The following is a 57,671-nucleotide window of genomic DNA, read 5'->3' as shown; positions in this document are numbered from 1 at the left end:
GCTCTGCCTTTGCCCGGGGCGTCATGGCGATAGACGAAGGCGAAGCTGACGGGTCGGCATCGGTGTCAAACTGCACCGCCACTTTTTGTGTAAGCGTAACGCCGCTTCGGGGTGTCTGCACAACGTTGATTTCAGGCGGATAGCTTCCCTTGCTGAATGCGTCGGCCACACCCGCGGCCCTTTCAAAATTCCCCTGAACCATCTGATAGGCTTGCTCAGCCACTACCAAATCGGAAATGGCGTCGTTGATATCCAATATCCTGGCTGCTTCCGCATTAATCGCGATTGCTTGCGGGCTGCTTTCGTTCAACCCGGCAAAAGGAGGCAGACCGAAAGGAAATGTGCTGGTACCTGATTTTTGTATCTGGGCAACCAGTTTCAGTCCGTCCACCACATGATTCGCCTGCACCGTCGTAATGCTCTCGGCTGGGTCGCTCAATGTGTCTTTCAGGTTATCGGCCACCAGCGGAAATACTTTTCTCAAAGGATATATGTACGAATCGAGTTCGATCTCGCCGGCTCGGTCGTGCAGCCCGCGTTCAAACTGGTAACCGAGCAGCGCTGCCAGGCTTTGCCCGTTTCGTATCCCGTCCAGAAATTGATTGGCGACCCTGACCCGGTTGGAAGTAAGGTTGACCGCAAATGGATTTCCATCGCCCGAATGCTTGTTGGACTCGTAGGCGCTCCTGAGCACCGCGGCGGTCGCGGCCTGGTTTAGTGACGGTGCATGAATGTATCCGAGGTTATCGGCGTCCGTTTGCAGGGGCTTACCCGCTTCCCGGTTGAGTACCCTGTCCAGTTCAGGCGACAACTGAATGTCCGCCAGTACTTTCCTATTTGGCCGTACGTCGGTTAGCCAGCCATAGGCGCCCATAAAAATGCCTTTTGAATTTTTCCTCTCTGGCTGCCCGATCTTTCGTTGTTCACTCAGCTTGTAATTTGTTAGACCCGTCAGCCAGGCGTCAATGCGGTAATTGCAGCAATCCAGATGCTCGACGAGTAATCTTTCGAGGCGTGCGGTGGGTGTATTGACAAGTATTCGGATGGCCTCGATGGTATCTTTCAGCCTTTTCGTTTCGGCGGATTTATCCAGGATCTCGGGTTTATAAATATATTCAACCAATTTCTGGGTATCGTTTCCCGTGATGTTGCGGTCGGCTGCGTATAAGGATTCGAACTTGCTTCTGCCGCCTTCGCGCTGTACGCCAATGAAGTCGGGATCAAAAAAATCACTTAATTTTTTGGTGGGGTCTTTGGTAATGTTCAGCCTCGCCGCCGCATCCGCCTGGGCGAGCATCAGCGCATGCCGCAAAAGCAGATAGAGAATCGCATTGGGTGCTGCACGCCCACCAAAATCCTGCGTCCTGATGGTTTCGGCATTGGAGGTTGCCAGCCATTCCAGGTAGTTTTTATTCCCATCGGCAGTATATGGTCTGACCGGCGCCGACTCCGATATCGGCAGGTCATCCACCAATGGTCCGCCAAGCAAATTTGCTCCACCCAGGAAGTATTTTTTAGAAATAGGCAGGCTGCTGATGTTGAACAGATTATCTCTGTCCACAGCCGATGCAATGTCTTTTCTGATTTCGTCCAGCGCGTGATCAATAGTACCGGCGAATGCTACATCTTTTTGCAGGATAAGTTGGTTATAAAGCTGTTTGGCGCTTTGAGCATATCGCTGGTGAAATTCTACCGAATTAGGGTGCAGGCCTAGCACATTCAGCAATGTTTGCTGCGGGTCCGCATTATTCTTGCTGATCCTCGATACTTCCGGAACCAGGCTTGCCCAGCTTGAATCCATCTGCATCAGGAGGCGATGCAGCTTGTTGAGAAAGATCGTCTGGAGGTTTTTTCTGGGCGCCAGGACAGGGCCGGTTTGTGGTGCGGGGAATTTTAGCCTGGAATACGCCGTAACGGGAAGTATCCCGTAAGGCTGTTTCCCGATCCGAATAGCAGGCGCTGGTCCACGCCCCGACACATAGTCGGCAAAGAATGTTTTAGTCCGGTTAATCAGGTCGTCGGTAAAAAGCGGTGTCATCATTTCTTCCATAAAATAACCCAATGTGGCCGGGAAGAGGGCGGTGTTCATGGCATTGGCTTCCAACTGGTCGCTGCCGTTTGCATGGGGTACTTTTTTCAAAATGCCGGGGTCGATACCCAGCAGGTCCGCTAATTTTTGCCCATCCGATTTCGTCGCGAAATCGTCCGACTCATCGAACTCCGTGGATTTTTTGAATATGCGCGCGAAGCTTTCATCGGGATCTTCAACAGACGAGGCTCCGGAATTCTCGTCATCCGTATTGTTTGTCGGCGTGCCCTGCCTGAGTAGCTCAAAACCCCCTTTGCTCTCAAAATGATCGGATAACAATTTTTCGAGCAATGCCTGGCTTTTATCCTGATCGGTCGAGTAGCGTACTCCTACCACGAAGAGTTTGTCAAAACCAATCGCCGCACCGGCCGTGTTCATGGGAATTTTAACACCCATTCCGGCCGCAACAGCCTTCTCAAAATCAACCATCCACTGCAAGTCCTCATTGACGATCAGGTCACCGTTCGCATCCTTTTTGATTTGCTTGTCGGCCGGCAGCGACGGATCCGGGCCGACGGAGAGATTCTCCGACACATTCTGTTCAAACAGGAAAATTTGTTTGGCCGAACCATTATAGCCGATCGCTACAAACCGGTCGGGCAATGCAATCGCCTTCGGGGCTTTGGTCCAGGATGTAGGCGAGGTGGTTACGGTGGCATCGTCGGGAAATTGAAGGTCGGCAGGTTGCGGGTTGAGTGGTTTGTAATGCGAGACGATCCAGCCGGCCCGTCCGGCGCCGTGGCTGTTGACCAGACTTTTCCACGCGCCTTTTTCGAGCGTTTCATCACCATCAGCCTTCCAAATCTCAGTCCAGAATGATTTTGCATTACGAAGCTCCGACTCGGACAGCTGCTCCTCTTTGTGGTTAATATTGCAATCGTCCGGAAAGACCCTTAACCACAGTTCCCGGGCGGTTCCGGCTGTTTTGAAGCGGGTTTCGAGCCTCAGCGGAAATAAGAGGATCGGGAACGCATCGCTCAGTTCGGCGATTTTAGTAACCGGATTGAATAGGTCGCTCATGGTTCAAAATCATTTAGGTAACATTCGGGATGCGTGCACGCCTACTAAAACCGGTACCTGGTAAAGAATGTACGCCAGTTCGGCGGCGTCGCTATCGGGTGTCCAGCCGGCCTGGATATCGTCAGGATGTTTCACATTTTCCTGGTCTACATTGGGATCGGGAACATTGAAATTGGCCGTGGTAAATGAAGCGGCCGAATTAAGCTCAATGCATCTTCCCGCCTCCGTCTCAGTATGTTCCCAGGAGAAGTTATTCCAGTTGATCAGGCGAACATCACCGTTTTCAGTTTTTGTTTTTTCAATATCAAGGCCAAATCTGGGTTCTCCAGGCCTTTCTTTGATCACAAAAAACCATCCGGAATTGTTACCGGTCGAAGTGGGGTTTAATGTCCCTCTTGCTTCTTCATCGTCGAGATCGAAACCAAAGAAATAAATGTCCGGCTCCACTTTCGCTTCAAAGAGCGGGGTTTTGATGAGAGTTTCGGGCGGATTAAGCTTTTGAGCCTCCGTCAGTTCGATCAGTACCCTTTCCTCGTTCACATCGGGCACGTTATTTTTTTTGCCCCAATCAGCTTTATGGGCATAGATAACCGCCGTCGGATATTTTTTAAGCAGCTCGCCCCTGATTACCAGCACCAGTTGTGTTTTGCCGCTGGTCAATGCGCGCTGATTGTGTGTTCCCAGTTCATTCTTCTGAGGTGAGCCGGGGTCGGTAGGGTTTAATTTGGAAGTGTCAATTTTCGACCATTTGTGGATCGGTGGAATGTCGTAGAGCTGTTCCTTGATATTGTCGGGCACAGGTTGTGGAGGCAAAAAGCTTGTTACGTCCCAAAATTGACGGAAATAGGTTCCCCGCTGATCGGTCGGGTATTCCCGCCAGAGCAGTTCACGCGACATTTCGTGGTCGATGCCCACCATATATGCCTCGATAAACTTTTGGTTATTTTCGAGCAGGGTAATGCTGTTTTGCTCGATGAGGTTAATGTTCGGCAGGAAAAGCTCGGCAGACATATCGGCCAGCGGTTTATACATCGGCAGGTCGATCTCGGGATATACCATCACTGGTGCAAAGGTTTCCACCATCCTGTCCCTGATCCTGGACGGAATTTTGACAGCATCAAAAGTGCGTTTCGGGATCGTTACAGCCGGATCAAGCAGCTTTTTGACCTGCGTTACCATCTCCGCAAATTTCAGAATCGTTTTTTCCGGCGCCTGGTCGCTGATCTGTACAAACTCAAATGCATCTTTCAATGCCGCTTTAAATACAGTCGCTTCCTTGCTGTCGCGCTCGTTTCCCAGGAGCGTAAGGCGGGTTCTGCGAGGCTCGGAAATCACAAACCGGGCACTTTTTGTAAACCGTGCGACGGCTTTGGTATTTTGCGCCGCTTTGGTCAGTATCCCCGATTGTTTGATAAAATTCAGCGTTGCTGCATTAAGCCCCGGTACCCGTCCAGGATTCACTTTGGTCACATCCGACAGATTGATAGCTCCCGATGGATCGCCTTTCGGCGGTACGATTACCAGCTTTCCTGCGTTGACCAACGTTGCCATGTTGCCTATATTCGGCGTATTATCCAATGCAAACTTTTTCATGACCGTACCTCTTGGCCTGACGATCCTTCTGAATGTGCCAGAAAGCAGCGCGTTTGGTACCAGGCTGTCTTTCACCTGTTTATGTATGGTAAGGTTCTGAAAAAGCAGCCTGCGCTGTACCGGCGCCGTGAATGTGAACGCCTTGTCGGCAATGAGCGGCGTAATATGTTTCTGGTACAGCCTGACAGAAACCTGCTGCGCGAGCTGCGCCATCCTAATCCTGTTGTTGGCTTCAATCACCTGCCCTACCTGCTCCCAGGCCGCCTGCATGTATTCTTCCTGTCCTTTCTGAACCACTTTTGTTCCCAGCCCGGCAGCCACGCGAAACCGGGGGTCCAGATTCAGCTCGTGTACCCAGTTTTTGTTATGAGGCAAATCGCCGCCTGCCTGATCTGTCAAAAGCCGTTGCTGCATGGCGTGCCAGCGGCCATAGAGTGGAAGTGTGATCACCGGATCGGGATCGGCCTGGCCTTCGTGCAGAGGAACTTGCGCATTTTCGTTTGCCTGCGAAACGGTTTTTGTTGGGTCGACATAGTCGTCGGCCAGGTTTATGCGCTGCGCCAGGGCTGTTGTAAAAGCGTGGGGATAAGGGTTTTCGTCCCAATCATCGTATTTTTTTACTTCCTGTTGGTCTTCCTCTTTCAGTGAGTCAAAAGGTACCCGGAGCGCGCCACCGAGTTTCAGGATGCCATTCAACTTGCCTTGTAAATCGCTGATAACCTCTGGTTTAAGTAAATTGGAGCCCGGGTGGATGATGTCAATATCCCGGACGCCGACGCTCTTATCGGCCGGTTTCGGTTTCAGCAGGTTTACGAGATATTCGAAATCACCCACATCCCCGGTCCTGAAATACCAGCGATGGTAGTAGGGAAATTCAATGTTTGCCGGGTTTTCCCATGCGCATTTTGTGGCGGTTAGCGTATCGGGAGGAGTGAAATCGAGTCCTGTAAGCCTGCCGCTTTCAAATGTAGGGATCAAAAAAGCATGGTACGACGTATTGGTTTCCAGTTTTCTTGGCGAAATAATCCGGGAACAAGCATTGTCCGGGTTGTTTTCGATCAGGCTTGTAATGCCTGCATTTACATTTACGGGATCTGCGGTATTCGGAGCGGCACCATCGGAAAGGTCTTCGTTTGCATGCACATGGGCCCAGGCCCAGAGCTGCGTCACCGGCGGGAAAATGTCCGTTGGTTTCTTTCCATCCTTCATTTTAAAAAATGGTAGCGGTTTCCCTTTCGCGCCTGCGCCATCTTCAAATTCGTCTTCTTTTAACACGACCAGCGTAAGCCAGGGAATCAGGCGGTTTTTGGCAAGATCTGGTGCAGCAGGTGTATAGCGCCAGGGGAAATCTTCATCGTAAAAATCAATGTAGGGCAGGTAATTGGGTTCGAAATTTGTGATCCAATTGCGCGGCTCGGTTTTCACGATCGCCCTGGAATCAATGCCTACAATATCGCCGGGGCCATAAATCTCAATATTTTTGTCAATAGGATCCACCGTCGCTGCATTTCCATCGGTTTGGGTAGCCGCTATCGAAAGGCGCACCGGAATATTAGCCCTGAGCTTGCCGGCAATGTTTTCGTTGCCCGACTGAATGTGGTTGGCTAAACCCTGCCGCAGCCAGGGCAGGAAGGAATAGGTTGCTATGGGGTCGCTCATGATTCCTGTAATTCAAAAGTTGAGATTACGTGTATGTCGTTCCTGAGACGTGGATTCTTGCTGATCTGCTCGTTCAGATAAGTTTGGGCCAGCATTTCATTGGCAAAAACCGATTGCAGGTCAAAGACTTTATTATTATCCTGGAAGGCCAGCGCAAATCCTTCCTCTACTACATTAAGTTTCTGAGATTTTGGCTGCATTTGAACAAACCGGCCTTTCGACAATGCTGATCTGGACACGCTGTTGCCTTTGAGAAAATGCGTAAAGAGGGTGCCGGAAAAGCGTTTGAACTTCCCTTTCGGTGCTCTTTTAGGCTCTTTATCAATGATGGTAACTTCATATTCGACCACTTTTCTGACCATTTTGCCATTTTTGACATGGCTGCCGTCGAGCGAAATGCGCACCCCCCCCGGCATTTTGACAAAAGAAGGTTTGGACAGCTTATCAGCATCGCTCATGTTCTGGTACTGGGCGCTGGCAAAAAACTCGTCGACATGATCGACCCTCAATGCAGTTCCGTTGCTGGAAGCGCCGGAAATGGAAACGTTGCGGATATCGCTGGTTTTCTGATTGCCGATCTTGTCGATATTGACCGTAAGCGGCAGCAGTTTTTGCCTGATTTCCAACGCACCGGCTGGATGCAGTACCAGCGGCAACGGCCCGTCGATAGCCTCGAATTGACGCAGCGAGACCAGGAGGCTCCGGTTTGCCGCGAGAACCGCCGTCCACTGCTCCGGTTTTTTGATCTCCTCGATAAAACGCGGCAGGATCTGGATGTCGGGTAGGGAAGTGTTTCGCGACTCGCCCCAGGTAATGTCGAAATCGGCTGATACATCGAAGAAAAAGAAAGAAATGCTTCCCGAGCCTTTTGCGCGCCAGGGTGTTGGCCCTTCCAGCGAAAATTTCAACCTGATACTGAACACGCCCATACTGAAAATTTTCAGCGAAACCGAGGCGGATACGTCTATGATGAAATAGAAAGGCGAAAACTGGAACAGCGCATCGAATGCAATGTGCCCACTGACCGCAATGGAACTGAAACCGAAATAAAGCTCAGCCTTCGCACCAAACTGTACGGTATTGGAAGTGACGGCCTGGTAGCATTCCACCCGTATTTTCGCATTGTCCTTGTTCAGAATGTTGAGCGAAAGCCTTCTTAATGTGGGTAAAGCGAGCGGCGGAGGCGTGTAAGACGGGTGAAAGCCACCGACGGTCAGAATAAAATCAGGATTATCGCCATATTTCAGCCGCACAGCCATGTCACCTTCCAGCGGCATACCCAGCAAAAAGGATTGGTACAGGCTCGCGTCGAAAGTGATCATTTTTTTATCAAAGTCGATGGTGCCGACAAATGCGACCTGGATCTGCACCAATGGAACGCGCTCTTCGGGCAGCGCGATTTTCAGCACGCCCAGTATTGCAATGTTCCCTGGAATTTCGATGATCACGCCAAGCGACAGGCTGATCAGGGTGGGAGTGCCCCAGCCGAGCTTGCCCATCGGACCGATCAGAAAACGGCCTTCGTAGGGCGGAAAAATGGTTTTAAGGTCCGAAATAATGCGTGGCGCATTGGCGATCACGTTCTGCGGGAACATGATGCTGTTGACCGCCCCGGTACGGACGCCCTCACGCAAGGGATTCAGCAGTACTGTCCTGTTCAGTCCCAAAAGACCTCCCACTGCCATCAATGTAAACCCATAGCCGAGCTGAAATGGAGGATTGAACTCGGCGGTAATGATGATGAGCATGGAAAAACCTTTGCTTCCGTCGGGCATCCTGGTTGTAACGAGCCCGATCGCTTTGGAAGAAATAAACCCGGCGATGGTTAGTTCCAATGCGCCGGCGTACTCTTGTCTGTCAAAATCAAAATACAAATATCCGCCACCGGTGACCGCCCCTGCACTGATAACAAGTCCCAAACCCTTCGGCGGTTTGAAGCCCGGCCTGAGATCAATCCGGCCGAGATTGCCTGAGTTGTCATCAAGTAATCTGGCAAATACTGTAAATCCGATGTCCTCTACCACCACCTCGAGGGGGCCTAATGCCGCCTTGAAATCTGCCCCGGCAGTGAGTGGAAGCGGGTTTTTACCCAGTCCGGCACTTACCGTCAGCCCGGTAATCTCGATTGGGCCCAGGGAAATGTGCGTCGGCAGTTTTATTTCAAGGGTGCTACTGCCTTCGATAAAAAAACCGGATGCCGACGAATACCCGAAGCGCAAATCGAAACCGGAATCGATTTTCAGTGCGGGGAGTATTTTTGAAATAAAACCGTCTGCCTGTGTGAGATCAATCAGTAAATGGCCCTTTTCAAGTGCGCCTTCCAGCATCATTTTTCCATGGCCAGCAGCGTCAATGTCTGCCGTTACCTTTGTGCCGAAGGATTGGGCTTCGATTTTGCTTAATGCCGAAAAATTCAGAATATCAAACGGCTTGTCAGGAAATCCGGCATTGAATTCTGCGCTCATGGAGCCGCCGGGAAAGGAGGGTGCCGTAATGTCGAGGTTTCCGTTTGGGAATAGTGAAATTCTTGCTCCGCTACCCAGTCCGGGCAAAATGGAGATCCTGAATCTCCATCCCGGCTGACTGATGTCGATATCCGGCGTGAATCGAAGTCCTGCCGCAGGCTCGATAAAGAGCCCGGGTATCGCTTGCGAGTGATCAACCCCTGCCTTCACGAAAAGCAGATTGATCTCAGAAGGTGCCCCTGCCTGATCGTAGATGACAGGTAAGCCGGAGTGCAGCAGCACTTTTGAAAGGACCGGAAATAGTTTTGTCCCTGTAAAAGACGGTTTCCCCCAGTCATAAAGCTCCGACAGTTGCCCGGCAGGATTGGAAACAGTGTCGGTCAACTCACCGAGATGGACGACGCTCCTGGTGAATGCCGGCAAAGCAGGATTGCCGCCGCCGGTAGTTTCAGTCCTTTCTATAACCCCGAAAAGTTCCAGTATATCCGCCATCGAAGGCAGGCGGTTTTCAATGTTGGTGACAAAGAGATAGTCGAACAAACGCTTGGGAAGGTCGGCCAGGAAAGTATCCAGTTCCGCCTGCGTGATACCCAGAGACGTTGCACCCAGATCATTTCGTATGCTGTTTGCCATGATGCCGAAGTCATCGATCAGCGCTTTGATCTTCGCGGCGAGTTCGGCGGATTTTTGAATGATGGTTTGAGTCTGGTCCGCATCTGCCGCTTGCCGAAGCTCGCCGATGAGGGAAAAGACCGACTTGATATGTTGGCTGAAAGCATTTAATACAGACTGAAATGCGGTATTGTTCCTGACGGATGCCGGTAGTTCGAGGCCCAGTTCGGAAAGCAGAAGCTCAGTTTCCCCCTCTTCGATCCGGGTGGAGAGGGGCTGCATGATCCTGGCCAGGCCGACCAATATTTGTTCGATTGTTCCCATATTTTACGCCTAAGATGCGGTTGTTCAGGCTAATTGGTTGCTGCCAATTGTTCTTCACTGAGCTTCTGAAAAAGCTGCATGACGTCGGTACTATGCGTTTCAATGTCCCTGGCTAATGTGGTGCTGCCATGTTTTTCGAGTACGGTCGACATTTTGAGCAGGAGCTGCATTGCCGTGTAACCTTCGATTTCCTGCGGCAGGACATACTCAGGATTTCTGCTTTTTTCGACCAGATGCGCCGTGAAGGCAGGCCCTTTGAAGCGATTCCAGGCCACTTTCACATCCCTGTTCGTGCGGATGAGCGACATAATTTCCTTGTTATGTCGGTGAAAAAGGCCGATCAGCAGAGGACCATTTGCTTCGCTTTCGATCAGTTTTTGCAAACGGGCCAGCGGAGCTTCGGCGATCGGGATTGCGTTTCCTTCGGATCTCAACGGCATAGCGTTTGGGGTGCCGACTTCCGGGATGGTAATGTTTAGTTTGGCGACGACGTCGGTAATGTGATTAGCCAGCGTAACTGTGGCGGCCCGATACGGATCCTCTTTGCTGTCGTCACCGAATAATAAAGCTACAACCCTGTTTTGTGTATCCACAATGACCGAGCCGCTATCTCCTTTGTGCGAAAAAGGTTTGGCGGGATTTGCCGGAGTGATAATCATGTGATTGCGAAAATTTTTGACGCCCGACTCAAATCTTACGGGTGTAAGGGCAGCGATCCTGACTGCGTTCACAATGCCTTCGGTATGGTGAGTTGCTTTGCCTCTTTTAAATACGTGATCACCTGCCACGAGCGTCGGTGTGATCCCATATAGTGGCCCAATCTCCAAAACTTCATTCACGTAGTTGTTTTCCTGGCCATTGGAAAGCTTGGCAATAGCGCAGTCGAGAAATTCATTTGGATTGGCGAAATCCGCACCCCTTACCAGCGTCGCCACTTCGCCGCACCGGCAGCAACAGGCGTCGCAGCAGAAGTCGGGTTGTGCAACGGCGTGTCCGGGTTGCTCACCATTATCCATTAAAACATGGTAATTTGTAAGCAAAACAACCGACGAATCGACATTATCGATGGCAAAGCAACCTACTGTTCCACTACCGTTGGATTTTGCACTTATGATCCGGCTTCCACCAATCATCGGCCTGTATTCATGGTCATCTACACAGCCCGAAAGTTCAGCCGGCATTTGGTTGACATCTATTTTGATCCCATCTATTTCAGCAGGGATGATCTCGTCGGGACGCAGACTTTCAAGCGGCTTTTTGTCCTGAACATAGACCCGGATTACTATTTCATCCGTTATTTTTCCGCCGACCTCCTTTACGCCTACCGCAGTTCCGGCCACATTCGGGTACGTCTGCAGAATCGCCGCAATTTCCTCTTGTCTGGCGAGCAGGCGGTTTTGTTCGTCCAATCGCTCTTGTCTGGTCTTATCCATTTTCGCGCAATTTTAGGAATACTTGATAAAGATTGTCGGAGGTCTGCACCTCATTGATAATGGTAAGGAAATAATTGTCGATCAGCCTTTTAAGCCCGGCGCTGCCGTTTTCCTGTAAGGCCGCCGCCATGCGTCTGATCAATGCTGCCAGGCTCACGTCCCCGATCTGTTTCACCACCACAGCCTTTGGCTCGAAGCCGCTGGCCAGGATATCCGCAAAAAACTGTGGGCCTTTGTTCCGCTGCCATACCACCATCACTTCACGGTTCCGGTTGATCAGGTGCAGTACCTCATCCATGTTCCCAGCGAGTTCAGCCATGATTTTTCGTCCGCCGATCGTATTGTTCAGCTCTCTTTCGAACAGTTCCAGCTTCACCATACCAGTTAGAGATTTTCATCCGTCCACCTCGTCATGCGACTGACCACCTCACTCAATTCTTTCAAGTTGTTCGCGTCCGCTACATTGAAATTTTGTCCCGACAATGCATTAACTGCTTTGATCAAATTTTCTTTATAGACAGTTTGAGCAGTAGCATGTTCACTACCCATAGCCGGGACATTCGCATGCTGCAATGCTTTGATAAGTTCTGGCAGCGCGTGCTTATCACCAGCTTGCTTAATCCGCTTCACTGCCTCGTTCTTAATCTCCGTGAGAGGATGGGTCATCGCCTGGCGCAGGTTCTCGTAGGATCCCGATTCCTGCAATTCGTCCAGGACCTGAGCGGCCTCGGCGAGGGAGCCCAGTTTTTTGAACTTTGAAAGGTCAAATTGTGCGGGCATCAGTTTTTAGTTTAAAAATCGTCGTGATTAAGAGCCAGAATGCTGTTATCGTCACCCCACTGGGTTGCCGATAACTTTTTAAATTTCAGATGAAACCGCCATAGCAGATAGTCGGATATCACATACCAGGAATCTCCGATCTGCAATCTTGCGAATTCCTGAAAATTGACACGATGCTCCACGGTATCCCCTATTGTACCATCGGCATTTCGGAGAAAGAACTGTGGATTATCGCGTGATGTAATCCTCTTGAAATCATCATAAGGATCATTCATTTCATCTTCCAACACACCTTTGTCATCATTGCCGACAACCGGATCACTAGGGAAAGTACCGTAACTGGTATTGAAAATAAGGCCTCCCGGATCGGAAGGGTCCTCGGGTAAAGGAACATTGGAGGGGTTGATAATTTTGTGGATCAACCTTCTGGATACATCCCATTTTTTGTCGGCGCCACCGGCGAGGCTGATTCCCTGCTGATATACATCGATGTCGCCGGTAGGCACATCGGGCGGGTCGATGGTTTTGTTTCCTTTAAAATTGGGTACATCATCCAGGATCGGATTATCGGGAATAATCGAAGCCGGCTGGATTTTGAATTCGAAATTGAAACCTCCCGTGATGGAAAAAAGCGTGCTGTCGCTACTATTCTGACCAATGGGGTTGAGCGTATTAATGATACTTCCGGCGGCCCAGACAATCCAGACGTCAAATCGTTTGGCAAACTCTCCTTCCACAAAAACGGTTATCGTGGTTTTCAAGCCTGCCGGTACATTCCGGCTAATTTTTACGAGGGAGTTGTCGGCAGCTGAAACCGGAGTGACGGGCGCGCCGGGATCCGACGAGGTCCAGGTAATTTTGGCATTGTCGACGGGCTCGGCAAATGTGGCTTTCAACAGGATGTCGCCGGTGCCTTTGGCGGTAACGAAATGTTGGACAGAGAGCTCGGCCGGTAGGATCGTACTCGGAATCTGGTGCGTTTTGGTATCGGCCGGATCGACGGAAATAGTCGTGACCGGTGGGGCGACGAAGATCCGGATGTTTAATGCCGAAAGGACAGGTCCGATGTGATTGGCAACGCCCTGGGCCTTTTGCGTTCGGTTGGCTGCCCATAAAAGGCCGACTACCTTTTTGGCTGCGTTTACAATTACAGATCCGGAATCGCCGAAATCCGCAAATTTGGCGTGCGCAGGCAATGGCCTGATGAGTATCTGATTGGTCAGATCGAACGCTACGTCGACAATCGTTCCCTGGGTTAGCCCGGTAGCAGCCCCCCTTTTTGTCACTATATCCGCCGCGACGGCGGGTGCGGAGCCCGTTAATTTCCCGATTTCCTTGATCTCGCCTCTTTTGTCATTGCGGATAATTTCGCTGGCGATGTCGCCATCCAGGTCGATGATCGCGCAATCCACTTCGAAATTTTTTACAGCGCCCAGCACTTTGCCGATCACATTGTAAGTGCAGCCACAGCATTTTTTGATCTTGTGGGGTTGGCCTATGTCTTTTCCGATAATGTTATCGGCCGGGTTCAGTCGCACGACATGCTCGTTGGTCAGGCCGACAAGCTTGTTGGAGCCGTCGTTCATCACCGCGAGACAGCCCAGCGTACCTACTCCCCGCGTGCTGCCAAACCGGTAATGGTCATTCTTGATCTGGACGCCACCCATAAGCGGCCGCGCTTTTGAAGCATCCAATACCATCTCCTCATATTCTTCCCAATCCAAAATGTCGGTTGTAAACCCATTCATTTCGGCGGGTATCAGCTGGTCGGCGGGAATTTCATGGGGCGGAAGTTTTTTGGAAACATATATCCGGTAGCAGATCTGGTCGGTCAACAATCCATTGATCTCCTTGACGCCGATGCCCAGGTTCACGACACCGGAAAATTTTTCCAGTAATCGCCGAAACAGGTCTTTATTCTGAAGAAGAAATAATTGACGGGTGTAAATATCGCTTTGCATAGTCTAACATGTTAAGCAACCGTATTTTCACTATCAATGGAGGGGAGTGGCTGGTAACCAGCGAATTGTGATACCTAGTTCTCGATAATTTGTGAGATTAAAAAAAATATTGTCCTAAATATTTCCTGTTAATTACAATTTCTTAGTTACCGGTGGCGGGTTGGCCTGCCGTTGGCTTTATTCCAATAAGCAACAAAAAAGCTGCGCAGATCACTACGCAGCTTTTTGTCAATCATGTGGCCCCGTTCAGGGGTTTACTACGAAAATGGAAGTAGTAATGTTATTCAGCATCCCATTAGTGAGATCCACCGGGACGCCGTTTTTCCAATATTTTGCAACGTTTGTCAATCCGTTCAAGCCCGTTCCGGAAACATAAATGTCACTGCCCACAATGGTAATGCCGGAAGCTTCGACGCCCCCGGGGAGGGTTGAGGCAATACCATTTTTCCAAATTTTCGCCGTGTAATAATTGTCTTTGCCAGCTACGTTACCGACTATATAAACGTCACTGCCGACTACTGCAATGTCGTTTGCATTGGAGTGGTAAGATGCAGGACTTAATATCGTTTCTACGCCGTTTTTCCAGTATTTCGCAATTGTCCCATGCGTACCATCGCCATTTTGCGTGCCTACAACGTGCACATCACTACCCGACACAGCAATCCCGTTTGGATACTGCTGTTCAGGCCCGCTGGTTAGCTGAACACTGGCCCCATTCTTCCAGTATTTGGCAACGGCCAATTCACCCGGCCCGCCAGAAGCATTTCCGGTAACATATATATCGCCATTGTCGATGGCCATATCCCTGGCCCAGCCGTCGCGGGAGTCGTTCAGGACCACCGGTGCCCCGTTCTTCCAGTACATGGCATAGTAGCCGCTTTGGTTGGCCCCCGAACCCGCTACATATACATCGCTGCCGGATAGTAACACCTTGCTCAGCACTGTCGCCGTGTACGGGCCGGAAAGGGTTTGGAGAACCCCGTTTTTCCAATACTTGGCCCGCGATGAGGAACTGTTGTCTGCATCCCATCCAACAACATATACATCCCCTCCCGACGCGGCAATGGAAGTGGCGGCCGCACCATTGATATTCGACAGCAAATCTACGGCCTCTCCATTTTTCCAATATCGGGCTATTTTGTCGGCATTTGTGTGCGAATAACCGGTCACATACACATCCGGCGTCGCTGGAATTACGTGATCCTGAAGGCTACAAGAGAATGAGAAAAGGCCAACGGCGAGGACTGTCAGCTTGGCGTATAATCTTAGCATATAAAAAGATAATTGTTAGAGGTTCTCAAAAATGCAAGTATAATTAAATAAATAGCATCAATTTCGGATGTAACCGAAAAACTATTACTCTTGACCTGCGAACCCCGCGCCATCAATTGCCCATTCATATAAAACACGAAACAACCCTATTTCCGGATTACAATCTTTTGAACCACCCCGGGCGAGGTGATGGTGTACAGGCCGGGCGTAAGATTGGTGGTGTCGACAGGCTTGCCAGGCTCGGCAACCCTTTTACCGATGATTTTTCCTTCCGGATTTCGGACAATAATCTCACTTTTCTCTTTTAGGTTTTTAAGATAAAAATGATCTCCGGCCGGATTCGGATAAGCAACAATTTCAGCGTCGGGGCTCTTAACGGTAATCACCCTCGAATACGCAAATCTGCCGTCGAAATCCAGTTGTTTGAGTCGGTAATAGCTGTTGAATAGCGGACTTCTATCAATAAAACTATAATCGCTTCCCCTATTGCTGTCGCCATGGCCGGCTACGAATCCTACTTTTTCGAAGTTGTTACCATTCCAGCTACGTTCTATGTCAAAACCTTGGCTGTTGCTTTCAAAACTGGTTTTCCATGTGAGGTTATTTTGATCGCCTTCGTTGCTGACTGAAAACGATACCAGGGTTACCGGGAGCGTGGTCACGACTTCGTTTTCAGTAGTGAGGGTAAGGCCGGGCACGGTGCTGTTGGTAACTGTGGCATAATAGGTACCGTCTTCCGTTACGTCGTAGTTTTTGTTACCGACTATCGTGGCGATGAGCACGTTGTTTCGGTACCATTTATAGGTATTATTGGCAATAATTCCGCCTGCTTCGGCAGTGAGTAATTTGAGGCCAATGTTATAATTGATGTCAATTTTAGCCTGATTATCATAAAAATCTATCCGACTGATATTAAGATCCAGGCCTTCAAAATTGAAAGAGTTGAATGCGATTTCAACGCTTGCGGAAGCAGGAATTCCCGATAGGTCAGGGATGGGGCCTGAGAGTGTTCCGTAGCACGCGAAGCCACAGTAATTAGAGTAACGCAATCCAAGTGTTTTTAAATTGACCAGGTTATTGAAGGTTGCTGGAATGCCGCCGGTAAATTGATTGGCGCCGGTGAGGTTCAGGTATTCGAGCTGTGTGAGATTTCCCAGTTCAGGAGGAATAGCACCCGACAAAACCTGGTTGCTCAGGTCGAGATGTTTCAGATTGACCAGATTTCCAAGTGTGGCGGGAATAGCGCCATTCATATTACCGCGATATTGCAAATCCACCAGGCTGCAACTCAGGTCAAGGTACGTTAGCTTGGTGAGGTTGCCGAGGCTGGCTGGCAGTGGTCCGGGTAAAGGGAGCCCACCCATGAATGGCTCCTCGCTGTTCCTACCGCTGAGATCCAGGTGTTCCAGGTTAGTAAGGTTGCCGATTTCGGTCGGAATAGGTAGGTAACGCGGAATTTCAGGCGTTTCCCAGTCGATAATCATAGTCCAGTCGACGATGAACGTTTTCAACTGATCCAGGTTTCCGATCTCGGGAGGCAGACTTCCGTCGATCGCACTTCCTGAAAGGTCCAGCCCTGTCACGCGCCCACCTGCGCAGGTCACGCCGTACCAGCCGCAGGGGCTGTCGCCCGGATTACCGTTGGGGTTCCAGCCGGCTTTCTGAAGCCATTCAGGGCCCTTGGTGGAGTTGTAAAGTGCTATCAATGCCAGCCGGTCCGATTCCAGTGATCCTTGTCCGAAACTTATAACAGGTGACAGTAGTAAAATTGCCAGTAGAAGGTGTTTCATAGCTTTCAGTTATTGGTATTGAGGAATAATATTTGAACGGCTCTAATAGGTAATAAAATTGTAAACATCGGACACAAAATACAAGTAAATATTTGATAATGTTGATTTTAAACCGAATGTTATTTCAGTATTAATTGAGAACTTTATCAAAATCAATCTAACCTCAAACCTTTTACCCAGCCAATGGACCAGCTAAAAAAAGAGGATATCAGACAGGAAGTATTCGACCTTTACGACGACTATGCGCACGACCGTATCGATCGTCGCAATTTTATGCAGAATTTGTCGGCCTACGCGGTGGGCGGCGTGACGGTGGCTTCGCTCATGAGTTTCCTGATGCCCGATTACCAGGGCCAGATTCAGGTTCAGGCGGGGGACCCGCGTTTGCAGTCGGATTATGTCAATTATGATTCTCCGAAAGGCGGGAAGACGATCAAGGCGTTGTTATCGAAGCCTGCGGATGCGAAAGGCAAGCTGGGAGGGATTGTGGTAGTTCATGAAAACAGGGGACTTAACCCGCATATTGAAGACGTAGCCCGTCGGGCGGCATTAGCGGGCTTCATTTCCATAGCCCCCGATGCGCTTTCACCGCTGGGAGGGTACCCGGGCAATGACGATGCGGGCCGGGAACTTCAAAGCAAGCGCGACCGCAATGAAATGCAGGAGGATTTCATTGCAGCTTATGAATATTTGAAAAACCACAAGGATTGCAACGGAAAGATCGGTGTGGTAGGTTTCTGTTTTGGCGGTGCCATTGCCAATATGATGGCCGTTCGCATTCCCGACCTCGCGGCGTCGGTGCCGTTTTACGGCGGGCAGCCCGCAGCAGAGGACGTCCCGAAGATCAAGGCGCCGCTATTACTGCATTATGCGGCCCTGGATACACGTGTGAACGAAGGCTGGCCTGCCTATGAGAAAGCATTAAAGGAAAACCACAAGGAATATACGGCATTCATTTACCCGGATGCGAACCACGGCTTTCACAACGACACCACACCCCGGTACGATAAGGCTGCCGCGGAGCTGGCATGGAAACGCACGATCGATTTTTTCAAAGCAAAGTTGACATAATCTGGGATTGGGGGTTTTAAAACAAAAATCGCCCCGTAAAACCGACATGGTCTTACGGGGCGCCTAACAAATAGAATTATCCGCCGGATTGTTATTTGCCGCTGCCCTGGTTGTGGCAGTTTTCGATCATTTTGTCTCTCAATTCCACCGCTTTGGCAAGAGCTTCGTTATAATTAGCTTCTACACGGGCGGTGTTTGAATTTTTAGTCTCTTCTGCACGTGCTTTCGCTATCGCAGCGATTTCTGTACAAGTACCGATTTTGGCGGCTTCGAGCTGATTAACCTTGGCCAAGTAATCGAGCAGCTGAACGTTGATCAGCGCTTTCAGGTATTCGTACTGGCCAGGCTTCAGGAAAGGCTTCGATTTTTCCAATGCGGCAAGTGCGTCATTGGCGATTTTGATGCCAACCTGACGAAGTGCTTCGAAATGCGCCGCGCTGTTTTCTCCTGTGCATTTTTCGAGGTTGCGCTGGATGCGTTCCAGGTCCTTGTTATAAGCATCGTTGATTTTGTCGAGCTCTTTCGCTTTGCTGTCGTCCAGGCGCTCCTTGGTTTTTTCAAATTTCTCGTTGGCGCGGGCGATACAGTCGTCGGTATTGTCTTTTTCGACAGCGGCGCTATTCGAAGATGTTCCGTCTGTAACTCCGCCAGTGCGTCCGCCATCAAGAAGCCCGTCCACCTTGGCAGCTGTGAATAGCGAGAGGTAGCCTTGAAGTTTTACATCTGCCGCGACTTTGCTCAAGATAGCACGTACCTGGTCCGAATTGAGCACGGTTTTGGTGGCCTGTGATGGAGTAACTTCGTTCAATGCCTTGATTTCCGCAGGAGTAAGTGAGGTAGATACCTCCTCTGCCGCCTTCGAAACGCTTGCCGGGATATTTCCGGCAGTAACTGTGCTCAACGAGCTGTTCAGTTCCTGCGTTTTAACCGAAGACTCCACTTTTCCGGGCACGAGTTTGACGTCCGGTGTTTCTTGCAGTGTGGTAGTTGCCAGTTCCAGCTTGTCCAGTTGGCTGGAAAGCTCTGTGTTGGCAGGTGCGAGTGAATCCGCTTCCTTGTCCTTACAATCATACAGGAAGAATGTAAGGAACGTCAAAAGGGTAAGTAATCTGAGTGTACGTGTTTTCATACGAGTTTGATTTAGAGAAAAAGACTATTTGGCGGATTATTAAATTGGTTCAATGGGTGCAATATTCTCCCGGACTTAGCCTTTTGAAGGCAAGCCGCGTTAGCGAACGGAGTTCCTATATGTTTCCTGTCATGCCATTCGACAACCTATTTGGTTGTAAGGCATAATCAGGGATGCATTTGTCTTTCCCGCATTCCCAAAGGAATTTTCGCAATTATCAGTAAGAGGAAGATGGTAGGACGTTCCCGGAACGGGAGTCCTTGAAACAGAATTAAAAGGTAAGGTCGAATTCTCATTTTGACCGGACAGGCGCGGCCCTTGTCCGGGGCGCATACTACCTCGTGGCGAATGCCATTGATAAAAATTTCCTATCATGTCTTTTAACGTTGAGTGAGTTACTGTCCAGACAGAGTTCCGTTAAAAAAGAAATTCTACTAGCAATATGTAGATGTTATTTTACTTCAAGTTTCTCTCATGTAAAATAAAATCTACAACAAGTTTAAGGCATATGATTTCAATTTCAAAATAAAAATATCTCTACAATTATGTAATATATTGATATTGAGATTGTTATATTTTCGAAAAAATAAATATTGAAACTTGTTCTTTTAAAAGTAACATGCTGAAAAGCCGCATATTGGTGTTTTAGAATGCGAAGCGCAATAGTAGCGATATGATCCGCAGATAGCCGCCAATACGACAGAACCCCCGCCGAAAGTGCTTCGACGGGGGTTCTAATTGAAAGCGTGAAGAGTTAGGGCACGAGTACTTTCCTGGTCAGCGCATTGGCGTTGCTGCGTTGCAGGGAGAGAATGTAAAGACCCGATGAAATACCGTTCCTGGGTTTCAGAACAAATTCATTGCCTGTTTGGCTGAGTGAAAAGCGTATCGCCTTCCCTGACAAGTCGAAAAGACTCACATTCGAAGCATTTTCGTTTTTGAGCAAGAATTTGATTTCTCTTCCCGACGCCGGATTACCCATGAGTTCGAATGCAACGCTATTGGCACCATTATCGATGGCGATCATCCTCGAATATTCAAATTTACCATCCGTATCGACCATTCGAAGGCGATAGTAGTTGTTGCCGACAATAGGTTTCGTGTCCGTAAACCGGTATTGCTGGGTGGCTGCCGAATTCCCCTTTGCCTGAACGCGTCCAAGTTGGATAAACTCTTTCGCGTCAGCGCTTCTTTCGATGTCGAAATGGCTGCTGCCTGCTTCTTCGGTCGTCGTCCAGGAAAGGCTCACCGCGTTGTCGAGCAGGGATCCGTTGAAGCGTGCAAGAGTTACGGGTAATGTGATGGTACAACCGTTTTGGAGTTCGGCCACGATCGCATTCGGCAGGCTTGGTCCGGTCAATACCACCCATATCGTACGTTTATCTTCGAGGAAAGCATACGTATAAGGTTCGTCCTTGCTCTGGATTGGCTGCGAAGCCGACAGGTTGATTGGTCCGCTTGAATAAATAGGAAGATCTCCCGCGCCGAAAGTTGTTTCTCCGTTTGTTAAAACGCCGTCGTCCAGATATAAGGTGTATGATACTTCAAATGCGGTCGGGCTGGTAGAGATGATATCGAGATCGTATGTGCGTGGGCCGTCGGGTTCGTTGCAATTGATCTTGCCGGTAATCACAGGGTCGTTGATTCGCAGATCGAAGTCCTCATTATAGCAGTGCACCGGAGGGTTCGCACTCGATGCCTGGCTTGACCAGACGTCACCTTTCAGGATTGGAAGCGTTTCACATGCGCCTGGAACTGAAAATTGAATGTTGTCGATCGTTATGCGGGATAATCCACCTCCCAGATCTTCTTCCAGAATGGTCAGCCCAGTAAATAGAGGAATCACATTTGCGTCGGCACTGTAAGTCGAAAGCAATGTGGCCGGGCCATCTGTGCTGATCGCGAGCGTGGCAAGCACATTGCCCAGGTCGGCCAGCTTCGGCGCTTTTTTGTAATCGATGTCGGGATAGTCGGTAGGCGTCCACAAGTGCACATAGGTATACTTGTTACCATTGTTTTTATCGATCGTAAACGAAAGGTTGACATTCACAATACAATCTGAACCGCTGGGGGAAACACTGTTAAGTTCAATTGCGGGGTCAACCAGCTCACACTGAGCGTAAGATTTGGAATGGATAGAAATTGCCGCAAGGGCAACCCATATCCACAGGTAAAAAGTTTTCATGATAGAGGACGTTTAGTGACTAAAAAATTTAAAATCAATATAATTCCAATATCTTGAAATAATTAAATTATATAGTTAACGGTAAAGTATTTTCTGCTAAACTAAATATAGCTATACGTTGGCGTAAAAATAGTACTCAATGCTATGGATTTTGTTGTTCTAGATGATAGAAATACTATTAGTCATCGTGTACATATATTTTTATCTATCTGATTTATAATAACTTACAGCGACAACAAAACTATTTTTATCAATGAGTTATTCTTAATCAGACTTTTTCTAAACTTTTTGACGCGATTCGGAGCTGGCTCTGTTGGCTCATGGTGGATTATTGTAAAAATGCAATTTGTTTGGATCGCGATCTCTTGGGAAAATCCTACTTTTGCCGATGGTATATCCGATTGTGCCGCTTGGTCACTTTTTTCGCGATCCGGCCTCGCTCGATCTCTTTTTTGTCCGGGTTCGAAAGTACGGCCCCTCTGATTCCTGGCTCTAAAAAAACAGACGATGAAGGTATTTTTAATTTGTACGATGCTGGTCCTGCGAGGATTGTTCATTCTGGCGCAGGCTCCGCAGCAGTTCAGCTTCCAGGGTGTTGCAAGAAAGGCAGATGGCCAAGTAGCGGCGAATGCGACGATAAGCGTTCGCACAACGGTACATTCCGAAACGGCAGGGGGAACAGCAGTCTATCAGGAAACGCACACAAGCCAGACAAACACCATTGGTATTTTCAACATTCAAATTGGCGGTGGAACTGTTGTGAGCGGCAAGTTTGCGGATATATCGTGGAAAACGTTCCCATACTTTCTTCAACTCGAAATGGACCCGCTGGGCGGAACGACGTATACCGACCTGGGAACGACGCAAATGCTAAGTGTGCCGTATGCCATTCAGGCAGCGGAAGCAACGAAATGGAACGACGGGTTTCCGGTGGTGCAAAAAGATGGATTCGGGCCGGATATTGATCCGAATGATCCGAATGTTGTGAATGATCCTGATCTAAAAAAGTACCTCTTGCCACAAATCGGCGACGGGAACCGATTGATCTGGTATCCGGCGAAAGGCGCCTTTCGTGCCGGAAGTTCATTGAGCGGTAAATGGGAGGATCCGGAACTGGGAACATTTTCAGCAGCATTCGGAAGTGATAATTCAGCAAAGGGATTGGCTAGCCTTGCTTCCGGAGTAGCTTCTTCGGCTATGGGGGATTTTTCGACAGGAATTGGTTTCAACTCATTTGCGTCAGGTTATGCTGCTGCGTCATTTGGTATTGGAACCCAATCCAATCACAGGGGGAGTTTCATTGTTGGGGTGTATAATTTACCACATGGCTCAGGTGGAAGTACTGTCGCCGCCCTTGATGATGCGATTTTTCAGGTTGGGAACGGGACGGGGGACAATGACAAGGCGAATGCAATATCAGTTTTGCGGAATGGAAATACAGGAATAAAGCTGGGTAACGAATTTCCCGAATTTCCGCTTGATGTTGGTGGCCGCATGCGCATCAAGCATAATGGAGCAACGTCCGGGATCTATTTTAATAATTCCCAAAATGTTGCCGATGGCTTCATGGGCATGAAAACAGACGCCCAAATCGGATTTTTTATCAACGGCGCGTGGCGATTCTATGTTGACAATGCGGGTAATGGAGCATTGGGAGGTACACTGACACAATTCTCCGACCGCCGTCTAAAACGCGACTTCTCTCCACTTTCAGCCAGCCTCCGAAAGTTAACCGGCCTCAAAGGCTATCATTATTACTGGAAGGATCAAGACAAAGATCAAAGCCTGCAAACCGGGCTGATAGCCCAGGAAGTGGAAGTGCTTTTTCCTGAACTCGTAAAAACGGATGATAAGGGTTTTAAATCGCTTAACTACACAGGCCTGATCCCTCACCTGATCGAGTCGGTGAAGCAACTGGCACACCAGAACGCGAAGCTGGAAGCTGAAAATGCGGCTTTTAAGGCAGATAGTAAGGATATCCATGACCAACTGACAATGATCGAATCAAGGCTTGATAAGATATTGGTGCAGCCATCGGGCATAACGGCAAGATAGATGTAGAAGTGGAAAAGGATAGCGGCGTCCAATTTGGGTGCCGCTATTTTGTATTTACAGGGTTTTGTAAATGATGGAAACCTGACCCTCCGCCAGTTCCATTTTCACCCGTGCCTGATCTTTAAAGTTAAACACATGCCCGTCACGACGGACTTCGTCGATAAGCGGGAAATCGATTTTCCGGATCAGCCAGCCTTCCACCTGCGCCGTTTCGGTGGCGACAATGCCTTCTTCGGGCAAATCCTTGTCGGGCGTGGTGTAGAATGCCGCGAAACCGTAGTTAATGTCTACGGCGGGCGACCAGGCCGCTTCTCCGATCGTTTGGGAAACAATCGTGTAAGCCTGATTTTCGAGTGCGCGGGCACGTGCTCCTACGTGTACGCGGGTAGCGCCGCGGATAGTTTCGGTACAACTTGGAGCGAGGATCAATTTCGCACCGGCTTCGCAGAGTTTTTGCGCACCCAGCGGGAACTCGACGTCGTAGCAGATCTGGATGCCGAATTTGCCCCATGGCGCTTCAAATACCGTTAGCTGTTTGGGTGCACTTTCGATGCCCCAATGCTCGTTTTCAAAGCGTGTCATAAAAAACTTGTCCTGGTACCCGGCCAGGCCATTCTTGCCAAACACAAAAGCCCGGTTCAGCTTTTTCCCTTCTTCGACGACAGGAATGCTGGGGGCGACGATGATGACCTTGTATTTGCGTGCAAGCGCTTCGAATGTGGCACAAAAGTCGGCTTTCAGGTCGTTCAGCGCGTGTATTTGTCGGCGAATGTCGTTTCGGATCTCATGATTGAAAATGCTGACAAGCTCCATCGCCCCGTATTCCGGGAAAAGGAGCAGCTCCGCACCGCGGATAGCGGCATCTGCCACCCATTTTTCGGTGTGGTTTTGCCATGATATGAAGTCCCTATGTTCGGTAATAGGATATTGCGCCGAAGCAACGGTTACCTGCTGCATAATATTCATTTGTTGAGCGGTTTCGTCCAGAAGATCATGGTTTTGGGCGTCGAAACCGACTCCCCGAGATCGGGCCATTCCATGATGCTTTGCAATGCGGGCTCTTGCCGATATCCGCGTTTTAGCCAGAATGCATCGTTTGAGCGATAGCCGGCGGGTTTAAGCGGATGATTTTCGCCCCTGTCCACGGAGCAGAAACAGCAGGTTTTGACGCCGCCCAGGCTTCGTGCATGCGTCTCGCGCTCGTCGAAAAAGCGATGACCGAGCCCTAACCCCCGGTAAGCCGGCAAAAGAATGCTTTCGCCAAAATAGCAGATGGCGCCTGCATCGAACTCCGCGTCTTCAAAAGGCTTGCGGATTTCGGCCGTTTCGTCTTTCAGCGGAATGCACGTCGTAGCGCCAATCATCGTATTGCCGTCGTAAACGGCAAAAAGGAAAGAATGCCCCGATTGCAGGTAAGTCTGCAAATAGCCCTTTTCATATTCCACACTACCTTCATACAAATAGGGATAGTCCCTGAAAACGGCAATGCGGAGGCGGGCCAGGTCGTCAAAAACGTCCGCAATCCTCTCCCCGGTTTTTTGTACAAAGGTCAGTTGGGCAGTCATGGTCGCGACACGAGCTCGATCCAGAGCGGCAGGTTATAATAGGTCGTTACCCGGCTGATTTTGCCGTCGGTCACTTCGAGGAATGCTCCGGCAGGCAGCACGTAGGATTGCCCGTGCGCTTCGGGAAGGCCTTCTTCCGCCTGCTTATAAATGCCGTTCACGACGAATTCTACGGCAACGCGTTTATCCTGCGGTTCAGAGAAAAACACCATGTCGGTGAGCGTTTCTTCGTAGGCTTCATCCATTTTTTGAAGAAATGCGGTAAACTTTTCCAATCCTATGCGCACGTCGCCCTGGTTGGCCTCGTGTCTTACTTCGGGGTGTAACAGCGCGAGCATGCCTTTCCAGTTTCTGGCGTTGAAGGCTGCATAATATTGCTGTACGGTTTCTAGTGCAGTCATTTTTTGGGTATTTGTTTAAAAGCTTTTTGGGGTAAGATCCAGCGAAACCTGGCCATTTGCGTCCTTTCGATAGATTGCGAGACAATTAGGAGAGAATCTCAGATCGAAATGCGGCTCATTGGCAACCAGGCTGCTTGGGACGGGCTTTGCGGCATTGAAAAAGTAGACCGTTGTGGTGCCATATTTGGTATACGGCATCAGATCGCCGTATTTGAGCATATCCTTCGAAAGCGTGTCCTGCACACTCACGGCATATATCCGTACGATCGGCCCTGTATTATTTTCATTCCGATACAGTGCCACTTCCCGGAAGCCGCCTTTCAGATCGGCCACGGTGGGCTGCGATGTGGAATCGTAGACGATATAGCCTATAATAAGCGCCAGGACGAGCAGCAGCAGGTTCTTCTTGTTTTTTAATAGCATCATAAACTGTTGAATAGGATCATTTGGACGGAACATACAGCCACTTACCATCACTTTCCACCGTAAGCCCATAGGTTTTTCCATGGTAACTAAAACCCGGCCCTTCGCTTTTCTCGGCGATGATCACATCCGGCGGAAATGCAGGATCTTCCAATACCTTCGACGCGTTGCCGACGAGCACATGGGCAAATTCCCGTCCGGGTTTTCGCAAAAAAAACTGGTAGGCGTAGTCGAAACTGGCTTCCGTAAAAATGAAACCGATTTTTTGCGGATTGAGTGCGTTCACGCGTTGTAAAAGTGCTTCGGTGGCAGGCCAGTGATCCCCCCAGAATAACCGACCCGGGTTAGCGTGCAGGACGCTTTCCTGTTTGAGGTTCAGGTTGGCGCCATCTATCCGAACGTTCAGATGCAATCCGGAATTGATTGGGGGAAATATTTCTTCAAAAAACCATTTTGTGGAAAGCAGCGGATGGGCCGAGCTAAGCAATGCAAATGGCAGCGCCGCCGCCCAGAGTAAAAAAGGGAGCAATCTGGCTGTCCATGCGGGCACAATGGTGCCGAAGGTAAGGCCCACAATGGGTGCGGCCAGGAGGAAGAACGGAATATGCAGCCGGGAGCCGTAGGTCTGATAACTGATAAAAAAGCAGAATATCAGAATGCTTAGAAAAGTAAGCCAGCTATACCATTTGGCGGCCTTGGGCAAGCGTGCAAAAAGCAGGAGCGGAATGCTCAGAAAGACGAGCCAGATGCCGAAAAAATTATGAGCAAAATCCTCATTGAAATTCAGCTTGTTCATTTTAAACGGCATTCCCAGGCGCGGTATATCGAGGGGAACTCCCATCGCTCCGTGAAGATTTTTGAGCTGGCCGAGGAGAAAATCGTTGTACCGGTTGCCGGGCGACACGAAGCCGAGATGTAGAAAAACGTGCTTGCTGACGGACGAAACATAATCCGCCGGCCCGGTAAAGGTATTTTTATTGCCCGCACTGATCGTCCCGACGGGCGACCCGAAGATTTCGTACGTACGGTACCAGTAGGGCACATTTAGCGCAAGCGTAAGGATCAGCGAAGCGGCTACGAATGCGGCCATGTGTTTTCGGAGGGACGCTCGCCGAAATGCCGGCTTTTGCACCATGGAAATCAGCAGGTATCCGCCGAACGGGAGCGCGTAGAAGAGAAATGTCCCCTTGGTCATCATACCCACCGCGCAGCATAGCGGAATGAGGTAAAGGCTTGTGAGGCGGTTATTTTGGGTATAGTCAAAAACAAAAAATGCTGTGGCAAGGATAAAAAAGGCTACTACAAGGTCATTCTGTGTCGTCATCGATTCCAGAACGACGATCGGCAGCGTGGCGGCAAAGCACAAGCCTATCCGAAGTGCGGCAAGTGATTTTGAAAAAAGCCGGATAATCATCGAAACCAATGCCAGTATCCCGGCCAGACAACTCCATTGCAAAAGCTGAAAATAGCGCTCCGAGCCCGAAAGCAGGAACGTGTGCAGGTGAACGTATTCCGAAAACGGGCTGAACGAGATCGAACGCTCGATGTGCGACGCGTAATGCGCCACATTTTCCTGCTGTATCCAATAACCCAGCCGGCTAAGGTGGTAGCTGAGGGAATCCTGGTTGTTTGGGATAGCCATGACAGCGACTATCCCCGTAATCAAGGAGAGCACCGCCAGCATGAAGACCGTCCACGGACCAAGTTCCCTGAAAAAGTTACGCGTGCTATCGAGCCAGGGCTCTGCTAGCGACCTGAAGGTCATATCGCGAGCGCTTTTTAGTTTCAACCAGGTTGCGCCCAGGGCAGCATTGAATACCATCCAGCCCCCCGTAACGGCGAAGCGGTTGATCAGGTTGAACAATCCCAAAACCTCGGTGCTGATGGCAATGAATAAGAAAACGAGAATGGCGGCGGAAATCAGCGAACGGCGAAAAGACTGGTCCGCCTCTCTGTAAAATACCACATAGCAATTGGCTGTGGCCAGCACCATCGCCGTTGGGATCAAAAGGATCATACGTAAGAAAAGTCCTGTTCGGCAAATACGAACCGCAAACTAACTATTTCGTCGTAAAGAACCGCATTAGCTCGCTGCGGATCGGCCGTGGGAGGGGAAAAGAAGGTGCATTTGCACAATAAGCGCCTGAACCGAAGAAACTTTGAAAGTCTGGTTTTGGAAGATTATTTCGGCCTCAAAACCATTTTTAGCGTCTGCGACCCGGATGAGGCAAGGCGCATCCCGGTACCTGCTGATCCCGAGCCCTTCCCTTTGCAACGCCCGTTTTGCCCAGAAAAGCGGACCTTCCGGGCCTTCGAGGTAAATCTGGGCATTGTCCAGCGGCTGATGAATGATGAACGTGCCGGTAGCGCGGTCGAAAGAAAAGCTATTGCGGGCAAATGTGGCTTCGAATGCGCCGCTTAGCACGAGATCTTCGGGTAATCCTGCCAGAAGGGTGCCATCGGGGTGCATTAGCCAGAGCTCGTCGGCGGTTTGCAATGCAAGGTCCAGCTCGTGCGTACTGAGCAGGATCGCCTTGCGCGTGGCACGTGCGAGCGTGTGCAGGAGGCGCATCATTTCAACGCGGTTCGGGAGGTCAAGATGGGCTGTCGGTTCATCGAGCAGGATCACCGGCGTGTCCTGCGCAAGCGCGCGGGCGAGCATTACCTTTTGCCTTTCGCCGTCGCTCAGTTGATGCATATGGCGGTCAAGCAGCAGGCTGATGCCGGTTTGTTCAATACTTTGGGCTATTTTGAAATGATCTTCCTTCGTGAGCGATCCCAGCCAGCCGGTGTAAGGTGTGCGTCCCAATGCGACGACTTCGCGGGCTGTGAGGTTGCCCGCCTCGATCCGGTCGGTCAACACGAGACTAAGTTTTTGGGCGAGCTCGGCGGGTTTCAAAGTGCCCAGCTGGCGGTCATCGATCATTATTTCGCCTGACAATGCCGGTTGCAGGCCGCTCAGCGTACGCATTAAAGTAGATTTGCCCGCACCGTTCGACCCCAGCAGACATACCATATTGCCAGCCCGGAGCTGTATGTTCAGTCCCGTCGCAACGGTTCGTGCCGCGCCGGACGACCGGTAACCGATCGCTAGTGAGCGGGTTTCTACGATGGCCTTATGATTGTTCATGAAAATGAGGAACGGAGGTTATTGCGCCTGATAATAATCCATATTACCACCGGAGCGCCAAGGAGGGATGTCACGACGTTGATCGGGATCACGGTCTGCGTGCCGGGAAGCTGCGCGATGATGTCGCAGAGGAGGAGCAATACAGTGCCGGTGAGACAAGCCGCCGGAATGAGCACCCGGTGGTTGGATGTTCCCAGCAGGGAGCGGGTGATGTGCGGTATAGCAATGCCTACGAAGCCGATAGGCCCGCAGAAGGCAGTTACGCTGCCGGTAAGCAAGCTTGTGCTGAGCATGATCAGCAGGCGCGTCCGCCCGACGGTGAGCCCCATACTTCTCGCATAATTTTCACCCAATAATAACGCATTGAGCGATTTGGAAGAAGCGAATGCAAGCAGCAGACCAGCCACGACAACACCCGATAGTACATATAAATGGTAGCCCGTAACACCGCCCAGCGACCCGAACGTCCACATAATGTATTCCTGCAACTGCTCGGGCTGACTGAAATATTGCCAGATGCTGATGATCGATAGCGTAATGGTGCCGATCATGACGCCCACGATGAGCAGGATCACATTGTCGCGGATACGCCCGGCAATGAGGAGAATGAGCCCTAAAACCCCGGCCGACCCCAGCGAAGCCATCCCGATGATAAGCCAGCTTCCTGTAATCCCCAATTGGCTTATCGCATACATACTCGCGCTGCCGCCGCCTGCTAGCATTACTGCCGCTACACCCAGGCCCGCACCTGCGGTAATGCCGAGCTCCGAAGGTCCGGCCAGCGGGTTGCGGAAAAGTGTTTGCATTTGTAACCCGCTCACGGAGAGTCCGCAGCCGGCAAGGATAGCGGTAATGGATTTAGGTAAACGTATTTTTTCAATGATAAAAAGCCAGGCGCGGTTTTCTGATTCGCCTGTTGTGACGATCCGGAATACCTCTTTGAATGGAATCGCCACCGAGCCCAGCATAATATCCAGGCAGAACAGGGTGACTGCCAGAATCCCCAGAAAAAGCAATGCCCAGCTTCTGTTTTGAATAGGCTGCATCATTGCGGAAGCTGTTTGTAGTAAACCAATTGATGGTCCGGGAGCAGGTCGGGATGGAAGATCCGGATCATGTCGGCCAGTACTGTGTGCGGATTCACACTACCCGATTCGAAGAAGTCGTTAGAACCCTGGTCGCTTATGAGGCGGTTGTAGCTGTACACCCTGCCTGTTTGAGTTGCCTTGAAGTCGGCGTAGCGGGGATCCTGTGCTATGATGCTTCTTCGCGTGTCGCGGCTGTCGAAACCGACATTGAGCCAGTATTCCGCTTGCAGGGCGAAAGGATATACAGCTTCAAAACTGAGGGGAAGGCTGCCTGTGGCGGGGGAATCGCGCCAATGATAGTCGGCGCCGGCGTCGTCGAAGAACCGGGCCATGTAACTATTCCCGGCAGGCATGAACCATGCGTCCTTGGTATTCATTCCGGAAAGTACCGTGGGCTTTTTTGTCGCTTTCCGGGCCAGGGTCGAGAGGCGTTCATATTCTGTTTCCACTTGTGCAAATTTTTTGTTGACAAGCCCTTCCTTATCGAGCAATGCAGCCATGAGTTTCACCCATTCGGCACGGGCAAGGGGCGTTTGCTCCACCCATTCCGAATTGATCATGACAGGTATACCGGCTTCTCTCAGCGTGCGGTAATGATCCATTTTTCCGCCGGGGTTACCGACTGTCATCACGAGGTCGGGCCGCATTTCGATCACCTTCTCGTCATTCAGGCCCTGGTCGCGACCTACTTCCGCTATTTTTCCAGCCTTGATCAATTCGATAACCTTCGACGAATACACGTATTGCAAGCTGCCAAGGCCGGTGAGTACATTCTCAGCATCCAGAAACCCCAGCAGGCCGATGTGCATCGACGACATCGCCGCCAGACTTTTTACTGGTATCTCGATGCGCTGCGCGTGCGAATAACCAGCGGGCGTAACGGCTCCTTTTCTTTGAAGAATATATTGTAAAGTATCGCCCTGTCCGCCAAAAGGATTGATAATGCTCACCAGCTTAAAATCTTTGAAATACCTTATTCCAAATCCCCGTGCATGATGTATTTCGGTTTTAACAAATTGGGTGACGGTATCGGGAGCGGCCGACTGCTCTTTCTGCTCGTTTCCGGATGGTGTACAGCCGTGGATGAGCAAGGTCAGCAGGATGAGCAGATAGGGGAGTTTGGACATTGCTGGTAATGAGTGATTGAGTCAAATTTGGCTCAAATATAGTTCAGCATTTGCTTGACACCATTCATTCCTTTCTGCATTGTATCCACCGACCGGGTGCCGTGATAGTAACCAGCGAGATGCAATTCATCATAGACACTGGCAAGTATTCTTAGAAGTTTTTTGTCATACTTTCTCAACCGTGTCATATAATCCTCAATACTTTTTGGCTTGGTAAAATGAATGCCTTCCTTTTGCCGGAGATATTCATCCAGAATAAGCAATGCAGCCGAATAAGCCGTACCTGCCGCCATTTTAACATACTTGACATCGGCATAGAGTCCGTCCTTCTTGCCGGCTTTTTCGGTCAGGATCCTACGCGCGTTGTCGAGGTGGCGTTCGGCTTCCTGCGCAGGTGTGGAGGAAAGACTGTGTAGTTCTTCCATAGTGCTGTGTTGGTTTATATTTAACCTTTATACGAACACATTCAAATAAAGTAACATTCAAGTTGCGAATAAATTTCGGAAGGTTTTGTGGCGAGGGTAAAAAGTGAGCGTACAACTGCATTTACAGCCTGGTTCGCGGGGCATTTGGCATACTTTTGATAAATTTCCGGGTATGCCGAAACAGCCACTCTTACAATTTACCGGAAAAAGTATCTACTGCGCCGTCGCCGATGTCCATATCGATCCGTGGATACCGGTTGGGCGGGCTATCATCACACACGCACACAGTGATCACGCACGGTGGGGCAGCCGGCATTACCTCGCCCACAAGGACAGCGAACCCATTTTGCGGCTGCGGCTCGGGCAGGATATTAACCTGCAAACGGTGCGGTACGGCGAGAAATTCATGATCAATGGCGTGAAGTTTTCATTGCACCCGGCAGGCCATATTATTGGTTCGGCGCAGGTGAGGGTCGAGTACCAGGGCGAGGTGTGGGTGGCCAGCGGCGATTACAAGCTGGAAGACGACCATTTCGCAACGCCTTTTGAGCCGGTGAAATGCAATGTGTTCATCACCGAGTCTACATTTGGACTACCCATCTATAAATGGCAGCCGCAGCAGCAGGTGATGTCGGAAATCGACGACTGGTGGGCGCAGAACCGGGCCGATGATAAGGCCAGCGTATTAATGGGCTATTCGCTGGGGAAAATGCAGCGGATTTTGAAAAACATTCAGTTGCAGGACGCTGTAATTTATGCCCACGGGGCCATTTATACCGTGAATGAACGATTGCGTGAGGCGGGTTTTGACCTGCCGGGACTTACGCTGGTGACCAGGGAAACCGACCGTAAACTATTTAAAGGCGCCCTGGTGCTGGCACCGCCGTCTGCGGATGGGACTACGTGGATCAGAAAGTTTGCACCCTATTCGGTCGGATATTGCTCGGGCTGGATGGCTTTGCGAGGTGCCAAGAACCGCCGGGCGGTTGATCAGGGTTTTGTATTGAGCGATCACGTCGACTGGCCTGACCTGAACCGGGCGGTGAAAGAAACCGGTGCTGAAAAAGTATACGTTACGCATGGTTATACCAGCATTTATTCACGCTGGCTCAATGAAAACGGCATTGAAGCCGCGGAGGTAAATACAATGTACGGCAATGAGGATGAGAACGAAGAAGAGGAAACCGTGCAGGATGCAGTAGCTGGCCAGGATGCTTACCAGGAGCATAAGCAGGAACTCGACGGAGAGGTGAATGCGGACAAAGACGGTTTTGAGTTATGAAACAGTTTGCAGACCTCTTTATGAACCTCGATCGCACGAACAAAACGAATGCGAAGGTAGATTTGCTGAAAAACTATTTCCTCACCGCATCCGATGAGGATAAACTGTGGGCATTGACATTGTTCACGGGACGGAGGCCGTCATTTAAAGTCAATCGCACGCAGGTGAAGGAATGGGCGGCAGAAGAAGCCGGCATTCCGATGTGGCTTTTTCAGGAGAGCTATCATAGCGTGGGGGATTTAGGAGAAACCATTTCATTGCTTTTGCCCCGCACAAGCATTGGTGGCTCCGATAAGTCGCTCTCCGAGTGGTTTCACTACCTCGGAATGCTGCCTGGCATGACCGATGAACAGAAGCGCGACCATATCATTCAGGCCTGGATGCAGCTTTCCCAGCACGAGATATTCGTATTCAATAAACTGCTTATGGGCAGTTTCCGGATCGGTGTTTCCCAGACTTTGGTAGTGCGCGCATTGGCCGAGGCCACGGAAACCGATACGAATGTGATCGCCCATCGGGTAATGGGGCAATGGGACCCGCTAGGAACGACTTTCGAGCAACTTATTCTCGATAAGGGAGAAAACGACAATGCGTCGCGTCCGTACCCCTTTTTTCTCGCCTATCCTATCGAGGGCGATGTCGCGGATCTGGGAGAAGCGAGTGATTGGTTCGCCGAATGGAAGTGGGACGGCATTCGTTCGCAGATCATTTACAGGAATAAGGAGCTCTTCATCTGGACAAGAGGGGAGGAATTATCCACCGAAAAATTTCCCGAATTGCATTTCCTGAGCGACGTTTTACCTGATGGTACCGTGCTCGACGGCGAAATCGTGACCTATGCCAATGGCCGGCCGATGCCGTTCAACGTGTTGCAAACCCGTATTGGCCGGAAAAACTTGTCTAAAAAAGTGCTGGAAGAAGCACCCGTAGCATTTTTGGCCTACGATATGCTCGAAGCGAACGGTGTCGATATCCGTGGGCTCACGCAGGAGCAACGTCGAGCGCAGTTGGAAGCCTTGCATGCGAATGTACCCGCGCAAGGCTATTTCAACCTTTCGCCATTGATAGACTTCCAGGATTGGCAAACTCTGCGCCACCTTCATCCGCAATCGCGTGAGAATATTGCCGAAGGATTCATGATTAAGCGGAAAGCCGGTACTTATCAGGTCGGACGCAAAAAAGGCGACTGGTGGAAATGGAAAACCGACCCGCTGAGTGTCGATGCCGTACTCATTTACGCTCAGAAAGGCTCCGGCCGTCGCGCCGAACTTTTCACTGACTACACCTTCGCCGTCTGGGGCGACGACGGCAAGCTCGTTCCTTTCGCCAAGGCCTATTCCGGCCTCACCGATGCGGAAATCGGCCAGGTAGATTATTTTATCAAACGCAATGTTTTGGAGAAATTTGGTCCCGTTCGTACCGTGAAGCCCGAGCTGGTTTTTGAAATCGGATTTGAAGGGATCAATGAATCGACCCGGCACAAGTCGGGGATTGCCGTTCGGTTTCCGCGGATTTTGAGGTGGCGGAAGGACAAGAAGGCGGAGGAAGCGGATAGTTTGGCGAGTTTGCGGGAGATTTTGGGAAATTATAAATGACCGGCTGATCATAAGTTACTTATCCCGCGGTTATTTGATTATATCCACTTTCTGCTCTTCTATTTATTGTTATTTTTGTAATAGGCTAAAACTAAGGATATGAACACTAGTCTCGAACGCATTACGATAGATGAGGCGATTTGCAATGGAAAACCTATCATAAGAGGTTTTCGCATTACGGTAAAAACTATATTGGAGTATCTGGCGGCAGGAGAAAGTGTTGAAAGTATACTTAGTGCATATCCGTTTCTGGAAGAAGCTGATATTAAAGCGTGTATCGAATTTGCTGCGAAAACAGTTGATGGTGAGCATTTTTCCCTCACTGCTGCCTGATGCCGGCCTGCCGCTATTTGATCGACGTTAATCTACCTAAATATTTTAGCTTTTTTCATTCCCCTGATTTTGAGTTTGTAATCGACATTAATGCAAAGTGGCCTGATCGGGACATTTGGCAATATGCATGTGAACACGAACTCGTTATCGTAACGAAAGATTCGGATTTCTACCATCGTTGCCTGCTTGACAAACGACCGGCAAAGGTTATCCACTTGAAATTAGGAAATTTGCTGCTTAAAGACCTTCACGCTTTTTTTCATAACAATTGGGAACAGATCACAATACATCTCCAAGATGCAAGGATGATCATTGCTACCCCAGACGGAATCGAAGTTTTCGCCTACTGAGTTCTTTCGTGGCAGTGAATCGACGCGGTACAAGTCGGGCATTGCCGTGCGGCTTCCACGGATTTTGAGGTGGCGGAAGGATAAGAAGGCAGTGGAAGCGGATAGTTTGGCGAGTTTGCGGAGATTTTAAGTTTATATATTTAAAATAATATTTACTAGTACTTTTTATATATTAAATATGCAAATCTAATATTTAATGTTAGATTTGCATACATGATTAGGCGTAGACTTGAAAATAAAATTAAGGAGGCCCTGTCAAAAAGCGCTTCGATAGCTCTGATGGGACCCCGTCAGATAGGAAAAACTACAATCGCGCTCGACGTTGTTGAGTCCATGCCTGCACTATACCTGGACTTGGAAAGCCGCCTGGATCTTGAAAAAGTAAGGGACATCAGATCATTTTATGAAGCAAATCAAGGGCGCTTGATCGTTCTCGACGAAGTCCAACGGATACCGGAACTTTTTACTGAATTACGGGGAATAATTGACCAGGAGAGACGGAAAGGAAACAGGTCAGGTTTGTTTCTTTTCCTTGGCTCTGCTTCCATTGATTTACTTCAACAGTCGAGTGAGTCACTCGCGGGCCGTATTTCCTATCTGGAACTTTTCCCTGTTGATGTCATAGAATATGCGTCGGAGGATTTTCAGCAGGTCAGCACATTGTGGCTTCGCGGAGGCTTTCCGGAAAGTTTACTAGCCGCTTCCGATCGCGACAGTCTTGAATGGCGGCAGGATTTTATCCGAACATATCTTGAACGTGACATTCCACAACTCGGTCCGCGGATTCCGGCAGCAACCTTGGAGCGATTCTGGACAATGCTCGCTCATAACCAGGGTGGTGTGCTTAATGCAGCGCACCTGGCGAGAAATCTGGATGTTTCCGGCGTGACAATCAGCCGGTACCTGGATTTGATGGTCGATTTGCTCCTTGTCAGGCGATTGCAGCCATGGGCTTCAAATGCCGGCAAAAGATTGGTGCGAAGTCCAAAGATTTACGTGAGAGACAGTGGAATTACACATGCTTTAATGGGTATAGAAACCTATAATAACCTGCTGGCGCATCCCGTGGTTGGGGGAAGCTGGGAAGGTTTTGTGATAGAAAATATCATGAGTGTGGCGCCCGCCCGTATGCAACCTTATTTCTATCGGAGCGTGGGTGGGGCAGAAGTCGATCTGGTCCTCGAATTTGCCGACGGCAAAAAATGGGCGATAGAAATCAAAAGAAACTCGGCGCCACACTTATCCAAAGGGTTTCATATTGCCTGCGAGGATATTCAGCCAGATAAAAAGTTTGTGATCTATTCAGGGAAAGATACATTTCCCATGGGCGACGGCATAGTGGCCACTTCACTCGTTAATATCGTGCAAGAGGTAATGGCTGTATAAGTTGTTATTCTAAAACTGTGGCACAGAAGTTGGATTGCTTTTACAAAGCAGTTTTAGTTAATTCAAATCAAAAACTCTTCCCTTGACCAAATCCCGCGGACATAGCATTGTTGAGCAATGGTTTAAAGATAAAAAGTGGAAGTGGGCGGCCTTTCAAAAGGAGGCTGCTGCGGCTTACCTGGCGGGGAAAAGCGGTTTGGTAAACGCGCCTACGGGAAGCGGAAAGACCTATTCGCTGTGGTTACCGATTCTGATCAGGCATATCAATTCCCTTCCTAAAAAACCGCTGAAAACTAAAAAGGGCCTGCAAGTACTTTGGATCACGCCGCTTCGGGCGCTGTCGAAAGACCTTTTCCGGAATATGGAAATGGCGGCGCTCGAAATGAACCTCACCTGGCGTGTGGGGATACGCACGGGCGATACAGGCACGCGCGAGCGCAACGAGCAGAAACGGCAAATGCCCGACGCGCTCATTATCACGCCGGAGAGCCTGCATATGCTTTTCACACAAAAGAACGCATCGGAATTTTTCAAAAATCTGCATACCGTAGTGATCGACGAGTGGCACGAGTTGATGGGCAGCAAACGTGGTACCCAAACCGAACTTGCACTTGCCCGCCTCCGCACCATCAATCCAAGTCTTCAGACTTGGGGCATCTCCGCAACGATCGGCAATCTCGATGAAGCCCGGCAGGTACTCCTCGGCATGCAGTTCCCACAGGAAAACGCTGTGACAGTTCGGGCCAATACCGAAAAGAAGATCCTCGTGGAAAGTATCATTCCCGAAAGGGTGGAGACGTTGCCCTGGTCGGGGTATATGGGAATAAGGCTGGTGGATAAGGTGGTGGAAGTGGTGAACAAGAGCCGTACCACGCTGCTTTTTACCAATACAAGGTCGGGGACAGAGATATGGTACCGCACGATCATCGAGAAATATCCCGAGTTTGCCGGCATTATGGCGCTGCACCACGCCTCGCTCGACCGCGAGATCCGGGATTGGGTGGAAGATGCATTACACGATGAGCGCTTGAAGCTGGTAATATGTACCGCCAGTCTCGACTTAGGCGTCGATTTCCGGCCTGTAGACACGGTTATTCAGGTAGGAAGTCCGAAAAGCATTGCGCGGTTCGTGCAGCGCGCGGGGCGGAGCGGTCACCAGCCGGGCGTCGAAAGCAAGATTTATTTTTGTCCTACCAATGCATTGGAGCTGATCGAAGCGGTTTCGTTGCGGGAAGGCGTGATCAAGAATATGATCGAGGACCGCCCACCGGTTGCTCACGCATTTGATGTTTTGGCTCAATGGATGATCACATTGGCAGTGGGTGAAGGATTTGATGAGGCGGAGCTTTTTGAGGAAGTCCGCAATGCATATGGTTATCAATATCTCAACCGGGAGGAATGGGAGTGGCTTTTGGGATATATTACTACGGGAAGCTCGTCGCTTACGGTTTATGATGAATACAAGAAAGTAGAGCGGGTGAATGGACGTTATGTAGTGACGAGCCGCCGTATTGCGCACAGGCATTTGCTGAGCATGGGCACCATCGTTTCGGAGGTTTCGCTGAAAGTGAAGTTGCAGAGCGGTAAATATCTGGGTGCGGTTGAGGAGTCGTTCGTTACCTGGATGAAAACCGGCGATGTTTTCTTCTTTGCCGGCATGAGCGTGGAATTTGTACGAATCCATGAAATGACCGTAACAGTAAAAAAGGCCGAAGGCAAAAAAGGCTATCTTGTCCGTTGGGCGGGAGGGCGGATGCCGCTATCTTCCCAGCTCTCCGCTTTCATCCGCGAACGTCTTGCCGATGCGATCGAAAACCCGCACAAAGAAGTGGAATTAGCCAAAATGCAGCCACTGCTCGAATTGCAGGAGAAGCGATCGGTGATTCCCAAAACCAACGAGCTGCTGATTGAACAATGCGAAACCCGCGAGGGATACCATATTTTTATATTTCCGTTCGAAGGACGGCTTGTGCATGAGGGAATGTCGATTTTGCTCGCTTATCGCATCAGCCAGCTGCGGCCGATCACGTTTTCGGTAGCGATGAACGATTACGGATTTGAGTTGTTAAGTGATCAGTATATCGATCTGGCCGAGATTCTGGGCGAAACGGACCTTTTCTCGACGAAGCATCTTGTGGACGATATTTACCAGAGCGTAAATGCGACGGAAATGGCCAAGCGCAAGTTCCGGGAGATTGCAGCGATCGCAGGATTGATGTTTCAGGGGTACCCGGGCAAATATGTCAAAACAAGACAGTTGCAGGCGTCCAGCTCGCTGCTTTTCACTGTGATGAGTAAGTATGAAGATAATAACCTGCTCATCAAACAGGCATACCAGGAAGTCCTGACCTATCAGCTCGAAGAAGTACGCATGCGCGAAGCGCTCGCCCGGATCGAACATCAGAAAATAGTCATACAAAACACCGACAGACCGACGCCATTTTCATTCCCGATCATGGTGGACAGGCTTAGGGAACAATTAACTTCGGAAAAACTGGACGACAGGATCCAGAAAATGATCAAACAGTACGGTAATGCAGATTGAGATCAAAGGCAACCACTTTATATTATTGACGCAACGGGCGGTTTTTTGGGAAGAAACGCAAACATTACTGATCGGGGACCTGCATTTGGGGAAAGTGATGCATTTTAGAAAAGAGGGCATCGCCATCCCGAACAACGCTGCGGCCAACAACTTCCAGCGACTCAATGAGCTGGTGCAAGAAACCGGCGCAACCCGCATCATTTTTCTGGGCGACCTTTTCCACGCCCAATACAATTCCGAATGGGAAACGTTCCGAGAATGGCGCGCTGAGCATCATTACATCGAAATGATTATCGTCATGGGCAACCACGATATTCTACCTTTGAGCCTGTTGCTTGAATGCGACCTGCAAGTGTATATGGAAGATTATGAGGAAGATGTGTTTATTTTTACCCACCACCCAAGAGTCGAGTTTGATCCCGCTAAATTCATCTTTGCAGGCCATGTGCACCCGGTTTTTACCTCCTACGGAAAAGGCAGGCAGAGCGTAAGGCTTCCCTGTTTCGTTATCGACAAGCACCAGGCCATTCTTCCCAGCTTCGGCGTGTTCACAGGCGGCTACCAAATGGGGCTGGCCGACGATCGGAAGATTTATATTACCACTGAAACAAAGGTTTTTTCTGTGTGTTAGGTTTGCATGAAGGAGACTCCCAAGGAGCCCTAAAACGAAGAGAGAGATTCCGTTGCTGCCAGGGCAACACGATGACGAAAACCTCAGCTGAGCGCCACTTGCTTCGCACCCGTATTCACATTCAAATGCTGGCTGATGACCCGGATCAATTCTTCGGCTTTGAAGGGTTTGGTGACGAAGCCGCTGAAATGGCAGGCGGCTATTTCAGGCGTTTTTTCGGCGAAGGTATCGGCCGTAAACGCTATAACAGGTACATTCCGGTGCCTCGGGTAGGAACTCTGGATCTTTTTCATGGCGGTCACACCATCCATTACCGGCATTTGAATATCCATTAAAATCAAGTCGAAATCGCTGGTTTCGAGTGCATGCAGCACTTCTTTTCCATTGTTACAGATCGTAAACTCGGCTTCCCATTTGTTAAGCAAATGTTTGAGCAGGATCTGATTGGCGAGGATGTCTTCGGCGGCCAGAATGCGGTAACCTTTTAGGGACAACGTAGAGCGCGCATCGGTTTTCTCTTCTTCATAAGAGGTGCTTCCTTTGCCGAAGTTGAGGACAACCGTGAATGTGCTGCCCTTCCCTAGCGTGCTTTGAGCGGAAATAGATCCGTTCATGAGCTCGGTGATTTTCCGGGTAATGCTCAAACCAAGCCCGGTGCCGCCAAAATTACGTACGGCATTGTTGTTGTGCGCTTGTGAAAAACTGTCAAAAATAACGCTGAGTTTGTCTTCCGAAATGCCTATTCCGGAGTCCGAAACGGCTATTTTGAGGTCGATGTTACCGCCGTAATCTTTATCGAGATGCACAGTGACTTTCACAAAACCGCTTTCTTCGGTGAATTTAATTGCATTGCCGATCAGGTTGACCATGATCTGGTTCAATCGGTAAGGATCGCCCATGACGATCTGCGGAACTTCGCTGCCACAATCGAAGGTAAAATCGATGGATTTTTCCCTGGCGCGGATGTCAAAAGTTTTCATCAGGTAACCCAACTTCTCACGCAGGTCGAATTCAAAGTTTTCCAACCCGAACTTACCTGCTTCGATCTTCGAAAAGTCGAGAATATCGTTCAGGATAACGAGCAGATTATCTGCTGAATACTTAATGGTTTTCAAATACTGCTCTTCCTGCCCGGTAAAGCTGCTCGAAAGCAGCAGGTCCGTAAAGCCAATGATCGCATTCATCGGCGTGCGGATCTCGTGGCTCATCGTCGAGAGGAAGTCCGATTTGATGCGCGTAGCTTCTTCGGCGTCTTTTTTGGCCTGAATCAGCTCCCGTTCGGCTATTTTTCGTGCGGTAATGTCAATGGCCGTTCCCAGTACTTCCTGCACGCGCCCCCTCGCATTTCGTTTAAATGGCACTTCGCGGGTGATGATCCAGATTTCGGAGCCGTCCTTATGTTTCAGCCTGAACTCCTTTTCGACTACTTCCGTATCTTTCACACGATAGCGCATGTGATTATAATGTGCACGAAATGTGTGCTGGTCCTGCTCGTTGACAATCCGGGCAAGGCCTTTTCGCGTACTGGTTTCCACCTCACATTCCGAATAGCCCAATATTTTCCATATCTGTTTGTTATGGAAAATATTGACCCAGTTCTCGATGTCGATTACGTAGATGATATTAGGGGACAGGAGCGCTATTTTATTGATAAATTCTTCTTTTTCAGCCAGTTCGTGCTCAGCTACCTCCCGGCCTTTTTCCATTTCGAGCATTTGGCTCATGGTATGGAACACCTTCGTCAGTTTTTCGGAAGTAACCTCAGACTTAGGAAAATAATCCAGTGCGCCAGCCTTCATCATCTCTACGGCAATGCGTTCGTCGCCATGTGAGGTGAGCACAATCACAGGCAGGTGAGGTGCCCGCTCTTTGACGGTTTTCAGCAACTCCAGCCCGTTTGTTCCGGGCAGCTGGTAATCTAGAAAAATGCAGCCGGGCGTCCATCTGTCGAGCATTCGGAGCGCCTCTTCGGCATATTTACATATTCTGATTTCCCCTATTTCCACCTGGGCCTTGCTGATCGCACGGCTCAGTTTCATAGCGTCGATATCGTCGTCTTCAACAAGCAGGATGGATAAAGGGAGCATAGCGGAGGTTTATAGTGGTAAATGTTGCTACTGGGGGTATTCGCAAAGCGTCCAGTAGCTGTTCAGTGTGGATACTGCCGCAATAAAACGGTCCATCGACAATGGTTTGAGGATGTAGCCGGCAACGTTCAGGTTGAACGCGTCAATTTTGTCGCTGTCTTCGTTGGAAGTAGTCATCACGAAAACCGACAGCGAGCTTAGCGACGGGTCTTGCCGGATCTCTTTTAGGAATTCGATGCCGCCCATTTTCGGCATGTTCAGATCCAGTAATACTATTTTCGGCTTGGGATACTCCTGGCTTTCCGACCGGAGTAACGACAGTGCTTCAATTCCGTTGGATGCGACAACGAGCTGGTTGGAAATATTGTTTTTCTTGAATGCCCGCTTGACATTCATCACATCAACTTCATCGTCTTCTACGAGGAGTATGGTCATCGGAACAGGGTTAGAAAAAGAGGACATTTTGTTAATTTGAGTAGTTAAAATGGGTTACCTGACATGCTCGATGTCTTTTGCTTCGTTTTTTGGCCAGGTAAAAAGGAATGTAGTCTCTTCGCCCATGATCGTTTCGATCCGGACACTGCTATGTTTCTCGTCAAGGATTTTCTTGACGATAGCCAGCCCAACGCCGGTACTTTCTATTTCATCGCGAGCCTGCAATGTCTGGAAAATGACAAATATCCGCTCGTGGAACTCGGGGCTGATGCCGGGGCCGTTATCGGCCACGTAAAATTCGAACTGGCTGCCAAGGTCTTTCCAGCCAATTGTTATATTGATCTCCGCCTTATCGTTATATTTAATACCGTTTGAAATCAGGTTTTGCAGGATTTGGGTTAACGCAATTCTTTCCGCTTCGATCTCCATACCGGCATCGCCTTCGATCCGGAATGAAAGCGGTTTTTTGGTACTGAATGATTCACACAATTCGTCTACTAGGCTTCTGATCAGGAATTTCTCTTTCACGGTTTTGATCCGGCCGGCGCGGGAATAGGACAAAATGCCGTTGATCAGGTTCTCCATCCGGTGTACACGCCCGCGCAGCAGTCTGAACTGGTCCCTAGTCTCACCTTCCAGCATGTGGCTGATATCCTCCTCGATCCATTCCGAAAGGTTATTGATCGCGCGCAGCGGCGCCTTCAAATCATGGCTTACGACGTAAGCGAACTGATCAAGTTCCGCATTGATCCGTTCCAGGTCGCGGGTGTAGGAGGTCAGTTTCATTTCGGCCGTTACGCGCGCGGTCACGTCCGAGAGCGTGCCCGTGAAGCCGATGTGCTCGCCGTTGGCAAAATAGGGGCTCAATGAAATTCCCAGCCATTTCTCCAATCCGTCGGCGGTGAATATCCTCAGGGTTTCTTCTTTTCCTGTGGATTCGTTTTTTAATAATTCAACCAGCTTTTCCCTCGATTCGGAAGTGGGGAGAAAGCCTGCAAAACGCTGACCAAGGCTGGCGCTTACCGGATAGCCCGTGATGCTTTCCCAGGCATGGTTGAGGTAAGTGAAGTTGCCGTCGCGATCGAGCTGCACCAATACTTCCGAAATGCTGTCTACCACCTCTTCGAGCCTTTTATTTGTGAGCGCGGCTTCTTCCGTTTTTTCCTGTGCAATGCGGCTGAGCTCGCGGTTGGCCTTAAAAAGCTCTCCGGAGCTTTGTTCCAATATCAGCTCCATCCGCGTCAGATCGTCTTGATACTCGGTATATGCTTGATTTACAGCTAGTAAGAAGTCGTGTATGTCGGGATGATCGGCGAGTTCAGGGGGTAACGACTTCCTGATCTGCCGTTTTAAGAGCCGGTGATAAGTGGTTTCGGTCAGTTCGAGCGTTTGCATGGGTTATTCACTGAAAGTGGTAATAGTCATGGTTTGGTTATGCAGCTCGCACAACGAATCGCGGTTGAACGGGGCTAGCTCACCGTAGGAGTAGAAGCCGGTCATGACCGGTCCGTTCAGCACTTCGGAGACGGATTCTACCTCTTCTTCCACCATTTGCTTCAATACGAGCTTGCGTCCGACGCAACTTACCAGAATCGCAAATTCGGCATTATTATCAAGGCTGCGCGCCGCTTCCTGGGCCGCTTCCTCGGCGCCATTGATGAGCCGGTCGTTATTGGCCTTCATTAATCTGACGAACGAGCCTTCGGGAATGTCGCCAGCGAACGTAAGGCTCTTTTCTTCCTCATTGATACCCAGAATGGTGCGCACCACAGGGACGCGGTCCTCATTGTCGCGCATGCTCAGCGGGAAAAGAAGGCCTGAGGCAGGCAGGTCTTTTGCTTTTTCGCCAAGAAAAGATTTATAAAGATCCAGCGCAGGCTGCCCGTCGATTTCGTAAAGAATATTGTCCTTCGAACGGGTTACCCGCCTGTCGAGCCCGAAACTATCCCAGCCGCCGCGCGAGCCGAAGCCGATCGAAAGTTTCTCACCATAAAAGCCAATAGCCGCCACACTTTCCGTCGTGACTTTTCCATCGGGCTCAATAATTATCGTACGGGCGAAATGCGAGCCGTCACCCGCGAGGCCGCCGGTGATTGTAACTCCGTCCGTCAATCCTTCCGTCATGCCTTTCACAAGGTCGGTACCGTTTACTTTCAGCCCGTCGGATATGACGAAGACATGTTTCAGACCCTTTATCGGAAGTTTCGAGACGAGCTGCTTGCCAGCCTCAAAGCTGTCGAATGCAATGTCTTCCAGACTGATTTTAGAACTTTTGATCGAAACTTGATCGAAAGCGACGCCCGTCACAATGACGGAGTGATCCTTTACCGACTCGTTGGCGATCTCCCCGGCAGTTGAGCATCCGGAAAATACGGCATCGGGATATTGCAATGCCAACTGGCGCGGAATATCCGTAGTTTCAAGCAGTTCGCGGTCGCCGAAGATAAACAGCAATTGCGGAGAAAAGGAGAACGGGATTTCAGACGGCCTATTTGAATAGACAAACTGTTCAATCTGCATAGATACAGGTGGTTGCGACTAATAATTCGATCAACAATTTACATAAAACTTTTGAGAACGAATTAATTTTACGCTTGACGCTGCACTGCAAATGTAAATCGGTTTATACTACGAAATAGATGGGAACGAAATGCCTTTGATTTTACGGAATAGTTCTACGGCGTAAAGGTCCGTCATGCCCGATACAAAATCGAGGACGGTCTGTATTCTGGAATAGGGGTCTGTTTTGGTTGTGATGAATTGCCGGGGGATAAGTTCCACCAGCTTACGGGTATAATGTGAATTATTATTAAGGTACGCAGGTACGAATTCTTCCAGCAATCCACCCATTACTTTATAACCTGCCACTTCGATCTGCACCACCGACGAGTAGTTGTAGATCTTATGAACAGAAATGCGGGCGATCTCCTTCATCGCCGACCGGTGAGGCTCGGGAATGCGGTCGATCAGGCCTGCGTTGAAATCGCCGTTCAGGATCGTTTCCTGCTCATTGATAAACAGTTCCGAGCAAGCGCCGATCAGTGTACTGATCGATTTGGCGCGAAGCAGGCCGATTTTTGCGTCATCATCCTCGATTTCCGCCAGGCGGCCCGGCATCCGCGGATCGTTGCAAAGTGCAAGCAACAGCGCTTCCACTTCCTGATAAGACAGGATTTTGAGCCGGTGAGCATCTTCAAGGTCGATAATATTGTAGCAAATGTCGTCCGCAGCTTCCACCAGGTACACGAGCGGATGCCTTTTGTATACCATCGGCGATTCCGAAACCTGCGATAAGCCGAGCTCGGCGGCGATCTTCTGAAAGCCAGCCTGCTCAGACTGGAAGAAACCGTATTTTTTAGTATAGATATTCGCCTTCTGATGTCCTGCGAGAGATTCGCAGGGATATTTGGCAATGGCGGCAAGCGTGGAGTAGGTCAACGCAAAACTGCCATAACCCTTGCCCGCATACGGATGCGTGAGGATGCGGATCGCATTGGCATTACCTTCAAAGTGCGTCAGATCGGCCCATTGTGCTTCGCTGACCTCTTTTTGGTATTTCAAACCATCGCCGTCCGTAAAGTAATGCGAAATAGCAGCTTCGCCTGAGTGCCCGAATGCCGGGTTGCCGAGATCGTGCGCCAGGCAGGCGGCCGAAATGATATTGCCGATCTCACTGATCAGCGGCAGCTCGTCGTCAATCTGATGGTTCCGGGTTTTCAGATTATTATAAAACATCCGCCCCAGTGACTTGCCTACACTTGCTACTTCGAGACTGTGCGTGAGTCTGTTATGGACAAAAATACTCCCGGGAAGGGGGAAAACCTGTGTTTTGTTCTGCAACCTGCGGAAGGGAGAAGAAAAGATCAGCCTGTCGTAATCGCGCTGGAATTCCGAGCGGGCCTCGGTCGGATCTGAATTGTACTTGTCTTCGCTGCCCCAGCGTTTGGCCGACAGCAATTGTTCCCACTTCATCATATTGATTTCGAATAAACGGCAAAACTAATGGCTTTCAGCGAAAATGTGCAGGGAAAGGCAGCTATTGCGGGTTTCAGGTAGAAACCGGCAGCCTGCACGCTTTTAATAGGGTCATAGATAAGGATTTATTTCAAACCGAAACAATATGAAAAAGCTAGCATGGTGTTTGTTTTTTGGGGTTATTTCAACCGCTTTGACCGGCTCGCCGGCGTCGGCCCAGAAAAACGAAGCGCTAACCCGTGAAATGCGCGAAGCGGTAACTACATTTCTGAAAATCCTTACCCCCGAACAGCGACAGGAAACCGCTCTTCCCTATGCCGATCTGGCCCGTTTCGATTGGAATTTTACGCCGAGAGCCCGCAAGGGCATTACTTTTAAGACTATGAGTGCTGCCCAGCGCAAAGCTGCGATGGAGATGGTGCGTGTAGTGCTTAGCCAGGAGGGTTACAGCAAAGCCGAGCAAATCATTGACCTCGAAAACGTACTGCGCGTCGTGGAATCCCGACCCGCCAACGACACCTACCGCGATCCCGAAAATTATGCATTCCTCGTTTTTGGCACACCGGGCGACGAACCCTGGGGCTGGCGGGTGGAAGGGCACCATTTGTCGCTGCACTTTTCGTCGGTTGACAACCAGGTCACCTACACACCCAGCTTTTTCGGCAGCAACCCAGGCCAGGTAATGGCCGACGTTCCGCAGAAAGGCAAGCGGATACTCAAAGCCGAGCAGGACCTTGCATTCGATTTACTCCACAGCCTCGATGCCTCTCAGCTCGAAAAAGCAAATCTCGGAGCGAAAGCGCCTAACGAGATATTTACATCCAATGCAAGAAAAGCCTCGCTGGCCAAAATGGAAGGCGTTGCGATGGGCGAATTGAATGCGGCTCAAAAAACGGCATTCAAAAAACTGATTATGGCCTACCTGCAACGGTACCACGTCACGCTCAAAAACCAGCAATGGGCTGAGCTCGAAAAGAACGGTATCGACAAAATCCATTTCGCCTGGCTCGGCGACCAGCAACCCGAGATCGGTACCGGGCATGGCCACTACTACCGCATCCACGGCCCGACGTTCCTGATCGAATTTGACAACACGCAAAACGGCGGGAATCATATTCACTCCGTTGTAAGGGATTTGACCAGTGATTTTGGGGAGGATTTATTGCAGGCGCATTATGAGGCGGGGCATAAGAAGTGAGTAAGTGCATGGGAAAACTCGTATATTAGGGTAAACAAATAGGAAAAAGATGTCTGCGACAGGATTGAAAGAGCGGTTGATTGATAGGATCAGGGAGATCGATAATGAGGATATTCTGGCCGAGGCCTACCGGTTGTTGGCGACAGAATCCGATTTGGAAGAGCCTCTCAAACTGAATAATGCGCAAAAAGTGGCCATCGACGAAGCGCGGGAGCAAATCAAGAATGGGGCATACCTTACCAATAACCAGGCCGACAAAGAAATCGAAGAATGGCTAAACAAGTAATCTGGTCCGCCTGAGCACACACTGATCGAAAACATATATTAGAATACTGGATTAACCGAAACCAATCCAAAACATACAGCCGGAAGCTTAACAAGCTTTTCAAAAAGGCTATTGAGTTGGTTGCCATGCATCCCTAAATCGGTAAGAGAACCGATGTTGAACACGTTCGCATTAAGATCGTCCGCGACTATTTTGTCATTTATGAGGAAACGGAATCGGAAATACATATTCTGACGATTTGGAATAGTCGTCAGGATCCGGAAAATTTGGAGTGGGAATTTTAAAATCATCGATGAATCCAACACCGCGCCGCTACTTTATTATCAACAAACCCCACAATATGGTTTCGCAGTTCGTCAGCACCGATGATGTCCGGTTGCTGGGTGCGCTGGATTTTGAATTTCCTGAGGGGACTCATGCCGTGGGGCGGCTGGATAGCCACTCCGAGGGGTTGCTGATCCTTACTACCAATAAAAAAGTCACTAATCTGCTTTTCCAGGGCGAAGTGCCGCATAAGCGCACCTATTGGGTGAATGTGGGCCATATCGTTTCGACTGAAACAGTAGAATTGCTACGGACGGGCATTCCCATTCGCGTGAAGGGTGGTGTTTATTACACCACAGCACCCTGCCAAGTCGAGATTATCGACCGCCCCCCGATTTTAAGTACACATCAAAACGAAGCCCAGCCCGATGTGCCGAATACCTGGTTGAACATCACGCTCACGGAAGGGAAATTTCACCAGGTCAGGAAGATGGTGCGGGAGGCTAATCATCGTTGCAGGCGTCTTGTTCGCGCCAGTATCGAGGATTTGGAGCTGGGTGATCTGCCGCCTGGCGGGGTTAGGGAAATAGAGGAGGCCGAATTTTTCAGGCTGCTGAAAATAGAAAACTGGAAGTCATCGATTTCGTCCGACGATTTCCTGGTAGAGCCGTCCATCGAAAATCCTGCATACTAGTTGCCTGCGGGATTAGTTTTAGCCCACATTCACATTAACTGATCGCGTCATGAACCTCATTGGAAACATTATCTGGCTAATTTTCGGTGGATTTGTTGTTTTTATCGAATATATGCTCGCCGGCCTGGCGCTTTGCCTGACGATCGTCGGCATTCCTTTCGGCATTCAATGTTTCAAGATCGGTATTATGACGCTCTTTCCATTCGGTCAGCATGTGCGGGAAGTCCCTGGGAATATCGGTTGTTTATCGACCGTTTTCAATATCATCTGGATTTTCCTGGGCGGGATCTGGATCGCGCTTACGCATTTGATTTTCGGGATACTGCTGGCGATCACCATTATCGGTCTGCCTTTCGCGAAACAGCATTTCAAACTGATGAGCTTGTCTTTTACACCTTTTGGTAAAGAGATTTATTCATGAAAGCCATTGTGATCACGAAGCCGGGAGGGCCGGAAGTGCTGGAAATTCACGAAAGTGAAACACCTGCACCCGCCGCTTCGGAAGTGCTGATTAAAGTATATGCGGCGGGTGTAAACCGGCCTGATGTTTTTCAAAGAAAAGGGAACTATCCGCCACCGCCGGGAGCGCCGCAGGACGTTCCGGGGCTGGAAGTTGCCGGGGTAATAGCGCAGACAGGCGCCGATGTGACCGGATGGAAGCCTGGCGAGCGCGTATGTGCATTGCTCGCGGGCGGAGGTTACGCGGAATACACGCTCGCACAGGCGGCGCATTGCCTGCCTATACCCGAGGGCTTTGATAATATACAGGCCGCTTCATTGCCCGAAACGGTGTTCACGGTCTGGCATAATGTATTTCAGAGAGGGCGGTTGCAGGCGGGAGAGCGGTTTCTGGTGCATGGCGGCAGTAGCGGCATAGGCATTACCGCCATTCAGTTGGCCAAGGCATTCGGAGCAAAGGTGTTTACGACGGCAGGCTCGGATGAAAAATGCGCGGCTTGCGAGGCATTGGGCGCCGATATTAGTATTAATTATAAAACTTCAGACTTCGAGGAAGCATTGAGGGAGCAGGGCGCGGACGTGATCCTCGATATGGTCGGCGGTGATTATATTCCCAAAAACTTGCGCTTGCTACGCGAGGAAGGCCGGTTGGTTTTTATCAATACCATGAAAGGCAGTAAGGTCAAAGGCGCTGACGAGGCAGATTTTGGCTTGATTATGCGTAAGCGGCTCACAGTGACCGGCAGTACACTGCGAAACCGCGACCACGCTTTCAAAGCGGCATTAACTTCCGATATTCAAAAATACGTGTGGCCGGTTTTGGAAAAGGGCTTGTTTAAACCGGTGATCGCGCAGACATTTCCGCTCGCAGCAGCGGCAGAAGCACATACATTAATGGAAACCAGCGACCATATCGGCAAGATTATTCTGCTGAATCAATGGCCGTAAGCCGGTGGTTGAGGATTTTTGAAATCTGATCGGCCTGGGCATAAACCATTAAATGTCCACCCCCTTCGATGATGATATCCGGTTTTACAATGAGGATCGGGATCAGCTTATCGGCTGTACCGTGAATGTGGAACAGGTTTTCGACACGCTCTTTTCGGTTCCAGCCACTCATGCGGGTCAATGCCCATTTTAAAAATTTGCTGTCGGTGTCGTGCAGGATCTGTTTGAGCAGCTTTTTCAGCTCAGGGGTATCTGCTCCAAAATAGCTGTAAGTTAACCGGTTGGCTGATTTGAGTAGCGGTGCCGACAATGGTGACATCAGTAAAAACCGGATCATCATCTGATAAAACTTCGAAAGCGGAACGCCAGTCGACATACTCGAAATAAGTGTGACCTGCTGCGGACAAACGACATCGGCAATCTCTGAAGCAACAACCCCGCCGAAAGATAGACCCACGAGCTGAAAAGGTTGGGACGTGTCGATCTGCTTGCTCAACCGCGCTGCATAATGCTGCAACGACTCTTTCTTCAATGGTCTGACCCATTTGATATACTTCACATTTAACCTCGGGTCGAGTTTCAGTTTGGTAAAAACACGCTCGTCGGCCCCAAGGCCACTGATGAAGTAAACATTCAATTTCTTTACGGAAACATCGACCGAAGCGTTATCGGTCGCGCTGACAGCCTGTGGGCCGGAAAATGAAAGTAATGCCAATAAAAAGCAGGAGTTGCGTATACTCGAAAACATAGATGGGTGCTTTCACGTCGAATATACGAACTCCTGCAAAAACAATGCCGCGCACTACTTCACAAAATTAAAGCGCACGCCGCCCATCAGCCAGCGGCCAGGCATCACCGAGCCCAAAACGTCGCTGTAGTGCTTGTCGAAAGCGTTGTCCGCTTGTACAAACAGGGCCAGTCGTCGTTTCAGGAAAGCATATTCAGCCCTTGCGTTGAGAATAAAGTAGTTTTTTGAAATAGCGGCTTCGATGGCCAATGCTTCACGCTCTGCCCGTTTTTTGTACAATCCATTCAAACTCAGCGAAAAACCTCCTATCTGGTAAATGGCCGAGAAATTGGCTAGGAACTTGGCGTGAGACGACAGGTAAAATGACTGAATCTGGCTCTTGTTGTCGCTGTCGAGCCAGGTAAGGCCTGCATTGAAAATCAGTTTCTGGTTGTCGGAAATGGCGTTTGCCGACTGCATATCGAGTTCGAAACCGGTGGTATTCACCTCGGCGATGTTTAATGCAAGACCGAATGTGCCGGTAGGCGAGAGGTTGTCCTTGCGCGGCATTTGCGCATAGGGTGTCGTCACGTAATCGATCAGGTCTTTCTGACGGCGCTGGAAAAATGTACCTGAAATTTTGAGCTGTGTGGCAGGGCTGCTGGTAAGGAACCAGTCGGCACCGGCTTCGTAGCTGAACGAGCGTTCTGCTTTCAGGTCGGGGTTACCGACGCTGCCGCCGGTGACCAATTTTTTTGCGTAGTTATTAAAACGTTCCGTGAAATCGGCGTCGCGGATGGTCTTACCCGCACTCGCGCGCAGTTGCCAGCCTGATTTTTTGTAGGACAAATTGATTTGTGGTGATACCTCGGTACCAATGCTTTCCCGCCAATCGATGCGTACGGAAGGCGTCACGGTAAAATGCTCCCCAAAATTCTGCACAACCGAAACGAATGGTGCTAGCTGATTCAGGGTATGGTCGCCGCGGTCGTTGGACTTAATGTTGCGCTGCTGGAAATTGACGCCCGCGATCAGGTTCGTGCTGGAAGCAAGCCTCTGCTGCAAAGTAGCAAGCCCCTGCCATAGTTTCGATTTGCTGCTGTTCGCGATGGAATGCGGGTTGAAAAGATAGGTGTCCTGCACGGATTTATACCCCCCGTCGATTGAAAACGCTGTTTTGTTCTTCTGGTAGCTCAACCTTACCTGGTTCCACGATATTTTGACTTTCTCGCTGGCGGTGTCTGATTTGAGGACCGTATAAAAGTTTTGGGCGGCGAAATCGCGGTGATCGTAAGCGCTGCGAACGGCGAGGTTCCAGCTGGGAGAAATGGCATAACTCAGCGATAATGAGGCAGTATTGTTGTGGAAATAGCCCTTAATGCCCCGTTGCTGCACGCCGGAAGCATTATTTGAAAGAAATCCGCCGGAAACCGCCAGCTTGTCGCGCTGGACAAAGGCACCCACATTGGCGTTGAACAAACCATATTCACCGGCACTTATCCCCCCGTTGACCTGCGTTTTCTGTACGCTGTTACCTTCTTCGGAGCCGGCCAGACGCGCCGCGAAAGTTTTGGAAATTACGTGAATAACCCCGCCCACTGCATCGGAACCGTATAATGCGGAGGAAGCGCCTTTCAAAACTTCGATCCGCTCGATCTCGGCAGGCGAAATGGGAATGTAGCTGTTGAAATGTCCGGTGTTGGGATCGTTGAGGCGAATACCGTCGAGGATCACGAGCACTTGCTGGAAGGTACCGCCGCGCAAAATGATGTCGCTTTGCGACCCCTGCGGTCCGCGTGCCTGTATTTCCACGCCGGGCACGTAGCGGAGCAGGTCATCGATGCTGTGCACGGGCAGTTGCTGAAAATATTCGCCTTTGATCACCGCAATGTTCCGGCCCGTTTGCGACGCACGCTTTTCTACGAGTGAAGATGTAACGGTAACCGGGTCAAGCGATATTTCCTGCGCCAGGGACAGGTTTGTGATGAATGATAATAGAAGGGTGATTACGTAATGTTGCTTCATAGGGGATTGGTAACGATTTGTGTTTTTTTGACCACCAACGGCCGACGGCCGCAGGCCACCATTTTCTCACCCAAAACTACTATCTTGCCGGCCCGTTTACATGCTCCGGTTTGAATCTTATGAGTAGTCCGGTTGAAATACCTTTTAAAAATGTGATCCTGCTGGACCGTGCGTCCGCGACACCTGTTTATCTGCAAATCGCGCACCAGATGATCAACGCCATTCAACGCGGCGTACTCGTTACGGGTGTGCAACTACCTGGTACGCGGGCGCTTGCGGAAATGCTCGATGTGCACCGCAAAACCGTCGTGGCCGCCTATAACGAACTCGACGCGCAAGGGTGGATCGAAATGCTGCCGAACCGAGGGACGTTCGTGACCCGGAAGAGCCCGCTCATCCAGGGCAGTGCCTTGTCGGCGAGCGTGACCGATCTGAAACAATATCCCCAACAAACCGGCTTCGCATTCGAGGAAAGTATGCTGCTCGACCGGCCAGTGTCACTTTCGCGTGTGGATCTGGAATTCACCGACGGCCTCCCGGACGTCCGACTCGCGCCCATGGACAAGCTCGCGAAGGCCTATTCCAGCGTTTTGAGAAGAAGTAACAACCGGAAATACCTTACCTACTCGCACGTGGAAGGAAATATCTGGTTCCGCGAACGCCTGGCGACTTATCTCAACAACACCCGCGGCCTGCACATCGGCGCGGAGAACATCATCACAACGCGAGGCATACAGATGGGCATTTACCTGGCATCTACGCTGCTGCTGAAAAAAGGCGATAATGTGGTGGTGGGCGACCTGAGTTATTACGTTGCTAATATGATCTTCCAGCAGGCCGGGGCGAATATCCTTTCGGTACCCGTCGATGACCAGGGTATTTCTGTGGAAGCCGTGCGGCAGCTTTGCGAGCACACACCGATCCGTATGCTGTACATCACCCCGCATCACCATTATCCGACGACGGTCACGCTGAGTGCCGAGCGACGGGTGGAGTTGCTGAATTTGTCGGTGAAGTATGGGTTTATTATCCTGGAAGACGATCACGACTACGATTTCCACTACAACAGCAGTCCGGTGCTTCCGCTGGCAAGTGCCGACGGGGCCGGGATGGTCGTTTACGTGGGCTCATTTTGTAAGGCATTGGCGCCAGGGTTACGGTCGGGGTATGTGGTTGCGCCGAGGAATTTGATCCGGGAACTGGGAAAAATGCGACGGATCATCGACAGGCAGGGCGACTTAATGATGGAGCAGGCACTAGCCGAACTGCTCGATGAAGGGGAAATCCAGCGCCATATTAAGAAAGCGCAAAAGGTTTACCATCAGCGCCGGGATTTGTTTACCGAGCTCCTGGGAAATGATTTCAGCCCTTATCTGACATTCAAGGCCCCGCCGGGCGGCCTGGCGATCTGGACCGAATGGCGGCGTGACATTAATCTCATGCGTGTGAGCAAGGAGTGCCTGCGCGAGAACCTGCATTTGCCGCAAACGTTGCTGTTCCAGACAGGCCGCCTCAGTGCCATGCGGCTTGGCTTCGGCAGCCTCGACGAGAAAGAGCTGCGGGAGGCTACTTCCATTTTGAAAGCAGTCCTGGAAAAGACCGGCTAATGCGCGGGAAGCGGTTGGAATGCTGATTTATTCAATTAATTTGGGATAAATTCCTATTCGTGCATTTCAACCTGGCAACCGCATGAACAAACGTACTTTCATCAAACTTTCATCCGCATTAATGACGGCTCCCTTACTTTCCCCGCTGAGCGGCTGGGCCAATGGCGATAAGCTCCGTAACTGGGCAGGAAACCTCGAATACAGCACCGAAAAGCTCGATTTGGGCAAAAATATACAACAAGTACAGGAGATCGTCAGGAAATATCCCAGGCTGAAAGTGCTTGGCACCCGGCATTGTTTCAACGACATTGCAGATACGAAAGACCAGTTCATTACGGTCGTGGGTGCGGAGGAGCAAATGGATTTGGATACCAAAAATAAAACAGTGACCGTCAATGGCGGGTTGAAATATGGCCAGCTGGCTCCCTATCTGCACCAGAAAGGTTTTGCATTGCATAACCTGGCTTCGCTGCCGCATATTTCGGTGGCTGGTGCCTGTGCTACGGCCACGCACGGGTCGGGGGAGAAGAATGGGAACCTGGCTACTGCGGTGTCGGCGATGGAAATTGTGACGGCGGATGGTGAGGTGTTGAAACTGAGCCGCGAGAAAGACGGAGAGAAATTCAATGCGGCGGTAGTGCATTTGGGGGCGTTGGGTGTGGTGACGAAAGTGACGCTTGACGTACAGCCTACATTTATGATGGGCCAGTATGTATATGAAAATCTGCCATTGAGCCAATTGAAGGCGCATTTTGATGAAATTGAGTCGAGCGGAGACAGTGTGAGTTTATTTACAAACTGGGCTACTGACGACATTACAGAGGTGTGGGTTAAGTTTAAAGCAGAGCAGGGCCAGCCTTCGGGAACGAAGGAATTCTTTGGGGCAAAACTGGCTACGAAAAACCTGCATCCGATCCCCGAACTCTCTGCTGAGAACTGTACCGAGCAAATGGGCGTACCGGGGCCGTGGTATGAGCGAATGCCGCATTTCAAAATGGGTTTCACACCGAGCAGCGGCAAGGAATTGCAGACGGAATACTTCGTGCCACGCAGGAATGCGGTGGATGCGATTCTGGCTATTTCTAAAATGGGCAGCCAAATCAGCCCGCATTTGTTTACATCAGAGGTGAGGACCATCGCAGCGGACAATCTGTGGCTGAGCCCTTGTTACAAGCAGGATTCGGTGGCGATACACTTTACCTGGAAACAGGATTGGCCAGCGGTAAGTAAGCTGTTGCCGGTGATCGAAAAAGAACTGGCGCCATTCGATCCGAGGCCGCATTGGGGCAAGTTGTTTACGGTTTCGCCTGGTTTATTGGAAAAAAGATATGAAAAACTGCCGGAGTTCCGGGAGCTGGCGGCGCAAATGGACCCGAAAGGGAAGTTCCGCAATGGGTTTCTGAATTTGAATGTGTTTGCGAATTAAATAGCCGCTCAAAGCGTTTACCCTTATGTGACTCATCTTCCATAAGTAAACAAATACTTCTGATGGCTACCAAAACGAAGGCGCTACCACCAGCAAGCGTGGACCTCACCGCCGACAAGATTACCGAGTTATACATGCATTACTGCCTGGAAAACCACAAGAAGCCGGAATCGGTGTACCTGTTTTCCAAAGAGCACGGTTTCGCGGAAAAGGACTTTTACAAGTTCTTTACTTCCATCGATTCGCTTGAAAAACGCGTTTTTGTCAGTTTTCATAACCTGGCCGCGAACCTGATCAGCCAGAGCGGCGAGATCGACGGCGTGGGTTTCCGGGACAAACTTTTAGCCTACTATTTTACACTTGTCGAAATCCTGACCGCCAACCGCAGCTATGTGGTTTTTGCATTGAAGGAGGAAAAGAACAAGCTAAACGGTATTTTGAAGCTGAAAGAGTTCCGCAACAGTTTCAAAGAATACATCCACGAGATCAGCGATGGTTACCTGAAAGCCAAAAGCGAACGTATCCGCAAAGCGCAGCAGGACGCGCTGGAAGAAGGTGCGTGGATTCAACTTTTGCTTACCTTGAAATTCTGGCTCGACGATGAATCCGTAGGTTTTGAAAAGACGGACCTGTTCATCGAAAAATCGATCCGTGCTACATTCGACCTGATCGATACTACGCCGTTGGAGAGCGTGATCGATTTTGGGAAGTTTCTCATTAAAGAAAAATTGAAGTAGGAATGGAGACAATTGACAGCATACCTACTTCCAAAATACGGCGTGCCACCCGGCTTATTTCCACAGGGGTCAAAATCGGGGGGAATTATCTGAAGTATTACGGCGAGAAGATCACCAGTCCGGAAACGGCGCGGGATAATCTCAACAACAACAATGCCGAGGATATTTATGATAGCCTCAAAAGTTTGAAAGGCAGCGCTTTGAAGCTCGCTCAGATGCTGAGTATGGAGAAGAATTTCCTGCCGCAGGCCTACGTAGAGAAGTTTTCGCTTTCGCAGTTTTCGGTGCCGCCGCTTTCTGCGCCGCTGGTAGTGAAGACTTTCCGGAAATATTTCGGAAAATCGCCGTTGGAATTGTTCGATACATTTAATCCTAATGCGATCAATGCGGCCAGCATTGGCCAGGTGCATAAGGCTACGCATAATGGCAAAGAACTGGCGGTGAAAATCCAGTACCCCGGTGTCGCGGAAAGCATTTCGTCGGACCTGGCGCTGGTGAAACCCATCGCGATGAAAATGTTCAACATTCAGGCGAAGGATTCGGACAAGTATTTCAAGGAAGTAGAAACCAAGCTGACCGAGGAGACCAATTACATTCTCGAAATAGCCCAAAGCGCTGAAATCGCCGAGGCTTGCGATCATATCCCGAACCTGCGTTTTCCGAAATACTACCCCGAGTTTTCATCCGAGCGGGTGATTACGATGGACTGGATGGATGGAAAGCACTGGTCGGAGTTTTGCAAAACGAATCCTGACCAGGAAACCGCCAACAAGATCGGCCAGGCATTGTGGGATTTTTATATGTTCCAGGTGCACCAGCTCCGCAAAGTCCACGCCGACCCGCATCCGGGTAACTTCCTGATCGATGAAAGAGACAATCTGATCGCCATCGATTTTGGCTGTATCAAAGAAATACCCGAGGAGTTCTACAATCCCTATTTCGAGCTCGCCGAGCCGGAGAATCTGAACAATCCAGCCATTTTTCATGCAAAACTGGTCGAACTCGAAATTCTGACGGACAGGGATACCAAAGCCGAAACCGTTTATTTCTCGAATCTTTTCCGGGAAATACTGGCATTACTCAC

The 57,671-nt window shown here is 50.0% G+C and carries 45 protein-coding genes (2 of these 45 cut by a window edge); 18 read left to right on the top strand and 27 right to left on the bottom strand.

The genetic code is table 11. The annotated features are described in order from the left end of the window. From ACTJJJ_RS31430 to ACTJJJ_RS31390, 9 genes are all read right to left on the bottom strand, one after another. Nucleotides 1-3,109, bottom strand: the 5' portion of a protein-coding gene (locus ACTJJJ_RS31430; RefSeq protein ID WP_440703890.1) for a hypothetical protein. 1,544 nt of this gene lie to the left of the window's left edge; the window shows 3,109 of its 4,653 coding nt (coding positions 1-3,109); the start codon lies at nucleotides 3,107-3,109; its stop codon lies off the left edge, out of view. Between the two features lie 9 nt (nucleotides 3,110-3,118). After that, nucleotides 3,119-6,361 (bottom strand): hypothetical protein, encoded by a 3,243-nt coding sequence (locus tag ACTJJJ_RS31425; protein ID WP_440703889.1) that lies wholly within the window; start codon nucleotides 6,359-6,361, stop codon nucleotides 3,119-3,121. Further along, nucleotides 6,358-9,762, bottom strand: coding sequence for a DUF6603 domain-containing protein (locus tag ACTJJJ_RS31420; protein WP_440703888.1), 3,405 nt, complete (start codon nucleotides 9,760-9,762; stop codon nucleotides 6,358-6,360). The genes ACTJJJ_RS31425 and ACTJJJ_RS31420 overlap by 4 nt, the downstream gene beginning before the upstream one ends. A gap of 29 nt (nucleotides 9,763-9,791) precedes the next feature. Continuing rightward, nucleotides 9,792-11,195: a hypothetical protein gene (locus ACTJJJ_RS31415; RefSeq protein ID WP_440703887.1), complete on the bottom strand. Its 1,404-nt coding sequence runs from the start codon at nucleotides 11,193-11,195 to the stop codon at nucleotides 9,792-9,794. Continuing rightward, nucleotides 11,188-11,574 (bottom strand): hypothetical protein, encoded by a 387-nt coding sequence (locus tag ACTJJJ_RS31410; RefSeq protein ID WP_440703886.1) that lies wholly within the window; start codon nucleotides 11,572-11,574, stop codon nucleotides 11,188-11,190. The genes ACTJJJ_RS31415 and ACTJJJ_RS31410 overlap by 8 nt, the downstream gene beginning before the upstream one ends. A 5-nt stretch (nucleotides 11,575-11,579) precedes the next feature. Further along, nucleotides 11,580-11,975, bottom strand: coding sequence for a hypothetical protein (locus ACTJJJ_RS31405; RefSeq protein ID WP_188939242.1), 396 nt, complete (start codon nucleotides 11,973-11,975; stop codon nucleotides 11,580-11,582). 11 nt (nucleotides 11,976-11,986) lie between these two features. Continuing rightward, complete coding sequence (locus ACTJJJ_RS31400) at nucleotides 11,987-13,936, bottom strand: hypothetical protein (RefSeq protein WP_440703885.1); 1,950 nt, start codon at nucleotides 13,934-13,936, stop codon at nucleotides 11,987-11,989. Between the two features lie 246 nt (nucleotides 13,937-14,182). Beyond that, entirely contained in the window at nucleotides 14,183-15,208 is a 1,026-nt protein-coding gene (locus ACTJJJ_RS31395; protein ID WP_440703884.1) for a hypothetical protein, read from the bottom strand. A gap of 146 nt (nucleotides 15,209-15,354) precedes the next feature. Continuing rightward, on the bottom strand, nucleotides 15,355-16,998 hold the full coding sequence (locus tag ACTJJJ_RS31390; protein WP_440703883.1) for a hypothetical protein: 1,644 nt from the start codon (nucleotides 16,996-16,998) through the stop codon (nucleotides 15,355-15,357). Between the two features lie 183 nt (nucleotides 16,999-17,181). Here ACTJJJ_RS31390 and ACTJJJ_RS31385 point away from each other — a divergent pair, with 183 nt between their 5' ends. Then, a complete protein-coding gene (locus ACTJJJ_RS31385; RefSeq protein WP_426292183.1) occupies nucleotides 17,182-18,069 on the top strand; it encodes a dienelactone hydrolase family protein in 888 nt (295 codons plus the stop codon). A 91-nt stretch (nucleotides 18,070-18,160) separates the two neighbouring features. On the opposite strand, the gene ACTJJJ_RS31380 is transcribed toward ACTJJJ_RS31385, so the two are convergent. Then, a complete protein-coding gene (locus ACTJJJ_RS31380) occupies nucleotides 18,161-19,198 on the bottom strand; it encodes a hypothetical protein (protein WP_440703882.1) in 1,038 nt (345 codons plus the stop codon). A gap of 754 nt (nucleotides 19,199-19,952) precedes the next feature. After that, nucleotides 19,953-21,383 carry a T9SS type A sorting domain-containing protein gene (locus tag ACTJJJ_RS31375; RefSeq protein WP_440703881.1) on the bottom strand — a complete coding sequence of 477 codons (1,431 nt, stop codon included), beginning with the start codon at nucleotides 21,381-21,383 and terminating at the stop codon, nucleotides 19,953-19,955. Nucleotides 21,384-21,890: 507 nt separating this feature from the next. Between ACTJJJ_RS31375 and ACTJJJ_RS31370 the strand changes: the two genes are divergently transcribed. Continuing rightward, complete coding sequence (locus ACTJJJ_RS31370; protein WP_440703880.1) at nucleotides 21,891-23,438, top strand: tail fiber domain-containing protein; 1,548 nt, start codon at nucleotides 21,891-21,893, stop codon at nucleotides 23,436-23,438. 54 nt (nucleotides 23,439-23,492) lie between these two features. On the opposite strand, the gene ACTJJJ_RS31365 is transcribed toward ACTJJJ_RS31370, so the two are convergent. The 9 genes from ACTJJJ_RS31365 to ACTJJJ_RS31325 all read right to left on the bottom strand — a co-directional run bounded on the left by ACTJJJ_RS31365 (nucleotide 23,493) and on the right by ACTJJJ_RS31325 (nucleotide 31,597). Then, a complete protein-coding gene (locus tag ACTJJJ_RS31365; RefSeq protein WP_440703879.1) occupies nucleotides 23,493-24,473 on the bottom strand; it encodes a carbon-nitrogen hydrolase family protein in 981 nt (326 codons plus the stop codon). Beyond that, nucleotides 24,401-25,003, bottom strand: a complete 603-nt coding sequence (locus ACTJJJ_RS31360; RefSeq protein WP_440703878.1) for a GNAT family N-acetyltransferase — start codon at nucleotides 25,001-25,003, stop codon at nucleotides 24,401-24,403. Before ACTJJJ_RS31360 ends, ACTJJJ_RS31365 begins: the two co-directional genes overlap by 73 nt. After that, nucleotides 25,000-25,404, bottom strand: a complete 405-nt coding sequence (locus ACTJJJ_RS31355) for a ketosteroid isomerase-related protein (RefSeq protein ID WP_188939251.1) — start codon at nucleotides 25,402-25,404, stop codon at nucleotides 25,000-25,002. Before ACTJJJ_RS31355 ends, ACTJJJ_RS31360 begins: the two co-directional genes overlap by 4 nt. Before the next feature lie 15 nt (nucleotides 25,405-25,419). Next, nucleotides 25,420-25,830, bottom strand: coding sequence for a hypothetical protein (locus ACTJJJ_RS31350; protein WP_440703877.1), 411 nt, complete (start codon nucleotides 25,828-25,830; stop codon nucleotides 25,420-25,422). Between the two features lie 16 nt (nucleotides 25,831-25,846). After that, on the bottom strand, nucleotides 25,847-27,844 hold the full coding sequence (locus tag ACTJJJ_RS31345; protein ID WP_440703876.1) for an ArnT family glycosyltransferase: 1,998 nt from the start codon (nucleotides 27,842-27,844) through the stop codon (nucleotides 25,847-25,849). Between the two features lie 66 nt (nucleotides 27,845-27,910). Beyond that, nucleotides 27,911-28,957 (bottom strand): ABC transporter ATP-binding protein, encoded by a 1,047-nt coding sequence (locus ACTJJJ_RS31340; RefSeq protein ID WP_440703875.1) that lies wholly within the window; start codon nucleotides 28,955-28,957, stop codon nucleotides 27,911-27,913. Continuing rightward, nucleotides 28,954-30,006 (bottom strand): FecCD family ABC transporter permease, encoded by a 1,053-nt coding sequence (locus ACTJJJ_RS31335; RefSeq protein WP_440703874.1) that lies wholly within the window; start codon nucleotides 30,004-30,006, stop codon nucleotides 28,954-28,956. Before ACTJJJ_RS31335 ends, ACTJJJ_RS31340 begins: the two co-directional genes overlap by 4 nt. Then, the gene (locus ACTJJJ_RS31330; RefSeq protein ID WP_440703873.1) at nucleotides 30,003-31,172 is read right to left on the bottom strand and encodes an ABC transporter substrate-binding protein; all 1,170 of its coding nucleotides are present in this window, start codon (nucleotides 31,170-31,172) and stop codon (nucleotides 30,003-30,005) included. The genes ACTJJJ_RS31335 and ACTJJJ_RS31330 overlap by 4 nt, the downstream gene beginning before the upstream one ends. A 32-nt stretch (nucleotides 31,173-31,204) precedes the next feature. Next, the gene (locus ACTJJJ_RS31325; RefSeq protein ID WP_440703872.1) at nucleotides 31,205-31,597 is read right to left on the bottom strand and encodes a DUF5618 family protein; all 393 of its coding nucleotides are present in this window, start codon (nucleotides 31,595-31,597) and stop codon (nucleotides 31,205-31,207) included. 172 nt (nucleotides 31,598-31,769) lie between these two features. Here ACTJJJ_RS31325 and ACTJJJ_RS31320 point away from each other — a divergent pair, with 172 nt between their 5' ends. The 7 genes from ACTJJJ_RS31320 to pdeM all read left to right on the top strand — a co-directional run bounded on the left by ACTJJJ_RS31320 (nucleotide 31,770) and on the right by pdeM (nucleotide 39,719). Next, a complete protein-coding gene (locus ACTJJJ_RS31320) occupies nucleotides 31,770-32,879 on the top strand; it encodes a ligase-associated DNA damage response exonuclease (RefSeq protein WP_440703871.1) in 1,110 nt (369 codons plus the stop codon). Further along, nucleotides 32,876-34,474, top strand: coding sequence for an ATP-dependent DNA ligase (locus tag ACTJJJ_RS31315; RefSeq protein WP_188939258.1), 1,599 nt, complete (start codon nucleotides 32,876-32,878; stop codon nucleotides 34,472-34,474). Before ACTJJJ_RS31320 ends, ACTJJJ_RS31315 begins: the two co-directional genes overlap by 4 nt. Before the next feature lie 99 nt (nucleotides 34,475-34,573). Further along, nucleotides 34,574-34,807, top strand: a complete 234-nt coding sequence (locus ACTJJJ_RS31310) for a DUF433 domain-containing protein (RefSeq protein ID WP_188939259.1) — start codon at nucleotides 34,574-34,576, stop codon at nucleotides 34,805-34,807. After that, a complete protein-coding gene (locus ACTJJJ_RS31305) occupies nucleotides 34,807-35,157 on the top strand; it encodes a DUF5615 family PIN-like protein (RefSeq protein ID WP_188939260.1) in 351 nt (116 codons plus the stop codon). The genes ACTJJJ_RS31310 and ACTJJJ_RS31305 overlap by 1 nt, the downstream gene beginning before the upstream one ends. Before the next feature lie 213 nt (nucleotides 35,158-35,370). Then, nucleotides 35,371-36,543 carry an ATP-binding protein gene (locus tag ACTJJJ_RS31300; RefSeq protein ID WP_440703870.1) on the top strand — a complete coding sequence of 391 codons (1,173 nt, stop codon included), beginning with the start codon at nucleotides 35,371-35,373 and terminating at the stop codon, nucleotides 36,541-36,543. 82 nt (nucleotides 36,544-36,625) lie between these two features. Further along, complete coding sequence (locus ACTJJJ_RS31295; RefSeq protein WP_440703869.1) at nucleotides 36,626-39,088, top strand: ligase-associated DNA damage response DEXH box helicase; 2,463 nt, start codon at nucleotides 36,626-36,628, stop codon at nucleotides 39,086-39,088. After that, the gene (gene pdeM / locus ACTJJJ_RS31290; RefSeq protein ID WP_440703868.1) at nucleotides 39,078-39,719 is read left to right on the top strand and encodes a ligase-associated DNA damage response endonuclease PdeM; all 642 of its coding nucleotides are present in this window, start codon (nucleotides 39,078-39,080) and stop codon (nucleotides 39,717-39,719) included. The genes ACTJJJ_RS31295 and pdeM overlap by 11 nt, the downstream gene beginning before the upstream one ends. A gap of 83 nt (nucleotides 39,720-39,802) precedes the next feature. Here pdeM and ACTJJJ_RS31285 read toward each other — a convergent pair whose 3' ends face one another. The 5 genes from ACTJJJ_RS31285 to ACTJJJ_RS31265 all read right to left on the bottom strand — a co-directional run bounded on the left by ACTJJJ_RS31285 (nucleotide 39,803) and on the right by ACTJJJ_RS31265 (nucleotide 46,216). After that, nucleotides 39,803-41,806, bottom strand: a complete 2,004-nt coding sequence (locus ACTJJJ_RS31285; protein WP_440703867.1) for a response regulator — start codon at nucleotides 41,804-41,806, stop codon at nucleotides 39,803-39,805. A 27-nt stretch (nucleotides 41,807-41,833) separates the two neighbouring features. Continuing rightward, nucleotides 41,834-42,241 carry a response regulator gene (locus tag ACTJJJ_RS31280; RefSeq protein ID WP_426292165.1) on the bottom strand — a complete coding sequence of 136 codons (408 nt, stop codon included), beginning with the start codon at nucleotides 42,239-42,241 and terminating at the stop codon, nucleotides 41,834-41,836. A gap of 54 nt (nucleotides 42,242-42,295) precedes the next feature. After that, nucleotides 42,296-43,636 (bottom strand): sensor histidine kinase, encoded by a 1,341-nt coding sequence (locus tag ACTJJJ_RS31275; protein ID WP_440703866.1) that lies wholly within the window; start codon nucleotides 43,634-43,636, stop codon nucleotides 42,296-42,298. A 3-nt stretch (nucleotides 43,637-43,639) separates the two neighbouring features. Then, nucleotides 43,640-44,761 carry an FIST signal transduction protein gene (locus tag ACTJJJ_RS31270; protein ID WP_188939267.1) on the bottom strand — a complete coding sequence of 374 codons (1,122 nt, stop codon included), beginning with the start codon at nucleotides 44,759-44,761 and terminating at the stop codon, nucleotides 43,640-43,642. 108 nt (nucleotides 44,762-44,869) lie between these two features. Beyond that, nucleotides 44,870-46,216 carry a deoxyguanosinetriphosphate triphosphohydrolase gene (locus tag ACTJJJ_RS31265; RefSeq protein WP_426292163.1) on the bottom strand — a complete coding sequence of 449 codons (1,347 nt, stop codon included), beginning with the start codon at nucleotides 46,214-46,216 and terminating at the stop codon, nucleotides 44,870-44,872. Nucleotides 46,217-46,361: 145 nt separating this feature from the next. Between ACTJJJ_RS31265 and ACTJJJ_RS31260 the strand changes: the two genes are divergently transcribed. The 5 genes from ACTJJJ_RS31260 to ACTJJJ_RS31240 all read left to right on the top strand — a co-directional run bounded on the left by ACTJJJ_RS31260 (nucleotide 46,362) and on the right by ACTJJJ_RS31240 (nucleotide 50,065). After that, complete coding sequence (locus ACTJJJ_RS31260; RefSeq protein ID WP_440703865.1) at nucleotides 46,362-47,414, top strand: DUF3500 domain-containing protein; 1,053 nt, start codon at nucleotides 46,362-46,364, stop codon at nucleotides 47,412-47,414. Nucleotides 47,415-47,463: 49 nt separating this feature from the next. Then, nucleotides 47,464-47,700 (top strand): hypothetical protein, encoded by a 237-nt coding sequence (locus ACTJJJ_RS31255; RefSeq protein ID WP_188939270.1) that lies wholly within the window; start codon nucleotides 47,464-47,466, stop codon nucleotides 47,698-47,700. 292 nt (nucleotides 47,701-47,992) lie between these two features. Further along, nucleotides 47,993-48,658 (top strand): pseudouridine synthase, encoded by a 666-nt coding sequence (locus ACTJJJ_RS31250; protein ID WP_440703864.1) that lies wholly within the window; start codon nucleotides 47,993-47,995, stop codon nucleotides 48,656-48,658. 49 nt (nucleotides 48,659-48,707) lie between these two features. After that, nucleotides 48,708-49,079: a YccF domain-containing protein gene (locus ACTJJJ_RS31245; protein WP_188939272.1), complete on the top strand. Its 372-nt coding sequence runs from the start codon at nucleotides 48,708-48,710 to the stop codon at nucleotides 49,077-49,079. After that, the gene (locus ACTJJJ_RS31240; protein ID WP_188939273.1) at nucleotides 49,076-50,065 is read left to right on the top strand and encodes an NAD(P)H-quinone oxidoreductase; all 990 of its coding nucleotides are present in this window, start codon (nucleotides 49,076-49,078) and stop codon (nucleotides 50,063-50,065) included. The genes ACTJJJ_RS31245 and ACTJJJ_RS31240 overlap by 4 nt, the downstream gene beginning before the upstream one ends. On the opposite strand, the gene ACTJJJ_RS31235 is transcribed toward ACTJJJ_RS31240, so the two are convergent. Then, nucleotides 50,040-50,813, bottom strand: a complete 774-nt coding sequence (locus ACTJJJ_RS31235) for an alpha/beta hydrolase (RefSeq protein ID WP_188939274.1) — start codon at nucleotides 50,811-50,813, stop codon at nucleotides 50,040-50,042. The genes ACTJJJ_RS31240 and ACTJJJ_RS31235 overlap by 26 nt on opposite strands. A 54-nt stretch (nucleotides 50,814-50,867) precedes the next feature. Further along, nucleotides 50,868-52,817: a TonB-dependent receptor plug domain-containing protein gene (locus tag ACTJJJ_RS31230; RefSeq protein WP_188939275.1), complete on the bottom strand. Its 1,950-nt coding sequence runs from the start codon at nucleotides 52,815-52,817 to the stop codon at nucleotides 50,868-50,870. A 119-nt stretch (nucleotides 52,818-52,936) separates the two neighbouring features. Between ACTJJJ_RS31230 and pdxR the strand changes: the two genes are divergently transcribed. The 4 genes from pdxR to ACTJJJ_RS31210 form a co-directional block, all read left to right on the top strand. Continuing rightward, nucleotides 52,937-54,424: a MocR-like pyridoxine biosynthesis transcription factor PdxR gene (pdxR, locus tag ACTJJJ_RS31225; protein ID WP_188939276.1), complete on the top strand. Its 1,488-nt coding sequence runs from the start codon at nucleotides 52,937-52,939 to the stop codon at nucleotides 54,422-54,424. Nucleotides 54,425-54,506: 82 nt separating this feature from the next. Further along, a complete protein-coding gene (locus ACTJJJ_RS31220; RefSeq protein ID WP_440703863.1) occupies nucleotides 54,507-55,850 on the top strand; it encodes a D-arabinono-1,4-lactone oxidase in 1,344 nt (447 codons plus the stop codon). Between the two features lie 62 nt (nucleotides 55,851-55,912). Next, a complete protein-coding gene (locus ACTJJJ_RS31215) occupies nucleotides 55,913-56,587 on the top strand; it encodes a TetR family transcriptional regulator C-terminal domain-containing protein (protein ID WP_188939278.1) in 675 nt (224 codons plus the stop codon). Nucleotides 56,588-56,589: 2 nt separating this feature from the next. Next, a protein-coding gene (locus ACTJJJ_RS31210) for an ABC1 kinase family protein (RefSeq protein ID WP_426292152.1) crosses the window boundary here: on the top strand, nucleotides 56,590-57,671 show its 5' portion. The gene runs 220 nt beyond the window's last position; only the first 1,082 of its 1,302 coding nucleotides appear in the window; it begins with the start codon at nucleotides 56,590-56,592; the stop codon falls past the right edge of the window.

The organism is Dyadobacter sp. 22481, from assembly GCF_052044875.1.
GTDB lineage: Bacteria > Bacteroidota > Bacteroidia > Cytophagales > Spirosomataceae > Dyadobacter > Dyadobacter endophyticus.
The sequence above is the reverse complement of the archived record's forward strand: the minus strand, read 5'-3'. Positions and strand labels throughout refer to the sequence as shown.

Coding starts and splice junctions, on each gene's coding strand:
- ACTJJJ_RS31425 (WP_440703889.1), bottom strand. CDS start 6,361: ATGAGCGACCCCATAGCAACCTATTCCTTCCTGCCCTGGCTGCGGCAG.
- ACTJJJ_RS31255 (WP_188939270.1), top strand. CDS start 47,464: ATGTCTGCGACAGGATTGAAAGAGCGGTTGATTGATAGGATCAGGGAG.
- ACTJJJ_RS31215 (WP_188939278.1), top strand. CDS start 55,913: ATGGCTACCAAAACGAAGGCGCTACCACCAGCAAGCGTGGACCTCACC.
- ACTJJJ_RS31395 (WP_440703884.1), bottom strand. CDS start 15,208: ATGCTAAGATTATACGCCAAGCTGACAGTCCTCGCCGTTGGCCTTTTC.
- ACTJJJ_RS31320 (WP_440703871.1), top strand. CDS start 31,770: ATGCCGAAACAGCCACTCTTACAATTTACCGGAAAAAGTATCTACTGC.
- ACTJJJ_RS31250 (WP_440703864.1), top strand. CDS start 47,993: ATGAATCCAACACCGCGCCGCTACTTTATTATCAACAAACCCCACAAT.
- ACTJJJ_RS31305 (WP_188939260.1), top strand. CDS start 34,807: ATGCCGGCCTGCCGCTATTTGATCGACGTTAATCTACCTAAATATTTT.
- ACTJJJ_RS31345 (WP_440703876.1), bottom strand. CDS start 27,844: ATGATCCTTTTGATCCCAACGGCGATGGTGCTGGCCACAGCCAATTGC.
- ACTJJJ_RS31355 (WP_188939251.1), bottom strand. CDS start 25,404: ATGACTGCACTAGAAACCGTACAGCAATATTATGCAGCCTTCAACGCC.
- ACTJJJ_RS31330 (WP_440703873.1), bottom strand. CDS start 31,172: ATGTCCAAACTCCCCTATCTGCTCATCCTGCTGACCTTGCTCATCCAC.
- ACTJJJ_RS31340 (WP_440703875.1), bottom strand. CDS start 28,957: ATGAACAATCATAAGGCCATCGTAGAAACCCGCTCACTAGCGATCGGT.
- ACTJJJ_RS31270 (WP_188939267.1), bottom strand. CDS start 44,761: ATGCAGATTGAACAGTTTGTCTATTCAAATAGGCCGTCTGAAATCCCG.
- ACTJJJ_RS31380 (WP_440703882.1), bottom strand. CDS start 19,198: ATGAAAACACGTACACTCAGATTACTTACCCTTTTGACGTTCCTTACA.
- ACTJJJ_RS31360 (WP_440703878.1), bottom strand. CDS start 25,003: ATGACTGCCCAACTGACCTTTGTACAAAAAACCGGGGAGAGGATTGCG.
- ACTJJJ_RS31310 (WP_188939259.1), top strand. CDS start 34,574: ATGAACACTAGTCTCGAACGCATTACGATAGATGAGGCGATTTGCAAT.
- ACTJJJ_RS31275 (WP_440703866.1), bottom strand. CDS start 43,636: ATGCAAACGCTCGAACTGACCGAAACCACTTATCACCGGCTCTTAAAA.
- ACTJJJ_RS31335 (WP_440703874.1), bottom strand. CDS start 30,006: ATGATGCAGCCTATTCAAAACAGAAGCTGGGCATTGCTTTTTCTGGGG.
- ACTJJJ_RS31350 (WP_440703877.1), bottom strand. CDS start 25,830: ATGATGCTATTAAAAAACAAGAAGAACCTGCTGCTGCTCGTCCTGGCG.
- ACTJJJ_RS31315 (WP_188939258.1), top strand. CDS start 32,876: ATGAAACAGTTTGCAGACCTCTTTATGAACCTCGATCGCACGAACAAA.
- ACTJJJ_RS31390 (WP_440703883.1), bottom strand. CDS start 16,998: ATGAAACACCTTCTACTGGCAATTTTACTACTGTCACCTGTTATAAGT.
- ACTJJJ_RS31230 (WP_188939275.1), bottom strand. CDS start 52,817: ATGAAGCAACATTACGTAATCACCCTTCTATTATCATTCATCACAAAC.
- ACTJJJ_RS31420 (WP_440703888.1), bottom strand. CDS start 9,762: ATGGGAACAATCGAACAAATATTGGTCGGCCTGGCCAGGATCATGCAG.
- ACTJJJ_RS31375 (WP_440703881.1), bottom strand. CDS start 21,383: ATGAAAACTTTTTACCTGTGGATATGGGTTGCCCTTGCGGCAATTTCT.
- ACTJJJ_RS31235 (WP_188939274.1), bottom strand. CDS start 50,813: ATGTTTTCGAGTATACGCAACTCCTGCTTTTTATTGGCATTACTTTCA.
- pdeM (WP_440703868.1), top strand. CDS start 39,078: ATGCAGATTGAGATCAAAGGCAACCACTTTATATTATTGACGCAACGG.
- ACTJJJ_RS31265 (WP_426292163.1), bottom strand. CDS start 46,216: ATGATGAAGTGGGAACAATTGCTGTCGGCCAAACGCTGGGGCAGCGAA.
- ACTJJJ_RS31370 (WP_440703880.1), top strand. CDS start 21,891: ATGAAGGTATTTTTAATTTGTACGATGCTGGTCCTGCGAGGATTGTTC.
- ACTJJJ_RS31260 (WP_440703865.1), top strand. CDS start 46,362: ATGAAAAAGCTAGCATGGTGTTTGTTTTTTGGGGTTATTTCAACCGCT.
- pdxR (WP_188939276.1), top strand. CDS start 52,937: ATGAGTAGTCCGGTTGAAATACCTTTTAAAAATGTGATCCTGCTGGAC.
- ACTJJJ_RS31405 (WP_188939242.1), bottom strand. CDS start 11,975: ATGCCCGCACAATTTGACCTTTCAAAGTTCAAAAAACTGGGCTCCCTC.
- ACTJJJ_RS31325 (WP_440703872.1), bottom strand. CDS start 31,597: ATGGAAGAACTACACAGTCTTTCCTCCACACCTGCGCAGGAAGCCGAA.
- ACTJJJ_RS31410 (WP_440703886.1), bottom strand. CDS start 11,574: ATGGTGAAGCTGGAACTGTTCGAAAGAGAGCTGAACAATACGATCGGC.
- ACTJJJ_RS31365 (WP_440703879.1), bottom strand. CDS start 24,473: ATGGCCCGATCTCGGGGAGTCGGTTTCGACGCCCAAAACCATGATCTT.
- ACTJJJ_RS31415 (WP_440703887.1), bottom strand. CDS start 11,195: ATGGATAAGACCAGACAAGAGCGATTGGACGAACAAAACCGCCTGCTC.
- ACTJJJ_RS31400 (WP_440703885.1), bottom strand. CDS start 13,936: ATGCAAAGCGATATTTACACCCGTCAATTATTTCTTCTTCAGAATAAA.
- ACTJJJ_RS31300 (WP_440703870.1), top strand. CDS start 35,371: ATGATTAGGCGTAGACTTGAAAATAAAATTAAGGAGGCCCTGTCAAAA.
- ACTJJJ_RS31240 (WP_188939273.1), top strand. CDS start 49,076: ATGAAAGCCATTGTGATCACGAAGCCGGGAGGGCCGGAAGTGCTGGAA.
- ACTJJJ_RS31245 (WP_188939272.1), top strand. CDS start 48,708: ATGAACCTCATTGGAAACATTATCTGGCTAATTTTCGGTGGATTTGTT.
- ACTJJJ_RS31220 (WP_440703863.1), top strand. CDS start 54,507: ATGAACAAACGTACTTTCATCAAACTTTCATCCGCATTAATGACGGCT.
- ACTJJJ_RS31280 (WP_426292165.1), bottom strand. CDS start 42,241: ATGACCATACTCCTCGTAGAAGACGATGAAGTTGATGTGATGAATGTC.
- ACTJJJ_RS31385 (WP_426292183.1), top strand. CDS start 17,182: ATGGACCAGCTAAAAAAAGAGGATATCAGACAGGAAGTATTCGACCTT.
- ACTJJJ_RS31285 (WP_440703867.1), bottom strand. CDS start 41,806: ATGCTCCCTTTATCCATCCTGCTTGTTGAAGACGACGATATCGACGCT.